This window comes from Nioella nitratireducens (assembly GCF_001879715.1).
Taxonomy (GTDB): domain Bacteria; phylum Pseudomonadota; class Alphaproteobacteria; order Rhodobacterales; family Rhodobacteraceae; genus Nioella; species Nioella nitratireducens.
On sequence record NZ_MNBW01000001.1, the window covers coordinates 170023 to 227101 of the forward strand.

Here is a 57079-nt window from a genome sequence, read left to right on the forward strand (position 1 = left end):
TCTCGGATCGCCTTGCCGAATGCGGCGGAACGGGTGATGTCGGACATCGCGGGCATGTGCCCGCCGCGCATGGTGTAGGGGCCGGCGGGGTCGAATTTCACCGCTGTCCAGCCGCGCGCGACGTAATCGGCAGCGGACTCGGCGGCCATTTCGGGGGAAATCCAGAAGGCCGACGGGTCGTGATGGGCCAGCGGGTAGAGGTAGGAATAGCTCCGCAGCCGCTCGTTCATCTTGCCGCCCAACAGCGCCCATACGGGCCGGTCGCGGGCCTTGCCGAGGATATCCCAACAGGCGATTTCCAGCCCCGCGAAGGCCCCCATGACCGTCAGGTCAGGGCGCTGCGTGAAGCCCGAGGAATAGGTGCGGCGGAACATCCGTTCGATGTTTTCCGGGTTTTCCCCTTCGAAATAGCGCTGGAACACGTCCGCGATCACGGCCTTCATGGCGTCGGGCCCGACCGAAGACGCATAGCATTCGCCATAGCCCACGATTCCGCAGGCCGTGGTCAGCTTGGGCACGATCCAATAGCGCCCCCCCATGCCGGAATTGGGCGGCGCAATCACAAAGATTTCAAGGCCTTGCAGCTTCATGACAGCACGATCACGTTGCGGCGGGCATGGCCCGTCTTGGTGTCGGCAATGGCCTCGTTGATCTGGTCCAACCGCCAGCGGTTCGAGATCAGTTCATCCAGTTTCAAGCGGCCCTGGCTGTACATGTCGACCATCCACGGGATGTCGCGCGGCAGCACCGCATCCCCCATCTTGGAGCCTTTCATCCCCTGCCCCACGGCAGCGATGATCACTGGCTCGTATTCCGCGACGGCCCCGCTATGGGGCATTCCGACCGCGTACATCATGCCACCACGGGCAAGGAACCGCAGCGCTTGGTCGTAGGCCGGGATCGCGCCGACCGTCACGAAAACCGCATCGGCCATCTTGCCGCCGGTGATGCGGTCGATCTCTTTCCACGGCTTCTCGACACTGCCCAGCACACCGTCAGTTGCGCCGAAGTCCTTGGCATCGTTCAGTTTTTCTTCCGACAGGTCCACCGCGATAACGCGGGACGCCCCGGCAATGCGCGCGCCCTGAATGGCGTTGAGGCCAACCCCGCCCGCGCCGATCACCACCACGTTCTGACCGGGGCGGACCTGCGCCGTGTTCACCACGGCCCCGACGCCGGTGATGACGCCGCAGGCCAGCAGGCTGGCCACATCCGAGGGCATGTCGTCGGGCAAGGGCGCGAGCTGGCTTTGATGGACTACGGCGGCCTCGGCGAACGCGCCGCATTCCATGGCCTTCTCGACGGGGCTGCCATCGGTCAGGCGAATGGCCGGTTCCACCGGGGCATTGCCGCTGCAATAAACCGGCGAACCGCTGGCACAAGACCCGCAGGTTCCACAAGACTTTATCAATGTTACCAGCACCTTCTGCCCGACCGTATAGGCCGTGACCCCCGGACCAACGGCCGCGATGCGGCCCGCCGCCTCGTGGCCGTAAACGGCGGGCAGGGTGCCGCCCCAGCCGCCGTCGATATAAGAAATATCCGAGTGGCAGATGGCGACGGCGTCGAGGCGCACCTCGACCTCGCCCTGACCGGGCGCGCGCAAGTCGATATCTTCGATCTTCAGGGCCTCGCCGAAGGCGTGGCAGACGGCGGCTTTTACTCTTGTCATCCGTCGAGTCCTCCCAATGTCTTTGGGCCAGACTGCGAGCGGCGCGCGGGCGACGCAAGGCCCTGAAGCGGCAAAATTTCTGTTCCGTAGCGACATTCCGCAGGGGGCATTTCAGGGGGGGTGCCGGGCGTACACCCCCCGTACACCCCCTGTACACCACCCGTGCAGACAAAATCGCGGGATCGCCGCCTGACGGCGGTGACCGGACCGGGGGCGCTGCCCACGATGTTTATGGAACAACGAAGATCGGGGCGGGGGTTGCGGGCGGCAGGAGGGTGGCGGAGAAGGGAGGGGAAGGAGAACGTCATGCCGATGATCGACACGGGAACGATTTCGCTGAACGTCGTGGAGGACGGCGACCCCGGCGGCGCGCCGGTCGTTTTCGCCGGGGCGCTTGGCACGGACCTTACGATCTGGGACGCGGTTGTCGCGGCGCTGCCGGGGCGGTTCCGGCTGATCCGCTTTGACATGCGCGGGCATGGGCAAAGCGACGTGCCGCCGGGACCATACTCCATGGGCGCGCTGGTGCGCGACGCCGAGGCGGTTCTGGATGCACTGAACGTGCAGGATGCCGTCTTTGTCGGGCTCTCGGTCGGCGGGCTGGTGGCGCAGGGGCTGGCCGTGAAGCGGATGGACCAGATCCGCGCGCTGGTGTTGTCGGGGACCGCCCCCAAGATCGGCACCAAGGCAGGCTGGCACGAGCGGATCGCCACCGTGCGCGCCAAGGGCCTGCCCGCGCTGACCGATGACCTGATGGCGCGCTGGTTTTCGCGGCGCGACCGGGCCGAGGGCGCCGACCTGCCGACGCGGCGGATGGTGGAGCGGCAAGATCCCGAGGGCTATATAGGCGTTTGCGCCGCCATTGCGGGCACCGATTTCATCACGCCCACAAGTGGGCTGCGGCTGCCCGCGCAGGTGTTGGCGGGCAGCGAAGACGGATCGACCCCGCCAGACCTTGTGCGCGAGCTGGCCGACCTGATCCCCGGATCGCGGTTCGAGTTACTGCGCGGGGCGGGGCATTTGCCGTGTGTGGACTCGGCCCCGCTTTTCACCGAAAAGCTGAGCGACTTCCTTACCGCCATCGGCCACGGAGCGACCCAATGAGCATCAGCCCCTTCGACAGCGCCCTCTATCGTGACCTGTTCACCGACCGCGACGTGGCGAGCCTGTTTTCCGACAGCGCCGACATGCGCGCGATGCTGCTGGTCGAGGGCACGCTGGCCAAGGTGCAGGGTGACCTGGGGGTGATCCCGGCGGAAAGCGCGGCGTTCATCCATCGTTCGGCGCTGGAGGTGCAGATCGACCCCGCCGCGCTGGCCGGGGCGACCGGGCAGAACGGGGTCTGCGTGCCCGCGCTGGTCGCGGCCTTTCGCAAGGAGATGGAAGCCCCGGAGCACGCGCAATACGCCCATTGGGGGGCCACATCGCAGGACATTATCGACACCGGGCTGGCGTTGCGGTTGCGGCAGGCGCTGGCACTGATCGAGGCGCGGGCCGACCGGTTGCTGCGGGCGCTGGCAGCGCTGGCAGAGGCCCATGCGGAAACGCCGATGACTGCGCGCACCTATGGGCAGACGGCGAACCCTACCAGTTTCGGTGCGGTGGTGGCAGGCTGGGGCTGGTCGGGGCTGGCGCATAAGGACCGGCTGGCGGCGCTGCGGCCCCGGTTGCTGGCGGTGACGCTGGCGGGGGCGGCGGGCACCGGCGCGGCCTTTGGCGGCAAGGCGGCGGAAACGCGGGCGGCGCTGGCCAAGGCGCTGAAGCTGGCCGATCCGGGCCGCTCGCAGCATTCGACCCGCGACCATGTGGCGGAGCTGGCCGGGTGGCTATCGCTGGTGGCGGGCGGCCTTGGCAAGATGGGCGAAGACCTGATGCTGCTGGCCCAAAGCGATACGGGAGAGGTGCGGTTCGGCGCTGCCGGGGCGTCCTCGACCATGCCGCAGAAGCAGAACCCGGTGGGGGCATCGGTGCTGATCGCGCTGGCGCGTCATGTGCTGGCGCTGAACGGCGCGATGCAGGGGGCGATGCTGCACCGGCAACAGCGGGACGGGGCGGCATGGTTCACCGAATGGCTGAGCTTGCCCGCGATGGTGATGGGCGTGGCCAAGGGGCTGGGCACCGCGGCAGAGCTGGCCGAGGGGTTGCAGCCGCAGGTCACGCGCATGGCTGACACGTTGAACGACCCGCTCGGCCTGATCCATGCGGAGGCGCTGTCTTTCGCGCTGGCAGGCCACATGCCGCGGCCCGAGGCGCAGGCGGAGGTCAAGGCGCTTTGCAAGGACGCGCAAGCGACGGGCACGCCGCTGTTGGCCTTGCTGAAGGCCGCGCATCCGGGGCTGGGGCTGGCCGAGGTGACAGAACCGCTCGCCGCCATGGGGCAGGCGCCGGAGGAGGCGCGGGCCTTTGCGGCGGCGGTGGCTGAGCGGCTCGATGGCTGACCGGCTGCCGATCCTCTTCATCCTTGTGACCGTCACGCTGGATGCGATGGGGATCGGGCTGATCATGCCGGTGATGCCGGACCTGATCCGCGAGGTGCAGCATGTGGGGCTGGCGGGGGCGGCGCAGTGGGGTGGCCTGCTGGCGGCGGCCTTCGCGGTGATGCAATTCGTTTTCAGCCCGATCCTTGGCAACCTGTCGGACCGGCTGGGGCGGCGGCCCGTGCTGTTGGTGTCGATGGCGGGGTTGGCGCTGGATTACATGATCATGGCAGTGGCCGGGTCGATCGGCTGGTTGCTGGCCGGGCGTCTCTTGGGCGGGATCACCTCGGCCACCCATTCCACCGCGGCGGCCTACATGGCCGATATTTCGCCGCCCGAGAAGCGGGCGCAGAATTTCGGACTGATCTCGGCGGCTTTCGGGATTGGGTTCGTGCTGGGGCCGATGCTGGGCGGGCTGATGGCGGGGGTGGATACGCGTGCGCCGTTCTGGATGGCGGCGGCGCTGGCGGGCGTGAACCTGACCTTTGGCCTGTTGGTGCTGCCCGAGTCGCTGGCCCCAGCCAAACGCCGAACGTTCCAGTGGCGCCGGGCCAATCCGCTTGGCGGGCTGAGGCAGATGGGGCAACTGCCGGGGTTGGGCTGGATGCTGCTGATGCTCTTCTTCTACTCGGTCGCGGGCTATGTCTATCCGGCGATCTGGGCCTTTTACACGCAGGCGGCCTTCGGCTGGAGCACCGGGCTGGTAGGGGCGTCGCTGACGCTCTACGGGATCACCATGGTTTTTGTGCAGGCGGTGCTGATCCGGCTGGTGATGCCGTGGCTGGGCGAAGTGCGCGCGGTGTTCTATTCGCTGATCCTCGACGCGGTGATGCTGTTGGCCTTTGCACTGGCCAGCCACGGCTGGATGATCTGGGTCTTCACGCCGCTGGCCGCCCTCGGTTCGATCGCGACCCCGGCCCTCTCTGGCTACATGAGCCGGCAGGCGGGCGACGACCAGCAGGGCGAGCTGCAGGGGGTGATCAGCTCGATCAACGCGCTTTGCGTGATCGTGGCGCCGGTGGCGATGACACAGGTGTTTTTCTGGTTCACCCGAGAGGGAGCGGCGGTCCATTTCCCCGGCGCGCCGTTCCTGCTGGGGCTGGTATTGATGTTGGTGGCCCTGGGGCTGTTCCGGGTCGGCTTGGGGGCGCGGGAGCGGGTGTAAGGGGATGGCGGGCAGACTGTCCGCCCCTACGGCTGAGGATGACTCACGCCCCCTCGCCGAACGCCTCCAGCATCTTCGCATAGGCACCCGCATCCACGTTGCCGCCCGAGGCCACGGCGATGACGGCCTCGCCCTGCACGGTCTCGGGGTGGAACAGCGCCGCCGCCAGGGCGATGGCGCCGCCGGGTTCCAGCACCAGTTTCAGCCGGGTGAAGGCCGCCGCCATGGCGCGCAGGCAGTCGCGGTCGGGGACGACCACGCCGGGGCCGCAGAGACGGTGCATGATCGGGAAGGTCAGCGCCCCCGGCTGCGGCGTGATGATGGCGTCGCAGACCGAGCCGGTAAGGTGGTGGTTACGCTCGATCTGGCCTGTGGCGAGCGAGCGGGCCACATCGTCGAAGCCTTCCGGCTCAACGGGGCGCGCGCGCAGGCCGGGGGCGCGGGCCTCTAACGCCAGTGCGATGCCAGAGGTCAGGCCGCCGCCGCCGCAGCAGACCAGCACGTCGGCCTTTTCAACGCCCTCCTCGGCGGCCTGTTCGGCGATCTCCAGCCCCACGGTGCCTTGGCCCGCGATCACATAGGGGTTGTCGAAAGGTTTGATCAGGGTCAGGCCGCGTTCCTCGGCGATGCTTTGGCCCAGGGCATCCCGATCCTCGGTCGCGCGGTCATAGGTAATGACCTCGGCCCCCAGGGCGCGGGTGTTGGCGATCTTGAGCGCGGGCGCATCGGCGGGCATCAGGATGACCGCAGGCACGCCGTGCAGCTTGGCAGCATAGGCCACCCCCTGCGCATGGTTGCCCGAGGAAAAGGCGAAGACACCGCGCGCGCGCGCCTCCGGGTCCAACGCCGAGACTGCGGACCAGCCACCCCGGAATTTGAAGCTGCCGGTGTGCTGCAACGCCTCAGGCTTGATGAAGACGCGGCGGCCCGCGATCTCGTCGAGGAAGGGCGAGGACAGCAGCGGCGTGCGGCGGGCATGGCCCTTGAGCCGCGCGGCGGCGGCTTCGATCATGGCGATGTCGGTCATTTCAGAAGGTCCAGAAATTGCGAAATCAGGGCCCGGCTTTCGGGCTCGTCAAGGAACGGCACGTGGCCCCGGTCGGGCACTTCGGCGAACATCATGTCGGGGCGGATGGCGCGCATCCGCGCGGCCGTATCGGGCGACAGCAGATCGGAATTCGCGCCCCGGATCAGCGCCAGCGGCAGCCCGTCGAGCCCGTGAAACAGCGGCCAGATATCGGGCAATGCCCCGTCGGCCGACTGTTCCAGCACCGCGTGGCGCAAGTTGGGGTCGTAGCGCAGGCTGAGCGCCCCATCCTCGGCGACGTGCCAGACGCGGCGGATATAGGTCTCCCACGTTTCCAGCGGGACATTGGGGAACCGAGCGCCCATCCGCTTGGGCAGGTTGACCAGCGCAGACGCCAAATCGGGGTCGGCGGGCGGCAGGCCGAGATACCCCATGATATAGGCCAGCCCCGCCGGGTCCACCACCGGGCCAATATCGTTGAAGCAGACGCCCGACAGCCGGTCATGGTGGCCATAGCCAAGGGTCAGCGCGATCAGGCCGCCGCGCGAGGTGCCGAGGATCGCGGCCTTGTCGATACCGAGGTGGTCGAGCAGGGCAATCACGTCGCGGCTTTCCTGCAGGACGTTGTAGGTGTGCCAATCGGGGTCGTGGTCCGAGGCGCCGCGCCCGCGCAGGTCCATGCGCAGGATGCGGGCACGGTCGGCGAAATGCTCCACCACCGGTTCGAAATCGGCCATGTTGCGCGTCAGGCCGGGCAGGCAGAGCAGAACCGGCCCCTGCCCCTGATTGTCATAGGCAAGGCGCAGCCCGTCGGCAGTCTGGAAGTCGGGCATCAAAGCTCCTTTGCGATGGAGGGAACGTGGGTCAGGTCCGCGGCGACCCGGTCGGGGGTGCCCGGCAGACGGTCCTGCGGCTCGCCCGCGCGGTTGACCCAAAGGACGCGAAACCCGAAGGCGCTGGCCGCCGCCGCGTCCCATCCGTTGGACGACACGAACAGCACCTCTTCGCGCGCGCAGGCGAATCGGTCGGTGACCAGTTGATAGACGCTCGCGTCGGGTTTGAAGATGCCGACGCTTTCCACGCTCAGAACATCGTCGAGCAACGCGGCAAGGTCGGCACTGTCCACCGCACCTTGCAACATGTCGGGCGAGCCGTTCGAGAGGATCGCGGTTTGCAGCCCCTCGGATTTCAGCGCCGCCAGCATGTCGGGCACTTCCGGGAAGGCCGCGAGGGTAAAATAAAGCCCCAGCAATTCCTCGCGCAATTCGGGGTCGTTCTGACCGCATTTTTCCAGCGCCCAGTCCAGCCCGTCCTGCGTTACTTGCCAGAAATCAACGTGATGACCGGTGATCGCGCGCAGCCACGTGTATTGCAACTGTTTGGCGCGCCAATGGGCCGAAACCTCTTGCCAGACAGCGGCAAACCGCTCTTGCCCCGGACGGTCGGCCACGGCGCGGGCGGCGGCATTCACGTCGAAGAGCGTTCCGTAGGCGTCAAAGACGCAAGCCTTGATGGTCATGTGTATCCTCCCTTTTCGGCAGACAGTTGCACAGCCCATCGGCGGGGGAAAGGCACCGCGACATCGCTGCCCGGATTCCCGGTTTACATCAGGACATGGGCTGATAGCCTTGGTGCGCACCTCAAGGGGCCGGGCCAGACAAGGGCGCCCGCCCCCAAATTCACCCCCCAAAAATCAGGACGACCATATGACACAGGCCACTGCAGGCAGCACCATTGCACTCCATTACACCGGCACGCTTTCCGACGGCAGCGTGTTCGACAGTTCCGAAGGGCGCGATCCGCTGAGCTTCACCATGGGCCAGGGTCAGATCATCCCCGGTCTGGAAGCCGCGGTCGAAGGCATGAGCGAGGGCGACGAAAAGACCGTCACCGTGGCAGCCGAGCAGGCCTATGGCGAACGCGACCCGAACGCGATGCAGCAGATCCCGCGCGACCAGATCCCCGAAAACATCCCGACCGATCCGGGCACCCAACTGCAAATGCAGGCCCCTAACGGGCAGGCGATCCCGGTGGTGGTGGCAGAGGTTTCGGACAGCCACGTGACGCTGGACGCCAACCACCCGCTGGCGGGCAAAGATCTGACCTTTGCGGTCAAGGTCGTCTCGGTCGGCTGAAACGGCAAGAGCGGCGCCTTTTGGCGCCGCTCATCCCCTGCGTCGCAGGCTTTTGGCAAGGAGAGGCCGCACGCGCCGCAACCAGCGGGCCGGTCAGAGGTTCTCCGGCTGCATCATCCCCAGCACATGATATCCGCCATCGACGGTGATGATTTCACCGGTCGTGCAAGACCCGTAGTCGGAGGCGAGGTAAACCGCCGTGCCGCCGATCGAGTCCAATGTCGCGTTGTCGCGCAGCGGGGCATTGTCGCGGGTGGTGTTGAAGGTCTTGCGCGCGCCGGAAATGGCCGCGCCCGCCAGCGTCTTCATCGGACCCGGCGAAATCGCGTTCACACGGATCTTGTTCGGCCCCATGTCATTGGCCAGATAGCGCACCGAGCTTTCCAGCGCCGCCTTGGCCACCCCCATGACGTTGTAGAACGGCGTCACCCGGTTCGACCCCATGTAGGTCATCGTCAGGATGGTGCCGCCATCGGTCATCAGCGGCTCGGCGCGGCGGGCCACGTCGATCAGCGAATAGCAAGAGATCGTCAGCGAGTGCCGAAAGTTGTCGCGCGAGGTGTTGATGAAGCGGCCAGCCAGTTCGTTCTTGTCGGAATAGGCGATGGCGTGGACCACGAAATCGAGCTTGCCCCACTTGGCCTCGATCTCGGCAAAACAGGCATCGAGCGACTCGTCATCCGTCACGTCCACATCGACCAGCAACTCGACGTCCAGTTGTTCGGCCAGCGGCTTGACCCGTTTGCCAAAGGCATCGCCCTGATAGGAAAAGGCCAGCTCTGCCCCTTCGGCCCGCATGGCCTTGGCAATGCCCCAGGCAATCGAGCGATCATTGGCAACGCCCATGATCAGCCCGCGCTTTCCCGTCATCAGATCAGCCATGTTTTCTTATCCATTATATCTGGAGAGCAGCATCGACCCATTGGTGCCGCCAAAGCCGAAGCTGTTGGTCATGACCGTATCGAGACCCGCGTTGTCCATGAGAGAGGTCGCAACCTCGCCGGGCTGGATGCCGTCGGCGAGCGTTTCGACATTGATCGAGGGCGCGATGAAATCGCCCTTCAGCATGAGCAGGCAGAAGATCGCCTCCAGCGCGCCGGCCGCGCCTTGCGCGTGGCCGGTCATCGACTTGGTCGAGCTGATCGGGGGCACATGGCCTTCGCCGAAGACGCGCCGCACCGACTGGACCTCGCCGACATCGCCGACGGGGGTCGAGGTGCCGTGCGCGTTGATATAGCTGACCTTGCGGCCTTCGGGCAGGGTTTGCAGCGCCAGCCGCATGGCCCGCTCGCCGCCCTCGCCCGAGGGGGCGACCATGTCGTGCCCGTCCGAGGTGGCGGCGAAGCCGGTCACTTCGGCATGGATCGTCGCACCACGCGCCAAGGCGTGCTCCAGCTCTTCCAGCACGACGATGCCGCCGCCGCCCGAGATCACGAAGCCGTCGCGGCCCTCGTCAAAGGCGCGAGAGGCTTTCTGCGGCGTATCATTATATTTCGAGGACATCGCGCCCATGGCATCGAACAGGCAGGACAGGGTCCAGTCCAGTTCCTCGCCGCCGCCCGCGAACATGATGTCCTGCTTGCCCATCATAATCTGCTCGGCGGCGTTGCCGATGCAGTGCAGGCTGGTCGAACAGGCCGAGGTAATGGAATAGTTGATTCCCTTAATCTTGAACGCGGTAGCGAGATTCGCGGAAATCGTCGAAGACATGCATTTTGGCACCGCGAAGGGCCCGATCCGCTTGGTCGCGCCGCTTTTCAGCACCGTCTGATGCGCGCTGAGCATGGCGCTGGTCGATGGCCCGCCCGACCCGGCGACAAGGCCGGTGCGGTCGTTGACGACCTCATCCTCGCCCAGCCCGGCATCGGCAATCGCCTGTTGCATGGCGATATGGGCATAGGCCGCGCCCGGCCCCATGAAGCGCAGCGCACGCTTGTCCACATGCTCTTTCGGGTCGATCTTGAGCGTGCCCGCGATCTGGCTGCGGAAGCCGTGTTCCGCCATTTCGGGGCTGGCCTCGATGCCGGATGTGCCCGCGCGCAAGCTGGCGGTGACCTCTTCGGCAGTATTCCCGATCGACGAGACGATCCCAAGGCCCGTGACAACTACTCGGCGCATGTGGCCTCCCTTGCTTTGCTCTTGTCTTAGTAGGGCATTGCCGGGGGAAGGTGCAAGGAGGCGTAGGGAGAGGAGGCGGGTCGGGCCTTCTTTACTTGATGTTCACAACCATGGTGCGTATATACCTAGTCAAAGGTTCCCCTCTGATGATAAGAACCCAAGGGGTTCTCCAGTTGGTAGTCGGAGGGGTCACATCTCTCAGTAATAGTAGCGAACACCGCTGCTGAATATGTCAAACTCACTTCGTATCTGATGCGAAATGGTTACATAAGACCTGTCATCACCGTGTTCCCATTTCCTGTAAATGGCCCAGTTGAAGTAGTCGGCGACCTGAAGTCCATAGTGCGCACGGGAAGAGTGATGCATCACTCTATATGGAGTGGTTGCAGGAAGCATGTCGGCCAATACGGTTTTCACCGCCTTTTCAATGGCTCTTCTCTTCTTTGCGACGGGCAGACTATCTGTGATGACAACGACCTCGCCAATGCCCTGCGATGCTCTGTCAACAGAGTACCGCAAAAGAAAACCTAACATCTTGGGGTAGAATTTTTCTGGCGGCTGCAAGGCTGGACCGGTTTTTCGTTTTTCAACAATTACCGAGTCGACCGAATCATGAGGAACCGAGCCCGCGAGCATCGAAAATACCCTGCCTCGAACGTGCCTATTGTCGTCCGCGCAGTGAAAATACTCCATTGAAATTCTGGGGGTTATCCGATGCTCAATCAGATTATACTTGTATGTGTCCAGTTCAGTGTGAAGCGTAAAAGGACGATACATGCTGACACACGTTAGCGTGAAATATTTTGAACCTGTTGGAGAAAAATCGAAATTCCCACCTTCGTCGAGGAAAATGTACAGGGTTGGCAGGGCGACGGCAGGAAACTCTTCGATCATGCTTCATTCAACTAAAAAATATTTTTCCACGACACGCCTAAGGAACCTATTGCAACAACGAAAGAGAAAAATGAACCTGTGAAGCAATGACTTCACAGCCAATGGTCGCCAAGGTCCAATCCATATTTCCAAAAAAAGAGGCCCGCAGGCCCCTTTCCATCTTCTCGCGAATAAGCCCCTCAACTCTCGCTGAGCGCCACTTTCATGTCCTTGACCTGGTAGATCACCTCGCCATCGGCCTCGACGATGCCGTCAGCGACGCCCATGGTCAGGCGGCGGGTCTGCACGGCCTTGGTGAAATCGACCCTGTAGGTCAGCATCTTGCGGTCGGGGCGCACCATGCCGGTCAGCTTCACCTCGCCCACGCCGAGCGCATAACCGCGCCCCAGCCAGCCGCGCCAGCCCAGGTTGAAGCCGGTCAGCTGCCACAGCCCGTCAAGGCCAAGGCAGCCGGGCATGATCGGGTTGCCGGGGAAGTGGCAGGAGAAGAACCACAGGTCGGGGTTGATGTCGAACTCGGCCACCACGTGGCCCTTGCCATGCGCGCCGCCATCGCCCGAGATATCGGTGATCCGGTCCATCATCAGCATCGGCGGTTCGGGCAGTTGCGCGTTGCCGGGGCCGAACAGCTCGCCCCGCGCGCATTTCAGTAGATCGTCCCGATCGAAGCTCGTGGGATAGTCTGCCATATGTTGTTTGCCCCTTCCCTTCGGCCCTTGGTCATGGCCCGTCAAATTCGGTCTCCCCTAGCACCTGTGCCCGCGGGGACGCAAGGTAACAGCTTGGGTGCGGCGACCTGCCTTGCAAACCGATTCCATTTGAAAAACATGGGTCCGCTCGCATATATTGCATGGACCATGGCAAGATTGGACCAGAAATGACGCCTGAAGCCCTCGAACGCGGCACCCGGTGGCTCGCCTCGGTCGGGTTGCGACCGACCCGGCAGCGCTTGTCGCTCGCCTCGCTTCTGGTGGGCGATGGTCAGCATCGCCACGTCACCGCCGAGGGGCTGCACGCGGCCACGCTGGACGCTTGCGAGAAAGTGTCGCTGGCCACGGTCTACAACACCCTGCGTGCCTTTTCGGATGCCGGGCTGATGCAGGAAGTCACGGTCGATGGCACCCGCAGCTATTTCGACACCCGCGTCGATGACCACCCGCATTTCTACTTCGAAGACGAAGGCGCGCTGACCGATGCGGCCAAGGCCGAACTCAGCATCGCCTCTCTGCCGACCCCGCCCGAGGGCTACGAAGTGGCCAAGGTCGACGTGGTGGTGCGCCTGCGCAAGAAGGGCTGATCCGCCCCGCCGAACGGCCCGCACGCGCCTGTCCCCCCTCGGTTTCGCGGGTGCGACGGCGACGGGTGCCTCCTTTTCCGCTGGTCATTGCAGCCGCATCCCTGTAACGGCCATGCCAAATCACTTCTTTTTCGAAAGGCCCATGTGATGGACCTCCGCAATATCGCGATCATCGCGCACGTTGACCATGGCAAGACCACGCTTGTGGACGAGCTGCTGAAACAATCCGGCGCGTTCCGCGAAAACCAGGCCGTGGCCGAACGGGCCATGGATTCCAACGACCTCGAGCGCGAGCGCGGGATCACCATTTTCGCCAAGCCCACCTCGCTGGAATGGAAGGGCACGCGCATCAACATCGTCGACACGCCCGGCCACGCCGATTTCGGCGGCGAGGTCGAGCGCATCCTGAGCATGGTCGACGGCGTTGTCCTGCTGGTCGATGCCGCCGAAGGGCCAATGCCGCAGACCAAGTTCGTGACCTCCAAGGCGCTCGCCCTCGGCCTGCGCCCGATCGTGGTGCTGAACAAGGTCGACAAACCCGATGCCGAACCGGACCGCGCCCTCGACGAAGTGTTCGACCTTTTCGCAACGCTCGACGCCACCGAAGACCAGCTCGATTTCCCGCACATGTATGCTTCGGGCCGCTCTGGCTGGGCCGACGCCGAGCTTGACGGACCGCGCAAGGACCTGCACGCGCTGTTCAACCTGATCGTCAACCATGTGCCGAAACCCAAGCAGATCGCCCATCAAAATGACGATTTCCGAATGCTCGCCACCACCCTCGGTGCCGACCCGTTCGTGGGCCGTCTGCTGACCGGTCGGGTGGAATCGGGCAAGCTCAAGGTCGGTGCGACCGTGCAGGCCCTCAGCCGTCTTGGCGAAAACATCGAGCGGTTCCGCGTCACCCGCATTCAGGCTTTCCGTGGCCTTGCACAGCAAGACATCGAAGAGGCCGTGGCCGGTGATATCGTTTCGCTCGCCGGCATGTCCAAGGCGACCGTGGCCGACACGATCTGCGCCCTCGCGGTGGACGAGCCACTGGAAGCGCAGCCCATCGACCCGCCCACCATCACCGTGACCTTCGGCATCAACGACAGCCCGCTCGCGGGCCGTGACGGCAAGAAGGTGCAGTCCCGTGTCATCCGTGAACGCCTGATGAAAGAGGCCGAATCGAACGTCGCCATCAAGATCACCGACACCCCCGGCGGCGAAGCCTTCGAGGTTGCGGGCCGTGGCGAATTGCAGATGGGCGTGCTGATCGAGAACATGCGCCGCGAAGGGTTCGAACTGTCGATCTCGCGCCCGCAGGTTCTGATGCGCGACGATGGCGAGCGAAAGCTGGAACCGGTCGAGGAAGTCACCATCGACGTGGATGACGAATACTCTGGCGCGGTGATCGAAAAGCTGACCGGCCCGCGCAAGGGCGAGCTGGTCGAGATGCGCCCCGGCGGTGCGGGCAAGACCCGGATCATCGCCCATGTGCCGTCTCGCGGACTGATCGGCTACCACGGCGAATTCCTGACCGACACGCGCGGCTCGGGCGTGTTGAACCGCGTGTTCCACGAATGGGCCCCCTACAAGGGGTCGATTCCGGGCCGCCGCCAAGGCGTGCTGATCTCGATGGAAAACGGCACCTCGGTCGCCTACGCGCTGTGGAACCTCGAAGAGCGCGGCAAGATGTTCATCGGCGCGCAGGAACCGGTCTATACCGGCATGATCATCGGCGAACATGCCCGCGACAACGATCTTGAAGTGAACCCCTTGAAGGGCAAGAAGCTGACCAACGTGCGCGCCAGCGGCACCGACGAAGCGGTGCGCCTGACCACGCCGGTCACCATGTCGCTGGAACAGGCCATCGCCTATATCGACGATGACGAACTGGTCGAGGTCACGCCGAACGCGATCCGCCTGCGCAAACGCTTCCTCGACCCGCATGAACGAAAGCGGCAATCCCGCTCGGCTGACTAGATGTGAGCTTTCAACAGGTTGTTCCGGTCCCCGCCCGACCCATGGGGCCCGCGCGGGGTGCATCGCGGCATATGGTGCTGGGCGGGTATCTTGCGTCGGGTGGCAAACACCACAGCGGGACCGCGTGATTGCGAATGACCGAGACACGCTTTCAGGCCGGATCACCAACATGATAACGGGCGCGCCGCGATCCACGGACGCGCCCGTTTCCGTTTCACGGCCACGGCCAGTGGCGGCTCAGTGGCTCAGCAGCGCACGCAACTCGGCCAGCGTTTCGTCCGACAGGTCGCCTGCATCGGCGAGCCGGGACAGGTCCTCCTGCGCCGTTGCCTGCGCATCCTGATAGACCGCGGCGGCCTCGTTCGAAGTGGTGGCCAACGCTACCAGATCGTTTTCGTGGTTCACCGCGGCGTCCAGTTCGGCGTTGAGCGCGGCAAGATCGTCGTCATAGGTGTCCGAGGTTTGGTCCAGCGCGTCGATATCGGCCTGAATTTCCCCTGACCCACGCCCGGAATAGCCGTTTTGCTCGGCGATATAGGCGGCATAGGCCACCTGCCAGTCGAGATAGGCATCGTCCACCGCGCCCACGGCCTCGCGATAGGGGGCAAGCTGGCCCACGGTGCTTTCGGCGGCGGCATGGGCAAAGGCCTGATCCGAGGCATGGGCCGCGTTCAACCCGCCAAGCGCGCTGGCGACCTGTCCGTGGCCATTGCCGTTGTCCCCGGCGTTTTCATGGTCGCCGGACTGGCCCCCGGCATTACCATGGCCACCCCCGTTGCCGGAATTGCCGCCGTTCCCATGCCCTTGGCCATTGCCTTGGGCATGGGCCAGGGTGGGCACGGTCAACGCGGTTGCAATCGGCCCCAAGGTGACCATCAGCGCAATCAGGGAACTGGTTACAACTGGTTTACGTCCTGTCCACGACATGGGCTTTCCTTCTTTATCTTGTGCGAAACGCAGGCCACAGCCTAGCGGGCGATCCTTGGTCAGAAGATGGCACCGCCGCCCCCGCGCAAAGATCAGCGGGGCTTTGCCGGATTGCGCTGCCGTGTCGGCGGTTGCCTGCCGGGCCACATGCCCTATCCTGTTCCACAGGCAAGCGGCGGAGGATCCCATGCGCAAACTTCAGGCCCAGGGCGTGCATCACATCACGCTGACCGGCGCGGACCGGCAAACCTCGATTGATTTCTGGGAAGGCGTGTTGGGCATGCCCTTCATCTTCGACCAGCCAAATCTGGACAACCCGAGAGAGGGGCATCTCTATTTCGATCCGGGTGACGGTCGGCTGATCACCGTTTTCACCAACGAAGATCGCAGCCCCGACCCGCGCCGCACCCCGACCGAGCCGGGCTGCGTGCATCACCTCGCCTTCAATGTCAGCAAGGCCACTTTTTCACAGGCAGTCAAACGGCTGGACGCGCGCGGGATCCCGCATTCCGGCCCCAAGGACCGGGGGTTCATGGACTCGATCTATTTCAAAGACCCCATGGGGCTGCTCATCGAACTGGCCTCCTACAGGTTCGAACCGCCGGTGGGCTGCACCCATGCCGACGTGATGATCGAGGCGCACCGCCTGCGCGTCGCGCGCGGCGACTACAACATCGCCGAAGAGCATCTGGCCGACGCGATCGAGATGCTGGTGGAGCGCCGCCAGCAAAGCCTCTCGGACGACCGCACCCCGAAACACCCCTACTGACCTTTTGCCTGGTTCAAATCCTCACGCGACCAGGCAACCGGACCCGCACGCGCGCATGGGCACCGCCTGTCGCCCGGGTCCGCCGGCAGCCGCGGCCCGGCGATGGCCCCCGCAAGGGACGTGAACGGGCCGCCCCCCGGATCGGTGCCTCAGGCGCCGACGCCGATCGGACAGGTCACGCCGGTGCCGCCAATGCCGCAATAGCCCGAGGGGTTCTTGGCCAGATACTGCTGGTGGTAATCTTCCGCGAAATAGAACGCGGGCGCGGGCAGGATCTCGGTCGTGATCGCGCCGAACCCGGCCTTTTTCAACCGCGTCTGCATCTCCGGCAGCGAGTCGAGCGCCGCCTGCCGCTGTGCGTCGGAAAAGCTGTAGATACCCGAGCGATACTGGGTGCCCGCGTCATTGCCCTGCCGCATCCCTTGCGTCGGGTCGTGGTTTTCCCAGAAAACCTTGAGCAGCGCCGCATAGGAGATGACCTTGGGGTCATGAACCACACGCACCACCTCGTTGTGGCCGGTGCGCCCGGTGCAGACCTCTTCGTAAGTCGGGTTCGGCGTGTGGCCGCCAGCATAGCCCACCATGGTCAACCAGACGCCGTCCAGGCCCCAGAACATCCGTTCCACGCCCCAGAAACAGCCCATGCCGAACATCGCGGCCTCCATGCCCTCGGGCACCTCAGCCGTCAGAGGACGACCGGTCACGAAATGGGTCTCGGCGGTCGGGATCGGCGTCTCCCGCCCGGGCAGGGCCTCGTCTTTCGACACCATCTCAGTCTTCTTGCGGGCAAAACCGAACATCGCACGTCTCCTTTTCCTGATGGCACATCATGCCTTGAGGCAGAGATGGGGCGCAAGCCACCCCCCGACCAGTGCCGTGCCTGCCCACCCGCGTTCACCTTCCCGCGAAAGAGGGCGGGGCAAGCGGGTCATCCGCGCGCCAGGATCATGCCAGCGGCGAGTGCAGCCAACAGACCCCAAATCACGATGATGGCCACTGCTCCGGCCAAGCTGGCCGGTGGCCATTTCCATTCGCAGCTGCGCTGCCGAAACTCGGCCATCAGGGCCGGCGGGATCAACCGAATGGCGACCAGGATACCGAGCGGCAAGAGCAGAAGATCATCGACATAGCCCAAAATCGGGATGAAATCGGGGATCAGGTCAATCGGGCTGAGCGCATAGGCCGCGACCGCTGTGGCAACCATCCTTGCGCTGAGCGGCGTGCGCGGATCTCGGGCCGCGATCCACAACGCCAGCAGGTCCCGTTTCAGCCTGCGCGCCCAGTGTTTCAGCCTCTTCACGAGGAAGCCTCCCGTCCGAGTCCCGCAGCGGTGCCAGACGTGACCCTGACATCCCGGCGTTCACCATCCCCGATTCCCGGCCAGTTCACAACGGGCCCGCGATCTCGCCTCTTCCCTTCCCGCCGGACGCCCCCTAACGTCGCCACCATGACGCCTCCTTCCGCCCTCGACTCGCGCGCCTCGTGGCTGCGCCTTGCCATGTCCCTCACCATCGGGCTGGTGGGCAATGTCGGCATGTGGGCGATCATCGTGATCCTGCCCGCGATCGAGGCCGAGTTTCACCTCGACCGGGCCGATGCCTCGCTGGCCTATACCATGACCATGGTGGGCTTTGCGCTTGGCAACTATTTCATTGGCCGCGCGGTGGACCGTTGGGGCATCACCGCCGCCATGGTGGGCGCAGCGCTGCTGATCGCCTCGGGCTTTACCGCCGCTGCGATGGCACCGAATTTCGTGACGCTGGCAGGGGCGCAACTGGCCATCGGCTTCGGCACGGCCACCAGCTTTGGCCCCCTCATCGCCGATGTGTCGCACTGGTTTCTCAAGCGCCGGGGTATCGCGGTCGCCGTGGTGGCCTCGTCCAATTACCTGTCCGGCGCGATCTGGCCGATGATCCTGTCGGGCATCCTCGCCGGGCAAGGCTGGCGCGCGGCCTACGCGGTCATCGCGCTGACCACGATCGTGGTGATGATCCCGCTGGCCTTCCTGCTGCGCGCCAAGGTGCCCGAGGCCGCCCGGATGGAGGCCGAGACCTCGGCTGCCCTGCGCGCCCGCACCGCCAGTTTTTCACCGCGCACGCTGACCATCCTGCTGGGACTGGCGGGCGTCGGCTGCTGCGTGGCCATGTCGATGCCGCAGGTCCATATCGTCGCCTATTGCACCGACCTTGGGTTCGGCCCTGCCATCGGCGCCGAGATGCTGTCGCTGATGCTGCTTGGCGGGGTCGCCTCGCGCCTCGTCTCGGGGGCGTTGGCCGATTGGCTGGGGGGCGTGACGACGCTGCTGATCGGCTCGTCGCTGCAATGCCTCGCGCTGTTTCTCTACTTGCCCACCTCGGGTCTGACCCCGCTTTATATCGTCAGCCTCGTGTTCGGCCTCAGCCAGGGCGGGATCGTGCCAAGCTATGCGATCATCGTCCGCGAATACCTGCCCGCGCGCGAAGCGGGCAGCCGTGTCGGCTTCGTGATGATGGCCACCATCGGCGGCATGGCCCTTGGCGGCTGGATGTCGGGCTGGATCTTCGACCTGACCGGCAGCTACCAGATGGCCTTCCTCAACGGCATCGCCTTCAACCTGCTGAACATGGCAATCATCGGCACGATCCTGTTGCGCTCACGCCCCCGGCGCGGCCCCGCGCTGGCGGTCTGACGCCGGTTTTTTCGGCAAGAGTCGACCGACGTCGCGGCAGGCGCTAAAATATTGTCACATAAAATTGAAATGGCCTTTGGATGGACACATCTCTGACCAAGCAGGGCGATCGAGCCTAGCCCCGCAGGGTCGCAAAGCGAGAGACAGAGTCGATGACAATAAGAGACGTCACCCGCGCCTATTGCCACCGCAGCGACAGGCTGGCCGCGACCAGCTATTTCGGCACCTTCGCGGTTTATTTCCTGACCCTCTACCTCGCCGTCTATTTCTATGACGCGTGGTATCTGGTTGCCCCGCTGATCGTGATCAACGCACTGGCGGGTGTCCGGCTTTACGTTCTGGAACATGATTGCGGGCACAATTCGCTGTTCACCAAGCGCTGGATGAACGATTGGGCAGGCTACGGCCTGTCCACCTTTACCCTCACGCCGTACCGGGCGATGCAGAACAACCACAACCAACACCACAAGTTCCTCGGCGACCTGGAAGAGCGGCGCTCGGGCGAGATTCACACCATGACCCTGCGCGAGTGGGAAGCCGCCGGGCCGCTGCACCGCTTCGGCTACCGGCTGTACCGCAACCCGTTCTTCCTGATCCCGGTGGGCGGTATCTTCGTCTACGCCCTGCGCTATCGCTGGCCCAAGAACACGATGAAGATCGGCCCGGCCGGGGTGCTGGCCCATAACCTGTTGCTGGCGGCGTGGATCGCGCTGCTTTACTGGCTGGGGGGCGTGCCCGCGATGGTCGTCTATGGCGCAACCGTTTTCGTGGCCGCCTGCGCGGGGGTGTTCCTTGTCTACCTGCAACACAATTTCGAAGACACCTACTGGGACCGCCGCCCCGATCTGCGCCACGACCTGGCGGCGCTTCAGGGCTCGTCGGCGCTGGACCTTGGCTGGTGGTTCGACCTGGCGACCGGCAACATCGCCTATCACGACATCCACCATTTCAACGCCAACATCCCCAGCTACCGCCTGCGAAAATGCCACCGGGCGATCCGCGACGAGTTCAACCTGCCGACGATCAACTGGCCCGAGGCGATCCGCAGTTTCACCCTGAAGCTATGGGACGAGGATCAGGAACGGCTGGTGCCCTTCCCGCGCCACCACACCCGGTTCGGGGCCGGGAAGGCCGCCGCGTGACCGTGGCGTGTCGCCGCCTGACGGCGGCGATCCGCGGGCGGCTCGGCTCACCCCCCGCCAAGGCGGGGGCATCGCCGATCCGCTTGGGGCCAGCCCCAAACCCCGGAGTATTTTTACAAAGAAGAAGGAAGAGCCGTTACCAGTGCGGCGGTTTCTGGTCGGCCAGCGGGACCGTGCCGCCAATGTCGAGTTCACGCTCCGCCTCGCGTTGCAGCAGCATTTCAACCCGGCGGGTGAGCCGGGCGATCTCGGCGTCCTGCCGGGCGATCACGTCGGACAACTCCTCGACCTGACGAGTCAGGTGGGCCAGTGTTTCCTGAATCTGGGTAACGTCGCTCATATGCCTCTCCTACAGGGTTTCCCGCCGAAAGCCACCCCGCCGCCTTGCCCCCAAGCGCCCCCTAGGCTAGACGCCACGCGGAACCCGATCGCAAGGGACGACAGCGATGGCCAAGCAAAAGAAACAGCCCCGCCCCAAGGCAGAGACGCCCAAGGGCTTTCGTGACTATTTCGGCGCGGAAGTGACCGACCGCAAGGCGATGCTCGACACCATCGCCGAGGTCTATCACCGCTATGGCTTCGATCCGCTGGAAAGCTCGGCCGTCGAAACCGTGGAGGCGCTTGGCAAGTTCCTGCCCGACGTGGACAGGCCCAATGCGGGCGTCTTCGCGTGGCAGGAAGAAGACGACGGCAAATGGCTGGCGCTGCGCTATGACATGACCGCGCCGCTGGCCCGCGTCGCCGCGCAATTTCGCAACGACCTGCCCGCGCCCTACCGCCGCTTCACCATGGGGCCGGTCTGGCGCAACGAAAAGCCGGGGCCGGGGCGGTTCCGCCAGTTCTACCAATGCGACGCGGACACCGTCGGCGCGCCCTCTGTCGCCGCCGACGCCGAGATCTGCGCGATGCTGGCCGACACGCTGGAAGCCGTGGGAATCCCGCGCGGCGATTACATCGTGCGGGTGAATAACCGCAAGGTGTTGACGGGCGTTCTGGAAACCATGGGCGTGGGGGACGATGAAGACACTCGCAACGCCGTCCTGCGCACCATCGACAAGTTCGACAAGGTCGGCGAAGCGGGCGTGCGCGAGCTGCTCGGCAAGGGACGCCTCGATGCCTCGGGGGCCTATATCGACGGCGTCGGCCTGACCGATGAGCAGGCAGAACCGGTGATCGCTTTCCTAACCTCCAAGGGCACGGATGCAGAGCACACGCTGGCCAACCTGCGCGCGGCCATCGCCACCTCCTCGACCGGCGAGCAAGGCGTCGAGGAACTCGAAACCATCGCTTCCCTTCTCGACGCGCAGGGTTACGGCCCCGACCGCATCGTCATCGACCCGTCCGTCGTGCGTGGCCTCGGCTATTACACCGGCCCGGTCTACGAGGCGGAGCTGACCTTCGAGGTGCTCGACGACAAGGGCCGCCCGCGCCAGTTCGGCAGCGTGGCGGGCGGCGGGCGGTATGACGATCTGGTCAAGCGCTTCACCGGGCAGGCCGTGCCCGCAACCGGGGTTTCCATCGGGGTGGACCGGCTGTTGGCCGCCTTGCGTGCCAAGGGGCGCATCGGCGGCGGCGCGCAAGGCCCGGTGGTGGTGACCGTGATGGACCGCGACCGCATGGTGGACTACCAGCGCATGGCGACCGAGTTGCGGCAGGCAGGCATCCGGGCCGAAGTCTATCTGGGCAACCCGAAGAATTTCGGCAACCAACTGAAATATGCGGACAAGCGCGAAAGCCCGGTGGCCGTTATCCAAGGCAGCGACGAGGCCGCGCGGGGCGTTGTGCAGATCAAGGACTTGGTTCTTGGTGCGCAGATCGCCGAAGAGGCCAGCCTTGAAGAGTGGAAATCCCAGCCCGCGCAACGCGAAGTTCCCGTCAAGGATCTTGTGAAAGAAGTGCGCGCCATTCTGGACCGGGGCAAATGACCGACAAGATCACCGTCCGGGCCGAGGCCGAGCGCCTGTTCGCCTTTTTCAAGGCCGCGGGCGCGATGCCCGTCGATGCCGACCTGTTGCAACCCGCCGATACGCTGCTGGACCTTTACGGCGAAGATATCCGCGCGCGCGCCTACGTCACCCAAGACCCTGACCGGGGCGAGATGATGTTGCGCCCCGACTTCACCGTGCCCGTTGTGCAGACCCATATGGAACATGGCGGTGAGCCTGCGCGCTACACCTATCTGGGCGAGGTCTTCCGCAAACAGCAAGCCGGGTCGCGCCGCGCCACCGAATATCTGCAAGTGGGTTACGAGGTCTTTGACCGGGCAGATCCCGAGCGCGCCGATGCCGAGGTATTCTCGCTGTTCAACGAGGCGCTATCGCCCCTTGGGCTGCGGCCCGCGACCGGCGATATCGGCATCCTCAAGGCCGCCGTCGAAACCCTTGAAACCACCGAACGGCGCAAGAACGCCCTGATGCGCCATATTTGGCGCCCGCGCCGGTTCCGCACCCTGCTCGACCGGTTCACGGGCCGGGTCGAGATGGACCCCTCGCGCAAGCTCTTGCTGGAAAAAGTGGCGAAAGAAGGGGCCGAAAAGCTGATCATGGCCGCTGGACCCGAAATCGGCCTGCGCAGCCGCGCCGACGTGCTGGCCCGGATCGAAGCGCTTCAGGCCGAAGCCGCCGTGCCGCCGATCAGCAGTAACCAGGCGCAGGTGCTCGACGAAATCCTGTCCATCCGCGAGACGCTGCCAAACGCCCACCAGCATCTGCGCGACATCACCGTGGACCTGCCGGGCCTTGGCCCCTCGGTCGAACGCATGGCGCGGCGGATGGCGGCGCTACAGGATGCCGGGGTCGAGGTCAGCGAATTGCCGTTCGAGGCCAGCTATGGCCGCACCACGATGGAATATTACGACGGCTTCGTGTTCGGCTTCCTCGCCGAGGCCAGGCCCGACCTGCCCCCCGTCGCCACCGGTGGCCGTTACGACGCGCTGACCCGCGTTCTGGGGCGCGGGCAGGAAATTCCCGCTGTGGGGGGCGTGGTGCGCCCCGAACTGGTGCAGCAATTGCGGGAGGGTCTGGCATGACGACACTCAAGCTTGGCGTGCCCTCCAAGGGCCGGCTGATGGACAAGACCTTCGACTGGTTCGCGGACAGAGGGGTCGAAATGCGCCGCAGCGGATCGGACCGGGAATATTCCGCCCATGTCGATGGCGCGGACGTGGACCTGGTGCTGCTCTCCGCCGGGGAAATCCCGCGTGAATTGCAGGCGGGCCGCATCGACCTTGGCGTCACGGGCAGCGACCTTGTCCGCGAACGCATCCCCGCGTGGCAGGACGTGGTCAAGGAACTGCACCCGATGGGCTTCGGTTTTGCAGATCTCATCATCGCCGTGCCCGCATTCTGGATCGACGTGAACAGCATCGACGATCTCGACGCCGCCGCCGCCGATTTCCGCCGCCGCCACGGCCACCGCCTGCGCATCGCCACCAAGTATCACCGGCTGGTGCGGGAATTCCTGCGTGAAGCCGGGGTGGCCGACTATCAGCTGGTCGACAGCCAGGGCGCGACCGAGGGCACCGTCAAGAACCTGACCGCCGAGGCCATCGCCGACATCACCTCGACCGGTGAAACCCTGCGCGCCAATCACCTGACGATCCTGCAAGGCGGGTTGATCCACCGCAGCCAGGCCGTGCTGTTCAAGTCGCGCATGGCCGAATGGTCGCCACAAAAACGCGCCACGCTCCAAGAACTTCTGGACAAGCTGTCCTGAGAAAGGTCGCGCAACAGCGGAAACCGGTTCTTCGCGCCCGCGATATACGACATGCGACACCATCAGGCCACATCGGGTCGCGGGATCGCGTTTGACCGGCTCGCGCTTTTGCCCGACGCGATGCGGCGATTTTTCCGACACACTTGTCGGATATCTTCCGGCCGGTCATAACACCCCAAGCTCGGCCAGCGCCGCTTGCAGATCGGCGGGCAGCGGCTCTTCGCTCGCCCGTGTGCCTGACAGGTCACGCGGCGCATCCTCGGGCTTGAGGTAGCGCCAGCCCTGAAACGGGCGTTTCGGCGTCGCCTCGACGCGCACCACCTCGGGGTTCAGCACGATCGCGCAGCGCCGCACACCGTCCTCGCCCATCACCTCGTCCAGCCGCAGCACCCGCTGCCGCGCCTGGATGAACCCCTTGATCACCCAATAGATCGACCCGCCGTCCAGTACCTCGGCCTCGCGCTTGGGCCACATCCGCGTGACATGGCGCGGCAGGCCATCGCCCCATCGCTGGCCGGACATCGCCTGCCAATCGGTAAGGTCATCGACCGACTCGGTGCCGACGCTCAGCTTGATGAGATGCGTGAATTTCGCCGTCATGATCGCCTGTTCACCCTGCCCCTATTCGCCGTAGGGCACCCAGATCGTCTTGACCTCGGTCGCCGCCCGCAGGAAGGCCCGGCCTTCGCCACCCGCGCCGGTCCAGTCCGGGTTGCGCCCGTTATTGACCCATGTGCGTTTCAGCGTTCCGGCACTGCCTGCCTCGATCGTGGCAGATAGATCGGCGGACGAGAAACTCCAGACAGCGTCCACATCCATATGCGTGGCCAGCGGTTTCGCCAGGTCGCCATGATTGCCGGTCAAGATGTTCACCACGCCCCCCGGCACGTCCGAGGTGTCGAGCACTTGGTAAAGGTCCGTCGCGCTCAGCGGCGCGCTTTCCCCGGCGATCAGGATCACCCGGTTGCCCATCGCCATCGCGGGCGCCAGCAGCGATACGGGACCAAGCAAAGGCGCCTCTTCCGGGCAGAACGCCCCGATCACGCCCACAGGCTGGTTCATGGCCAAGGCCACGCCCCGGATCGGCACCGATTTCACCGCCCCGTCGAACTTGTCCGCCCAGGCCGCGTAGGAAAAAAGCCGCGACAGCGCGACCTCGACCTCTTCCTTGGCCGAAGCCGCGGAGCGACCGGTTTGCTCGCGGATGCGGTCGGCAAATTCGCCACCCCGCGCCGACAGGTTTTCAGCAAGGAAATACAGGATTTGCGACCGCAGATGCCCGGTGGTTTTTCCCCACCCGGCCGCCTTCTGCGCCGCCTCCACTGCATTGCGAATATCCTTGCGGTTGCCGAACCCGACATGGCCAAGCCGCTTGCCACGGGCCCCGTGCACGGGCCGGGAATAGCCCCCATCGGGACGCGCCTGCTTGCCGCCGATATAGAGCTTGGCGGTGCGGTCGATGCCCTCGAAATCCGTCTCGCCCGCGTCATGGACCTTGGCGGGCTTCACCGGTTTTCCCGCGTTCGACGGCTTGAGATAGGCCAACAGCCCCTCCCACCCGCCTTCGCGTCCGAACCCGCTTTCGCGCACCCCGCCAAAACCCGCCGCCGCGTCGAACAGGTTTGTGGCGTTGACCCAGACAACCCCCGCCGCCAGCTTGGGCGCCACGTCGAGCGCAAGATTCACGTTTTCGCTCCACAGCGTCGCGGCAAGGCCGTAGCGCGTGTTGTTGGCCAGTTGCACCGCCTCGTCCGGGGTGCGGAACGTGGTGGACACCAGCACCGGGCCAAAGATTTCCTCCTGCATCAGCCGATCCGACGGGGCCAGCCCGGTGATCAGCGTCGGTGGATAGAAACAGCCCGCGTCCGGCAGGTCGATCGGCGCGCGATAGGTCTCGCCATCGGTATTGCCATCAACAAGCGCAGCGATTCGCGCGTGCTGCACCGGGTCCACGACCGCGCCGATGTCGATGCATTTATCCAACGGGTTGCCCGCGCGTAGATTGCCCATGCGCGCCTTCAGCCGCGCGTGGAAATCCTCGGCAATGCCTTCCTGCACCAAAAGGCGGCTTCCGGCGCAACAGACCTGCCCGGCATTGAACCAGATCGCATCGACCAGCCCTTCAATGGCGCTGTCGATATCGGCGTCGTCAAAGACGATGTAAGGCGATTTGCCGCCCAGCTCCAACGTCAGCGCCTTGCCGCTGCCCGCCGTAGCCGCGCGGATTTTCCGCCCCACCTCGGTCGATCCGGTAAACGCCACCTTGGCAATACCGGGATGCTCCACCAATGCCGCCCCTGTCGCGCCGTCGCCGGTGACGATGTTGACCACCCCCTTGGGCAACCCCGCCTCGCGGCAGATATCGGCGAAGAGCAGCGCGGTGAGCGAGGTGTATTCGGCAGGCTTCAGCACCACGGTGTTGCCCGCCGCCAGCGCGGGCGCGATCTTCCACGCCAGCATCAAGAGCGGGAAGTTCCACGGTACCACCTGCCCGCAGACGCCTAGCGGCACATGCCCCGGCAATTCACTGTCGCGCAGTTGCGCCAGCCCGGCGTGATAATAGAAATGCCGCTGCGCCAGCGGAATATCTATGTCGCGCGCCTCGCGGATCGGCTTGCCGTTATCCAGCGTTTCCAGCACCGCGAACAGGCGGCTGTGTTTCTGCAACAGCCGCGCCAGCGCATAGAGATGCCGGGCGCGTTGATGGCCCGACAGCTTCGACCAGCGCGGAAATGCCTTTGCGGCGGCGTCCACGGCGGCATCCACATCGGCTTGCGACCCTTGGCTGACCTGCGCCAGTTCCTCGCCCGTGGCCGGGTTTCGCGTGGCAAAGGTCTCGCCGGCATCGGCAAAGGCACCGCCTATGAACGGCCCGAACCGGGCGTCATGGCGCGCGATCCACGCCCGCGCCTCGGAGGCATCCTCCAGCGCGGGGCCATATTCCATGGTTTCGAAGATCTCGGGGATGGTCATGGTCTGCAAACTCCGTTCACGCCATCGCGTGCCGCCAACCGGCGGAATAGGCCCCGGTCACGTGGTGCTCCAACTGCCGCTCGATATCGCCAAGCAGCGACGACGCCCCGAAGCGGAACAGGTCGGGGCGCAACCACCTGTCGCCCAGTTCCTCTTTCATCAGCGACAGGTATACCAACGCGTCCTTGGCCTTGGAAATGCCGCCCGCGGGCTTGTAACCGATGCGAACGCCCGTTGCCTGATAATAGGCCCGGATCGCCCGGATCATCACCAGCGACACTGGCAGCGTGGCATTGACGCTTTCCTTGCCAGTCGAGGTTTTGATGAAATCCGCCCCCGCCATCATGCAGATCAGCGACGCCCGCGCCACGTTGCGCAGCGTCCCCAACTCGCCCGTCGCCAGGATCGCCTTCACATGCGCATCCCCGCAGGCTGCGCGAAACTCTCGCATCTCGTCATACAGCGCCTGCCAATTTCCAGTCAGCACATGGCGGCGCGAAATCACGATGTCGATCTCATCGGCGCCCGCCTTGACGCTTTCCTCGATCTCTTGCAACCGGCACGGATAAGGCGACAGCCCCGCTGGAAAGCCCGTCGACACCGCCGCCACCGGAATGCCCGACCCCGCCAGCGCCGCGACCGCCGTGGGCACCATCTCGTGATAGACACAGACCGCGCCGGTGGTCAGGTCGGGCAAGCCGATCGCCTCCAGCAGATCGGCCCGCGCCGGTTGCATCGCCTTGGCGCAAAGCCGTTTCACCCGGCCCGGCGTGTCGTCGCCCGCCAGCGTGGTCAGGTCGATGCAGGAAATCGCCCGCGCCAGCCACGCCGCCTGAAACTCTTTCTTGACGGATCTCCGCCCCGGCAGGCTCGCGGCCCGGCGTTCAATGGCCGATGTATTGGCCTGCGCCGAGGCCACCCAATCGAGGTCCAGCGCCATGCCGGGATTGCGCGGGGCGCTGACTTGCGGCAGGTGCGCGGCGGTGGCCGTGTCCGGCGCGGTCTGAACGGGAATCTTGGTCATGGTTCGGGTCTTTGGTTGCCAGAGGGGCCAGCGTGACACGGGGGGCACCCCCGCGCAAGGCACCCCGTCGCGTCAGCCCCCGCGCGGGCAGGCCGCACGTCCCTGCAACCGGGCCATGTCCGCCAGACTCAGCAGCCCCTCGCGCCCCAGAACCTGCGCCGCATGGGCCACGCTCTGTTCGCCATCCACGGCCTGTTCCGCAGGCTGCACGATGATGCCCGAGACATAGCGCGTCACCCGCGTCGGCAAATAGGCCGGCATCCGTGCTTCCAACCCCTGCGGGCCGGGGACCAGATCGAACAGCAGCAGGGCCGATGTGCGCTGCGGCAGCTCCCATTGCGAGGCGATGAAATTGCCAAGCGAATAGGCGATGAACGCGTCCCGACCATCCGCCGTGCGATAGGGCTCGATCGGTTGCAGCACATGGGGATGCGTGCCGATAACCGCCGCCGCCCCGGCCTCCAGCGCCGCCCGCGCCAGCCGCCGCTGGTTGGCGTTGGGCGTGGCCACATATTCCGTGCCCCAATGCGGCAGGAAGATCACCGCGCCAACCTGCGGATCGGCGGCCAGCGCCCGGATATCAGCCAGCACCTCGGCCTCGTCGTCATAGCATAGCAGGATCTGCCCCGCCGGGTCGGGGTGCCCGTTGGTCGAATAGGAACAGGCGAGAAAGGCAATTCGCTGCCCGCCCGCCTCAACAACCGTATGCCATGGCCCCGCCGCGCCGCGCGTCCGGCTGCCGGTATGGGCCAGCCCCGCCGCGTCGATGGCCGCCAGGGTCCGGTCCACCCCCAACGGCCCCCGGTCCATCGCGTGATTGTTCGCGGTTTGCAGCACGTCCACCCCCGCCCCCCGCAACGCCGGGATCAGCGACGGGTGATAGTTGAAGGTCGGGTAGCCGGAATAGATCTGACCGTCATAGATTACACCCGGCGCGACATCGCCCTCGCGCCCGCCGGGCAGCACGTTGCGGGCCGCAGGCCCTTCCAGATTGGCCACGGTCACATCCGCCATTTGCAGATAGGGCGCCATATGAACGACTTGCGCGGCATAGCCGCTTGGCTGCGCGGCGGCATCTTCTTGCAGAAGAATATGCATCAGCACATCGCCCACGGCGGCCACCGTCACCGCACCGGGGCGAAAGACCTCGCGGCCTGCAATGGCGGCCCCATCTGCCGAACCGCAGGAAAATTCCACCCCGCCTGCGGTCGGCACACAGCCCGACACCAGCAGGGCAATCAACAGCAACGGGCGGCGCAACATGGGCATCGACGGGCCTCTGACATGGGAACTGGCATGGGCCCTTGCAGCAAATTGGCCTTAGGCCGACAGGTCAAGCAATGTTACGCCTTTCCCCCAAGATAGGCGCGGAATGGTCATTGCATTGTCCGGTAGACCTTGCAAATCTCCGCCCGGACACAAGAAAAACGCCAACAGGGGGGCCGCATGGCCTATTCGCAACCGGCGGTCGAGCTTTCGCCGAAAGTCTCGGACGAGATTCGCAAGACCACTTGCTACATGTGCGCCTGCCGTTGCGGCATCGACGTCCATATGAAGGACGGCAAGGTTGCGTATATCGAGGGCAACCGCGACCACCCCGTGAACAAGGGCGTGCTTTGCGCCAAGGGCAGCGCGGGCATCATGCAGGTCAACGCGCCCTCGCGGCTCAAGAAACCGCTTCTCAGGACCGGCCCGCGCGGCTCGGGCGAGTTCCGCGAAATCAGCTGGGACGAGGCCTATTCCACCGCCGTCGGCTGGCTGAACGAGCTGCACGAAACCGCCCCGCACAAGCTCGCCTTCTTCACCGGCCGCGACCAGTCGCAAAGCTTCACCAGCTTCTGGGCGCAGAATTTCGGCACCCCCAACTATGCCGCGCATGGTGGCTTCTGTTCCGTCAACATGGCCGCCGCAGGCATCTACACCATGGGCGGCGCCTTCTGGGAATTTGGCCAGCCAGACTGGGATCGGTCCAAGCTGCTGATGATCTTCGGCGTGGCCGAGGATCACGACTCCAACCCCATCAAGATGGGGATCGGCAAGATGAAGGCGCGCGGTGCCAAGATCATCGGCGTCAACCCGATCCGCTCGGGCTACAACGCGGTGGCCGATGAATGGGTCGGCATCACGCCGGGCACCGACGGGCTTTTCATCCTGTCGCTGGTCCATTGCCTGCTCAAGGCGGGCAAGATCGACCTGTCCTACCTCACCCGGTTCACCAACGCGCCGGTGCTGGTGAACGGCGATCCGCATTCGCCCGAACACGGGCTGCTGCTGCGCGATGCAGACGGCAAGATGCTGGTGCTCGACCGCCGCACCGGCAAACCCGCTGCCTTCGACGCCCCCGGCGTTCAGCCCGATCTGGCCGGCACATGGCGCAAGGCGGGCATCACGCACCGCCCCTCGTTCCAACTGCTGGCCGAGCGCTACATGTCCGACGACTACGCGCCCGAAGCGGTGGCCGAGACCTGCGGCCTGACCGCCGAGCGCATCCGCCACATCGCGGCGGAACTGGCCCGCGTCGCGTTCGAGGAAGAGATCGAAATCGACCAGCCCTGGACCGATTTCCGCGGTGTAAAACACGACAAGATGATCGGCCGCCCGGTCAGCTTCCACGCCATGCGGGGCATCTCCGCCCATTCCAACGGTTTCCAGACCTGCCGCGCGCTGCATGTGCTGCAAATCCTTCTGGGCAGCGTCGAGGTGCCCGGCGGCTTCCGCTTCAAACCGCCCTACCCCAAACCGATCGAGGCGCACCCAACGCCGCACGGCCACGACCGCCCTGGTCGCCCGCTCGACGGCCCGCATCTGGGCTTTCCGCGCGGCCCCGAAGACCTGCTGATCGACGAAAACGGCATCCCCGACCGCATCGACAAGGCCTTCACATGGGAAAACCCGCTCAGCGCCCATGGCCTGATGCACATGGTGATTTCCAACGCCCACGCGGGCGACCCCTATCCGATCGACACGCTGTTCATGTACATGGCGAACATGTCGTGGAACTCGTCGATGAACACCCGCGGCGTGATCAAGATGTTGACCGACCGGCACGAGGACGGGCGCTACGTCATCCCGCGCATCATCTATTCCGACGCCTACAGCTCGGAAATGGTGGCCTATGCCGACCTGATCCTGCCCGACACCACCTATCTGGAACGCCACGATTGCATCAGCCTGCTCGATCGCCCCATCTGCGAGGCAGACGCCGCCGCCGACGCCATCCGTTGGCCGGTGGTGGAACCCGACCGCGACGTAAAGGGCTTTCAGTCGGTGCTGATCGAACTGGCCAACCGCATGTCCCTGCCCGGCTTCGTGCACGAGGACGGCACACCGAAATGGACAGACTACGCAGACTACATCACCAGCCACGAACGCCGCCCGGGCATCGGCCCGCTGATGGGCTTTCGCGGCGAGGACGGCGACCAGACCGGGCGCGGGGCACCCAACCCGGACCAACTCGACCGCTATATCGAGAACGGCGGCTTCGCGGTGGAGCATATCCCCGACGAGGCGCTCTATTACAAACCGTGGAACAGCGCCTATCAGGACTGGGCCGTATCGCTCGGCCTCTTCGACACGCCGCAGCCCTTCCTCTTCAGCCTTTACGTGGAACCGATGCGCCGCTTTCAACTGGCGGCAGAGGGCCACGGCGACCGTCAGCCGCCCGAGCATCTGCGCGAACGCATCAAGACCGTGATGGACCCGCTGCCAATCTGGTATCCCCCCTTTGAAGACGGCCATATCGACCCGGTGGAATACCCGATCCACGCGCTCACGCAACGCCCGATGGCGATGTATCACAGCTGGGGCACCCAGAATGCGTGGCTGCGGCAATTGCATGGCCACAACCCGCTCTACCTGCCCACCAGGCTCTGGCAGCAGCACGGCTTTGCCGAGGGCGATTGGGCCAGGGTCAGCTCCGCCCATGGCGCGATCACCGTGCCCGTGGCGCATATGGCCGCGCTGAACGAGAACACCGTCTGGACATGGAACGCCATCGGCAAGCGCAAGGGCGCGTGGGCGCTGTCGGACGATGCGCCCGAGGCAACCAAGGGTTTCCTGCTCAATCATCTTATACATGAACTTCTGCCACCCAAGGGCGACGGTCTGCGGTGGGCCAATTCCGACCCCATCACCGGTCAGGCCGCCTGGTTCGACCTGCGCGTGAAGATCGAGAAAGTCCCCGCCCCGGATGAGTCGCAGCCGGTCTTCCCGCCGATCAAGTCGCCGGTGGGCCGTGGCCCGAAAGACCTCGCATGGAAGGTGGGGAAATGAACGCTGTGAACATCCCAAGCACCGACGGCACCCGCATCGCCACCTACACGGCGGGCGACCCCGCCAACCCGGCCATCCTGCTGATCCACGGATGGGCGCAGCAATCGCTGTGCTGGGGGCAGGTGATGGACCGGCTCAAGGACCGGTTCCACCTCGTTGCAATGGACCTGCGCGGCCATGGTGCCTCTGACAAGCCGATGGACCCGGCCGCCTATACCGACACCGCGCTCTGGGGCGATGACGTTGCCGCCGTGATCGCTCGTCACCACCTGTCGAACGTCACCCTTGTCGGCTGGTCCTATGGCAGCCGGGTGATCGCCAGCTATCTCGCCACTCATGGCGACGCTGCCCTTGCCGGGGTCGTGCTGGCGGGCGGCATCCTCGCCCTCGGCAAGGCGCGCGACGACTGGATGATGGGCGCGTCCAGCCCCGGCCTCGACCGCGACCTCTACACCTCCGACCTCAGCCGCCTGATCCCGGCCACCGCCCGTTTCGTCGATGCCTGCACCGCGCGGCCGCTCGACCGCCAGACCTATGGCCAGTTGGTCGCCGCCAACATGCTGGCCCCGCCGCTGGTGCGCCGCGCACTCTTTGCCGCCGATTGGGACATGCGCCCGACCTACGCGGCGATGACCTGCCCCGGCCTCGTGATCCATGGCGAGGCCGACCGCGTGGTGTCCCCCGCCACTGGCGCCGCCGCCGCCAAAGCCATGCCCAAGGGACGTTTCCTGCCCTATCCGGGCATCGGCCACGCGCCGTTTCTGGAAGACCCCGATCGTTTCGCGACCGATCTGGCCGATTTCGTCACTGCCGCCGTCCATAAGGAGGAACTGACATGACGTATGTACGGGGGGTGCACAGGGGGTGTACGGGGGGTGCACGCATGACAACGGGGCAAAAATGACCGATCTTCCCGCATCCACGGACCGCAAACTCGGGCTGGTGATCGACCTCGACACCTGCGTCGGCTGCCACGCCTGCGTGATCTCGTGCAAGGGCTGGAACACCGAGAATTACGGCGCGCCGCTCTCTGACGCCGACGCCTATGGCGGCGACCCGTCGGGCACGTTCCTGAACCGGGTCCACAGCTACGAGATCACCCCCGAAGAGGGCCCCGCACAACTGGTCCATTTCCCCAAATCCTGCCTGCATTGCGAAGACGCGCCCTGCGTCACCGTCTGCCCCACCGGGGCCAGCTACAAACGCTCCGAGGACGGCATCGTTCTGGTCAACGAAGATGCCTGTATCGGCTGCGGCCTTTGCGCCTGGGCCTGCCCCTACGGGGCGCGCGAACTCGACGCGCTGGAAGGCGTGATGAAGAAATGCACCCTCTGCGTAGATCGCATATATAACAACACCTTACCCGAAATTGACCGGGTGCCCTCCTGCGTGCGGACCTGTCCCGCCGGGGCCCGTCATTTCGGCGATCTGGGCGATCCTGACAGCGACGTGTCGCAGCTTGTGGCCGCACGCGGCGGGATGGATCTGATGCCCGAACAAGGCACCAAGCCGGTCAACAAATACCTGCCCCCGCGCCCCAAGCAGGACCGTGCCGAAGACCTCGACAGTCTCGCCCCCTATCTGGCCCCGGTGGCCGAGGATCAGTCCGGCTTTCTCGGCTGGCTCGACAAGGCGCTGGACCGCCTGCCCGGTGCCCGCTCTGACGAGGAGATGTCCTGATGCATCCCGCTCCTTCCGTCATCATCTTCACCACCTTTTCCGGCCTCGGCTTCGGCCTGCTGCTGTTCCTTGGACTTGGCCTGCCGCCCGTCACCGGCTGGGTGGCGTTTTTCCTCTATGCCATCGCCTATGCCTGCGCCGTCGGCGGCCTGCTCGCCTCCACCTTCCACCTCGGTCACCCCGAGCGCGCGCTCAAGGCTTTCACCCAATGGCGCACAAGCTGGCTCAGCCGCGAGGCGTGGCTTTCGGTTGCGGCCCTGCTGGTGATGGGGATCTACGCCTTTGCCGCTGTTTTCCTCGATACGCGCCTGACCCCGGTCGGCATTCTCGGCGCGGCCCTGTCCCTCGCCACCGTGTCCAGCACCTCGATGATCTACGCCCAGCTCAAGACCGTGCCGCGCTGGCATCACTGGCTGACGCCGGCGCATATGCTTGGCCTGTCCCTCGCGGGCGGCGCGCTGCTGGCAGGTCAGATGACCGTCGCGGCTGCCCTGCTCGCCGTGGCGGCCGCCGTGCAGGTGGCCCATTGGCAGGTGGGCGACAGCGCGCTTGCCCGCTCGGGCACCAACCTTGCATCCGCCACCGGCCTCGGCGCGCCCGGCCGCGTCCGCGCGTTCGAGCCCCCCCATACCGGCACCAACTACCTGCTTCGGGAATTTGTCCATGTCGTGGGCCGCAGGCATTCCCGCAAGCTGCGCCTGATCGCGCTGACCTTCGGCTACGGCCTGCCGGTGGTCCTGCTGGTGATCCCCGCCGCGCCGCATCTCTTGGGCGCGCTCGCCATCCTCAGCCATCTGGCCGGCATTCTCGCCTCGCGCTGGCTGTTCTTCGCAGAGGCGGAACATGTGGTCGGGCTCTACTACGGCAAACGCGCCGCCTGATCCGTCTTTCTGGCCCGGACAGTTCAGGCGGGCGCGGGTGGAAGCCCCCTCAGAAAGCCTGATCCTTGACCGCCTCCATCGACACATGGGTCGAGGTATGCCCGACATGCGGAAAGGCCGAGATCACCTCGCCCAACACCCGCCGATAGTCCCGAATATCCCGCGTGCGCACCTTCAACAGGTAATCGAACGCCCCGGCGATCATGTGCGCCTGCTCGATCTCGGGCACCCCCAAGGTCGCGGCGTTGAACGCCTTGAGCGCCGCCTCGGTCGTGTCCGTCAGCCGCACCTCGACAAAGGCGACGTGGTTACGCCCCAGCTTGGCCGGGTCAACCGCGGCCCGAAAGCCGCGAATGACCCCCTCTTTGCGCAGACGATTGACCCGCATCTGGCACGGCGTCTTGGACAGCCCGATCCGCGAGGCGATCTCGGTGACCGGCATCCGCCCATCGGCGAGCAGCAAATCGACGATCTTCCTGTCAAACTGGTCCAGTTGGCTTTCCTTGCTCACAATTTCACCCATGTTACCTTTTTCACGGAAAAATTTAGGTCTGTTCGCCCGAATTCGCAATAACGAAAGGCAACCTGCCTGTTGATTGCGTGATACCTTCAGGACATCTCCTGCTTTTCGAGGTTTGACATGCCGACCCTTGCCAACCTGCGCGCCACGATCCGCGCCGATCATCTCGCCGACGAGGCCGCCCTGCTCTCTCGCCTGACCGCCGCGCTTGCCCCCGACGAGGCCGCCCGCGCCCGCATGGCCGACTCCGCCGCCGGGCTGGTCAACGCCATCCGCCATGACAGCCGCCCCGGTTTGATGGAGGTCTTCCTCGCCGAATACGGCCTCTCGACCGAAGAGGGCGTTGCCCTGATGTGTCTGGCCGAGGCCCTGTTGCGGGTGCCCGACGCCGAGACCATGGACGCGCTGATCGAAGACAAGATCGCGCCATCGGAATGGGGCAAGCATCTTGGCCACTCCACCTCGTCGCTGGTAAACGCCTCGACATGGGGCCTGATGCTGACTGGCAAGGTGCTCAAGGACAACGCCGAGCCGGGCCTGACCGCGACCCTGCGCAGCGCCGTGCGCCGCCTTGGCGAACCGGTCATTCGCCGCGCCGTGCAGCGCGCGATGAAAGAAATGGGTCAGCAATTCGTGCTCGGCGAAACCATTGCCGAGGCCGTCAAGCGCGGGCGCCCCAAGACCGCGCAGGGGTTTACCTATTCCTATGACATGCTGGGCGAGGCGGCGATGACCGCCGACGATGCCCAGGCCTTTTTCGACGCCTACAAGGATTCGATCGACAGACTTGCCGCCGAGGCCAGGTCAGACGACATCCGCAACAACCCCGGCATCTCGATAAAGCTGTCGGCGCTGCATCCGCGCTACGAGGAAACCAAGACCGCCCGCGTGATGGAAGAACTCGTCCCCCGCGTGCTGGACTTGGCCCGCGACGCCAAAGCCGCTGGCATGGGTCTCAACATCGACGCGGAAGAGGCCGACCGCCTCGACCTGTCGCTCGACATCATCGAAGCCGTTTTGCGCGACGACAGCCTTGCCGGGTGGGACGGGTTCGGCGTCGTGGTGCAGGCCTATGGCAAGCGCGCGCCCGCCGTCATCGACTGGCTCTATACGCTGGCCAGCGAGCTCGACCGCAAGCTGATGGTCCGGCTGGTGAAAGGCGCCTATTGGGACACCGAGATCAAGCGCGCACAGGTCGAGGGGCTGCCGGGCTTCCCGGTCTACACGCGCAAACCTGCGACCGACGTGGCCTATTTGTGCTGTGCCCGCAAGATGCTGCGCTATTGCGACCGCATCTATGGCCAGTTCGCCACCCACAACGCCCATTCCGCGGCGGCAATCCTTGAAATGGCCGAGGATTTCGACAGTTTCGAATTCCAGCGCCTGCATGGCATGGGCGAGGCGCTGCACGACATCCTGCACAAGCGCAACGATACCCGCTGTCGGATCTACGCCCCCGTTGGCGCCCATCGTGACTTGCTGGCCTATCTCGTGCGCCGCCTGCTGGAAAACGGCGCCAACAGCAGCTTCGTGAACCAGATCGTCGATGAAAACGTGCCCGCCACCGTGGTCGGGGCCGACCCCTTTGTGCAACTCGAAGAGGCCGCGAAACACCCCGCCCCCGGCGTCATCGACCCGCCGGACCTCTACGGCAACCGCCGCAATTCCAAGGGCTTCGACCAGCACAACCGCGACGACCTCGACGCCATCGAGGCCGCCCGCACCCCCTTTGCCACCCATGTCTGGGACGCGGCCCCCGTGTTGGCCGGCCCTGTGCAGGGCGAGACCGCCCAAGAAGTGCGCAACCCCGCCCGCCCCGACGATCTGGTCGGCCACGTCAGCGAATCGACCGAGGCCGACGTGGAAACCGCCCTCAGCTCGGCCCGCATCTGGGACGCCCCCGCCGCCGACCGGCGCGCGGCGCTGCTCAAGGCCGCTGATCTCTACGAGGACCACTTCGGCGAAATCTTCGCCGTGCTGTCGCGCGAGGCGGGCAAATCGCTGCTCGATGCCATCGCCGAACTGCGCGAAGCGGTGGATTTCCTGCGCTACTACGCCGATCAGGCGACAGATGATGCGCCGCGCGGCATCTTCACCTGCATCTCGCCGTGGAACTTTCCCCTCGCCATTTTCACTGGGCAGATTTCGGCGGCGCTGGCCGCCGGAAACGCGGTGTTGGCGAAACCGGCGGAAACCACCACGCTCATGGCCTCCATCGGGGTGCGCCTGATGCACGAGGCGGGGGTGCCCCGCCACGCGCTGCAATTGCTGCCCGGTCGCGGCAGCCGCATCGGCGGGCTCTTGACCGGCGACGCGCGGGTCGCGGGCGTGTGCTTCACCGGCTCCACCGCCACGGCACAGCGCATCAACCGCACCATGGCCGACAGCATCGCCCCGCACGCGCCACTTATCGCGGAAACCGGTGGTCTCAACGCCATGATCGTCGACTCTACCGCGCTGCCCGAACAGGCGGTGCGCGATATCGTGGCCTCAAGCTTCCAGTCGGCCGGCCAACGCTGCTCGGCCCTGCGCTGCCTCTACGTGCAAGAGGATATAGCCCCGAGCTTCCTCAAGATGCTGACCGGCGCGATGGATGAACTCAGGGTTGCCGACCCATGGGCGATCGACACCGATATCGGCCCGATCATCTCGGTCCCCGCCCGCGACGACATCGCCGCCTATGTCGAGGCCGCCCGCGCCGAAGGCCGCCTGCTGCACGAAATCACCGCCCCCGCCGATGGCGCCTTCCTCGCCCCCGTGGCGATCAAGGTGAACGGTATCGAGGATCTGGAGAAAGAGGTCTTCGGCCCGGTCCTGCATGTCGCCACCTTCAAGGCCGAGGCCATCGACAAGGTGATTGCATCGGTCAACGGCAAGGGCTTCGGCCTGACCTTCGGCCTGCACACCCGTATCGACGACCGCGTGCAGCATGTGACCGAGCGGCTCAAGGTCGGCAATATCTACGTCAACCGCAACCAGATCGGCGCCATCGTGGGCAGCCAGCCCTTCGGTGGCGAGGGGCTGTCAGGCACTGGCCCCAAGGCGGGTGGCCCGGCCTATGTGGCCCGCTTCCGGGCCCAAAGCCACGCCACCCTGCCCCTGCCTGCCGCCACCCCCGCCGATCCTGCCGAGGTGCAACATGCGCTCGACGCCGCCCCCACCGACACGCTGGTGCGACGCTCCACCACCAGCCTGCCGGGCCCCACGGGCGAGTCGAACCGCCTGTCGATCTTCCCGCGGGGCACGGTCTTGTGCCTCGGCCCCACTGCCGACGCCGCGGCCGAGCAGGTCAGGCTGGCCGAATGGGCCGGGTGTCAGGCCGTGGCCGTCGCGCCGGGGGCCGCCATCGACGGGCGGCTCTCGCCGACGGCGCTGGCCGATCTGCAGGGTCTCGCCGTGGTCGCCTTTGACGGGCCAGAGGCCGAGGCGCGCGCGATCCGTCAGACGCTGGCGGCCCGCGACGGGCGACTCATCCCGATGGCATCGCGCACCGATCTGGCCGCGCTCTGCCGGTTGGAACGCCACATCTGCATCGACACCACGGCGGCAGGTGGAAACGCCTCGCTGCTGGCGGCGGCAAGCTGACAGAGGCGGCGCCGCTTCCCCCCTCTGCCAGGCGGTCATCCCCGATGCCCTCCTGCCAGAGGCGAAGTGGCGCCCCTACCGCCGCCGCAGCGTCTTCACCGCTTCCGGAACCGCGATCAGCGGCAGCGCCAGCAGGCCGATCAACTGCCAATGGTTCCCCCCAAGCGGCACGGTGCGCAACAACACCTGCAAGGGCGGCCAATAGACCGCCGCCACCTGCGCCCCCAGCATGGCGAACAGCGCCAGCAAGAGCATCGGGTTGGACAGCAGCCCGATGCGCCAGCACGGCTTGCGGAACGACCGGAAGGCGAACACGCTCGCCTTCTCGAACACCACGATCGCCGTGAAGGCCGCTGTCCGGGCCAGCGCCTCGCCCTGCGGCAGCAACGTGTAGAACAGCCACAGCGCCGCCGCGCCGGAATAGGCCCCGAAGGCAAGGATCGTCAGGAACCCGGCCCGCCCCAGAATGCCCTGCGCCAGCGGCCTCGGCGGGCGCTCCATCTGGTCACGCGTCGCCTTTTCCAGCCCAAGAGCCACCGCCGTCACGCCATCGGTGATCAGGTTCATCCACAGGATCTGGGTCGCCAGCAGGATCAGCGGCCCCCCGATCAACAGGTTGGCCAGGATCGCCACCACCTCGCCCGCGTTCGACGACAGCAGGTAGCGCACGAACCGTTGCACGTTCTCGAACTGCCGCCGCCCTTCCTTCACCACCCGCACGATGGTGGCGAAATTGTCGTCCAGCAGCACCAGATCGGCGGCATCCTTGGCCACGTCCGTACCACGAATACCCATGGCCACGCCGATATCGGCCCGCTTCAGCGCCGGCGCGTCGTTCACCCCGTCGCCGGTCATTGCCACGATCTGCCCCTCGGCCTGCAACGCCTCGACCAGCCGCATCTTATGGGCGGGCGCGGTGCGGGCAAAGATCACGTCCTGCCGCAGCAGCGCGCGCAGGCTCGGGTCGTCGGCCCGGTCCACATCGCGCCCGGTCGCCACCGTGGCGACCGGCAGACCGATGGCCTTGGCGATAGCCTGTGCGGTCACCGGGCTGTCGCCAGTGATCAGGATCACCCGGATACCCGCCGCCCGACAGGCCGCCACCGCGCCACGCACCTCGGGCCGGGGCGGGTCGATCATGCCCACAAGCCCAAGGAAGGTCAGCTCCGCCTCGGGCGCATCGGCGGTGGCGGCGGGGCCGACGGCCAGCGCCATCACCCGCAGCCCCTCTGCCGCCATCCCGCCATAGGCCGCCTCGACCCGGTCGCGCATCGCGGCGTCCAGATCCTGCGCCCCGTCAGGCGCGGCCACGCGGTCGCAAATGTCGAGGATCGCCTCCGGGGCCCCCTTCGAGAACATGCGCATCCCGTCCTTGCCCGCAACAACGACGCTCATCCGCTTGCGCTCGCTGGTAAACGGCACCTCGTGCAGGGGCGGGGCATCCTCGGGCAGCGGCGTCCAGCCCTTGTAGGCCAGCACCATCAGCGCGCCCTCGGTGGGGTCGCCCACCATCTGCCATGCGTCCCCCTCGCGCAGCAACTCGGTATGGGTGCAGGTGATCGCGCACTCAAGCAGGTCCGACAGGGTCGGGTCATCGCCATGACGCAATGGCCCCTCTGGCCCCTCGATCCGCCCCGCCGGGTCATAGCCGGTCCCGCTGACCGTCAGCACCCGTCCATCGGCCCGCCAGATCTGCGCTGCCGTCATCTTGTTCTCGGTCAGCGTGCCGGTCTTGTCCGTGCAGATCACCGAGGCCGCGCCAAGCGTCTCCACCGCCTGCAAACGCCGCGCCAACGCGTTGTGTCGCACCATTGCCGCGGCGCCAAGCGCCAACGTGATCGTGACCACGGCGGGCAGGCCCTCGGGCACGATGGCCACCGCCAGCGACAGCCCCGTCATCACCATGTCGATCGGGTCTTGCCCCACCACCGTCCCGGCCAGCACCACCAGCGCCCCCAGCCCCAGCGAGGCAATGCCCATCTGCCGGGCCAGCCGCGCCAATTGCCGTGACAGATGCGTGGTCTTTTCACCGACCGATCCCGTCAGTTCGGCGATCTGGCCAAATTCGGTCGCGCTGCCGGTGGCCGTCACCACGCCCTCGGCGCGGCCATGCACCACCGAGGTGCCCATGAAAAGCCGCCCGTTGCCGTCCCCGTCCCCATCTTTGTCCACCGGGGCCGATTCCCCGGTCAGCACGCTTTCATCAACGCGCAGCTGCAACCCGGTCTGCACCGCGATGTCGGCGGGCACCCGGTCGCCCGCTTCCAGCACCACCAGATCGCCGGGCACGATCTGCGCCGCATCCAGCATCCTCTGGCGCCCGTCCCGCACCACCCGCGCCTTGACATCCAGCATCTTGCGCAACGCAGCAAGCGCCGTCTCGGCCCGCCATTCCTGTACGAAGCCAAGCACGCCATTGAGCAGCACAACCAGCCCGATGGCCAGCACATCGACATATTCCCCTAGAAAGGCCGCAATCGCCATCGCCGCGATCAGGACCAGCACAAGCACGCCGGTGAATTGCCGCAGCAGGATGCGCAGGGGCGAAATCGGTGTCGCTTCGATCAGGCTGTTCGGTCCGTATTTTTCCAGCCGGAGGGCCGCCTCGCGGCTGCTGAGACCTTGCGACGTCGGGATGCTCATCTGAAACGCTCCTGGGGCGGGGTGCCCGATCCTTGCCAGCAGAGCCTGCCCACCACCTTGACCGATATCAACGTGACGCGCCGTCATGGGGTTGCCCAGCGCCGCATATCCCGCGATGAAGGGAAAAAGGGGCCGGATGGGTGCCCCGCGACCGGAGGGATTGATCAATGGCAAAAGTAGCATTTCTTGGGCTTGGCGTGATGGGCTACCCGATGGCGGGGCATCTCAGGGCCGCGGGCCATGACGTGACCGTCTACAACCGCACCGCCGCAAAAGCCGACGCATGGGTCGCGCAGCACGGCGGCGCGATGGCGGCCACCCCGCGCCAGGCGGTCGCGGGCTGCGATCTCGTGATGTGTTGCGTGGGCAACGACGATGACCTGCGCTCGGTGGTGACAGGCGACGACGGGGCGCTGGCCGGGTTGGGCACGGGCGCCATCTTCGTCGATCACACCACGGTCTCGGCCATCGTGACGCGCGAGTTGGCGGCCCTTGGCGCCCAGCAGGGCGTCGCATGGGTCGATGCGCCGGTGTCGGGCGGGCAGGCCGGGGCCGAGAACGGCCAGCTTGCCATCATGTGCGGCGGCGAGCAGGCCGCCTATGACGCCGCCGTGCCGGTGATGAACGCCTATGCCAAGGCCACGGACCGCTTCGGCGACGTCGGCGCGGGCCAGTTGACCAAGATGGTCAACCAGGTCTGCATCGCCGGGCTGGTGCAGGCGGTGTCCGAAGGGCTGTTCTTTGCCATGAAGGCCGGGCTCGACGCCAAGAAGGTGGCGGGGCTGGTATCCCAGGGCGCGGGCGGCTCGTGGCAATTGGCCAACCGGGCCGACACCATGGTGGACAACCATTTCGAGCACGGCTTCGCCGTGGACTGGATGCGCAAGGACCTGGGCATCGCGCTGGAACAAGGCAAGGAGATGGGTCTGTCGCTGCCGGTGACAGCCATTGTCGACCAGTTCTATGCCGAGGTGCAGCAATTGGGCGGCGGCCGGTGGGACACGTCGAGCCTGATCCAGCGGTTCCGCAAGATGCACGGCGAAGACATCTGAGGTTTCGGGCGGCCTGACGGCCACCCGACCCGCAAAGCGCCCGGTCTCAACCCCCCAAGGGGGCCTCGCCCGGACGCTGCCTGCGGCGCGAGTATTTTTACCAAGAAGAAGGAGAACGGATTTGGCGGTGGAGCTTGGCGATCTGTGGCAGGCGGGCTGGCAGCGGTTCGATACCCTGATCGACGTGCGCGCCCCGGCGGAATTTGCCGAGGATCACGTTCCGGGGGCCGTGTCCATGCCGGTGCTGTCGGACGCGGAGCGCGCGCGCGTCGGCACGATCTACAAGCAGGACAGTCCGTTTGCCGCGCGCAAGATCGGCGCGGCGCTGGTCGCGCGCAATGCCGCCCGCCATATCGAAAAGCGCCTGATGGCCCATGATGGCGGCTGGCAGCCCTTGGTCTATTGCTGGCGCGGCGGGCAACGGTCCAATGCCTTCGCGACGATCCTCGAGCAGATTGGCTGGCGGGTGCAGGTCGTCGAGGGCGGCTATCGCAGCTACCGCCGCAAGGTGGTCGCGGCGTTGTACGAACAGGCCCTGCCCTTTCGGTTGATCCGGCTCGACGGCAATACCGGCACCGCCAAGACGGCACTGTTGCCGCTCTTGGCCAAGCGGGGGGTGCAAGTCGTCGATCTTGAGGGGCTGGCGGGCCATCGCGGCTCGATCCTCGGGGCGACGGCGGGGGGGCAGCCCGCGCAAAAGGGGTTCGAAAGCGCCCTCATCGACGCGCTGCGCCCGCTGGACCGCGACCGTCCGGTGGTGGTCGAGGCGGAATCGGCGCGCATCGGCAACCTGCGCCTGCCGCCCGCTCTGTGGAAAGCGATGATCGCCGCGCCGCGCGTGGTGGTCGAGGCCCCTTTGGCGGCCCGAGCGACCTACCTGGCCGAGGCCTATGCCGACCTGCTGGCCGAACCCGCAGAACTGATCGAGCTGTTGGCCGGGTTGCGTGCGCTGGTGGGGGCCGAACGGGTGGCCCATTGGCAAGACCTGACCCGCGCCGCCGCGTGGCGCGATCTGGCGGCGGAACTGGTCACGCATCACTACGACCCGGCCTATGCCCGGGCGCGCGCGCGCGACGATGCGCCGGTGGCCGCGACGGTGACGAGCGCAGGCTTGTCCGGGGCAGACCTGCCCGATCTCGCCGACCGCCTGAGCGACGCGCTAAACGAGGTCGATGCGGGGTGAGCCCGCGGTGATCTCTCCGATCACCACCGCCCCCGGCACCGCCGCCAAGAGCGCCGCGACCTGATCCTCCGGCACCGCCGCCAACAGACCGCCCGAAGTCTGCGGATCAAACAGGATCGGGTCGCTTGCCCCCCCCATTCGGCCCATCACCGCCGCCGCATTCGCCCCGTGAATGGTCGAGCGGAGACCCGCCGCAAGGCAGGCCCGCGCGCCGTCGATCACCGGCAGGGCAGCCGCGTGAAGACGCGCCGCCACGCCGGACGCTTCGCAGATATTCATCAGGTGCCCGGCCAGCCCGAACCCCGTGACATCCGTCATCGCCCGCGCCACCGGCCGCAGCGCCCGCGCGGCGGCGCCAGACCCGGTGGCCATCTGCGCCCATGTCCGCGCCACCACCGCCCCCGGCGCGCGCATCTGCATCTCGGCGGCCAGCACCACCCCGGTGCCGAGCGGTTTGGTCAGGATCAGCCTGTCGCCTGGCCGCGCGCCCGCCAGCGTGATCGCCTCGCCCTCCAGCAGGCCAGTCACGGTAAAACCGATGGTCAGCTCATCACCCATCGAACTGTGGCCGCCGACGATCTCGGCCCCCTCGGCGGCAAAAACGCTGCTCGCCTCGGCCATGATCTCCGTCAGCCAGCGGGTCTGCAATTCGGGCGACAGGCGTGGCAGGATCAGCGTCGCCAAGGCCGCTTGCGGCGTGGCCCCCATGGCCCAGCAATCGCCAAGCGCATGGACCGCCGCGATACGGGCCTGAAGGCCGGGATCGTTGCAAAACCCGCGCAGGTGATCGGTGGTCAGGATCTGGGTCGCGCCGCCAACCCGCAGCACCGCCGCATCGTCGCCGGGGGCCGACAGCACATCGGCGCGGTGGCCCGCCGGCAGCACCATCAGCGCCTCCGACAGGCTGCCCGGCCCCAGCTTGGCGCCACAGCCGCCACAAAGCGGCTTGCCCCCCAACACCGCATCCACCCCGGCGGCCCGCAGGCGCGGCAAGGGCGGCGCTGCCATCGGGTCGAGATCACGGAACTTGTCCATGAAGGCCTGGTCGATCCGATTCTTCCACCGCCACAACAGCGGTCCGTCCGCGACCATCCCGGCCTTTTCGGCCAGCGCCTCTTTGCCGCCAAGCGAGATCAGCTTGAGGTAATCGCGTTGCGGGCGAAACCGCTTCAGATCGCCCTCGCGCCCCTCGGCCAGCGCGCGCAGGTTGGCCAGCAGCACCGGCGCCGCCCGCACGGCGAAAACCCCCGCCTTGGGGCGCGGCGAAAAGGTCAGGGCGGCGCAATCGCCCGCCGCGAAGACCTGCGGATGCCCCGCGACGCGCAGATGCGGATCGACCGGCAGGAATCCGTCGACCAAGGGCAGCCCTGTGGTGGCGAGCCAGTCATGCGGCCGCGCCCCCGCTGCCCCAAGGCTAAAGTGGCTCTCGATCCGGTCGCCAGAGGCCAGCAGCAGGTGATCCGCCGCGATCCTGGACACCTCGGAATGCTCATACAGCACGACGCCTAACCGAGACAGCCGCGCCAGCAGCCGGGCCCGCGCCTTGGGGTGAACGGACTCCAGAACCTCGCCCCGGTCGAGCAGCGCAACCTCGGATCGGCCCGTCGCCGCCTGAAGTCGGAACGCCGCTGCCATGGCCAGTTCGACGCCCGCCACCCCACCACCGACCACCGCAACCGGGCCACCGCCCTCCGCGACGAAGCTGGCCCATCTGTCGGCGAAGACATCCAGCGGCTTGGCGGCAATGCCATGCTCGGCAAAGCCTGTGATTTCGGGCATCCGCGCATGAATGCCGATGTCGATGGACAGCAGGTCATAGCCGATCGGCGCGCGCCCCGGCACGCTGACCCGGCGCGCCAGGGGGTCGATCCCGTCCACGGCACCAATCACCACCCGCGCGCCCGCGAACCGCGCCAGATGCACGAGGTCGATATCCAATTCGTCCCGTGCGTAATGCCCCGCCACATGGCCCGGCAGCATCCCCGAATAGGGGGCGGTCGGGCCGGGGTTGATCACGGTCAGCCGCACCCCCGGCAAGGGCCGCATTGCCCACATCCTGAGCACAAGCGCATGGGTGTGGCCACCGCCCACAAGAACGATATCGCTGACGATGGGCAAGGTGGCGTGCATGGTCATTCCTCGGCAGTGCTGCGACCAGCCTTACCCGCCCGCGCCGCGCGCGGCGAGTCCCTACGCCGCCGCATCGTTTGTAAAGATTTTCCGACAGACCTGTCAGGAATTTCCGACGCGGCCGTCGGAAATCCGGGGCCTCACCCGTCGCCGAACGGCGGCTCGCGATAGCGCACATGGCTGAGATAGAGCCCATCGGCCGGGCAGACCGGCCCGCAGGCGGCGCGGTCTCGGGCCTCCAGCGCGGTTTTCACATCCTCGGGCGCCCACGCCCCTGCGCCGACCCGTTCCAGCGTACCGACGATCGAGCGCACCTGATTGTGCAGGAACGACCGCGCCCGCAGGAAAAAGCGGAATTCTCGGCCATGGCGGCACGCCACCTCGGTGATCGAGATCTCGTCCAGCGTCTTCACCGGGCTGGCCGCCTGACAGATCGTGGCGCGGAAAGTGGTGAAATCATGGTGTCCGATCAGATACCTGGCCCCTTCCCGCATCGCGTCAGGATCAAGTCGGTTCTTGACCTGCCACGCGAACCCCGCGTCGTGGGTCAGCGGCGCGCGGCGCGAAATCAGGCGAAAGACATATTGCCGTTCGAGGGCCGAAAACCGCGCGTGCCAGTCGTCCGCGACGCGCTTGGCCGCGAGGATTGCAACCGGCTGCGGCTTGAGATGGTAGTTCAGCGCCTCGGACAAGCGGAACGGGTTCCAGTCCCGCGCCATGTCACAATGGGCCACCTGACCGGTGGCGTGCACCCCCGCATCGGTCCGCCCCGCCGCCGCAATCGTCGGCACATCAGCTTCCAACCGCGCCAACGCGGCCTCGATCGCGCCCTGAACCGAGAGCTGATCGACCTGACGCTGCCAGCCGACAAAGGGGCGGCCATCATATTCCACAAGAAGCGCATAACGGGGCATGGTTTTCCGCTACCGCAAAGCGCGGCGAAGGGCAATCAGCCCTGTAAACCGCGTGGGCGAATGCCTATTCTCAAGGCTATCGGAATTGGAAAGGTGGTTTCACTTGGTCATCGGTGCCCTCTCGGACACGCTCGGGCGTGGGGTGGAAAGCATGGGCTCGGCCCTGTCAGAGACCTTTTTCGAACCGGTCATCCGCCTCGGCGTGACCGGCCTGTCGCGGGCTGGCAAGACGGTTTTCATCACCTCGCTGGTGGCCAACCTGCTGGACCGGGGCCGGATGCCGGGGCTGCAAGCCGCCAGTTCCGGGCGCATTCAGGCCGCGTTCCTGCAACCGCAGCCCGACGATACCGTGCCGCGTTTCGATTTTGAGACCCATCTTGCCGCGCTGACCGGAACGGCGCCGCATTGGCCCGACTCCACTCGCGCCGTGTCCGAACTGCGCCTGTCGCTGCGGGTCCAGCCGAAGGGGCTGTTGTCCGGCCTGTCGGGGCCCCGCACCGTGCATCTGGATATCGTGGATTATCCGGGCGAATGGCTGCTCGACCTCGCGTTGTTGGACCAAACCTATGATGAATGGAGCGCCGACACGCTGGCCCGTGCCGAGGCGCGCGCGCAGGCCAAGGCGTTCCTCGCGGACCTCGCCGCGACCAACGGCAACGAAAAGCTGGCAGAGTCCACCGCGCAGCGGCTGGCCCACAGCTTCACAACCTATCTCAATACCGCCCGCGAAGATGGTTTTTCCGATTGCACGCCGGGACGTTTCCTGTTGCCGGGCGAACTGGAAGGCAGCCCCGTGCTGACCTTCGCGCCCCTGCCCATGGGCGACGCCCCGCGCGGCAGCCTGCGCCGGGAAATGGCCCGCCGATACGAGGCCTACAAGGCACAGGTCGTCAAACCCTTCTTCCGCAATCATTTTGCCCGGATCGACCGGCAGGTGGTGCTGGTCGATGCGCTCGGGGCGATCCATTCCGGGCCGCAAGCCGTCGAAGATCTTCGCCGCGCCATGGCCGGTATTCTGGGGGCGTTCCGGCCGGGGCGAAATTCATTCCTGTCGGCGATCATGGGCAGGCGGGTCGAGAAGATCCTCTTTGCCGCGACCAAGGCCGATCACCTGCACCACACACAACACCCGCGCCTGACCGCGATCATGGAGGCGCTGCTGCGCGACGCCCGCGACCGGGCCGATTTCGCCGGGGCCACGACTCAGGCCATGGCAATCGCGGCCCTGCGCGCCACGGTCGAAGAGACCCGGCCGCATGACGGCAAGGATCTGGATCTCGTGCGTGGCACGCTGCTGGCGACCGGCAAGCAGGCCGCCTTCCACCCCGGTGAACTGCCCGAAGACCCCGGCCACCTGCTCGCCCCTGCGCGCAAGGGGGCCGAGGCGTGGCTGGACGCGGATTACGAGGTGATGCGCTTCGCCCCGGCCCAATTGATCCTGAAACCCGGTGAAGGGCCGCCGCATATCCGGCTGGACCGCGCCGCCGAATTCCTGTTGGGGGACAAGCTGGCATGAGCGAGCGCAAAGGCCCGATCCTGATCGAACTGGACGACACGCCCGTCGAAGGCCCTGCCGCCGCACCGCCGGTGCCCGACCTCGACATGCCTGCCCCCACGGGCCGTGCAATGCAGACCGTGGCGACGCTGGCCGCGCGCAAACCCTCGCGGCTGGCGCAATTCTTCTGGGCGTCGGTGACGGGGTTGATCGGCTTCACGGTGTCGCTCGCGGCGTGGAACTATGTCACCGGGCTGCTGGCCTCACATCCCGTTCTGGGATGGATCGCGACAGGTCTGATCGGGCTGGTGCTGCTGGCACTGACCCTGATCGCCCTGCGCGAAGCGGCATCCTTTTTCAGCCTCGGCAAGCTGGACCACCTGCGCCGCAAGGCCGAGGCGGCCCTTGCCACCGGCGACATGTCGGCAGCGTCGGGCGTGGTGGACGACCTGCAAACGCTCTACCGGCACCGGGCCGAGTTGCGGCTTGGGCGCGAGGAACTGGCCGCGCGGAGGGGCGACGTGTTCGACGCCGACGCCCTGCTGCATCTGGCCGAACGCACCCTGCTGACGCCGCTGGACGCCGCCGCCAAGGCCGAGGTCGAAGCCGCCGCCAGACAAGTTGCCACGGTCACCGCGCTGGTGCCGCTGGCGCTGGCCGATGTCTTCACCGCGCTGACCGCCAACCTGCGCATGATCCGCCGCATCGCGGAAATCTACGGTGGCCGCGCCGGCACCCTTGGCGCATGGCGGTTGACGCGCGCGGTCATCACCCATCTGGTCGCCACCGGCATGGTCGCTGTGGGCGATGACATGCTTGAGCCTTTCATCGGCGGCGGGCTGCTTGGCAAGCTGTCGCGGCGCTTTGGCGAGGGGCTGGTCAATGGCGCGCTCACCGCCCGCGTGGGCGTGGCCGCGATGGATGTGTGCCGTCCCATGCCGTTCCGCGAAGGCACCCGGCCTTCGGCCTCCAGCCTCGTGCGCCGGGCGCTGTCGGGTCTCTTCGACAGGAAGACCGAGGCATGACCGTCGACCGCCCCGTTCTGGGGATCTTGCTGATGCTGGGGTTCTGCTGCCTTGCGCCACTTGGAGATTCCATCGCCAAGCTGCTTGGCGGCACCATACCGTTGATCCAGCTCTTGCTGGTCCGCTTCGGGATGCAGGCGGCGCTGATCCCCTATGCCATGGCGACGGGCGTGCCGCTGCGGATGACGCCCCGCATTCTGCGCCTGACGATGATCCGAACGGTGCTGCATGTCATCGGCATCGGGTCGATGTTCACTGCCCTCAGGTTCCTGCCGTTGGCCGATGCCATCGCCATTGCCTTCGTTATGCCCTTCATCATGCTGATCCTCGGGCGTTTCGTGCTTGACGAAGAGGTGGGGCCACGGCGTCTGGCCGCTTGCGGTGTGGGCTTCATGGGCGTGCTGATGGTGGTGCAGCCAAGCTTTGCCGAGGTCGGCTGGCCCGCCCTGTTGCCGCTGTCGGTGGCCGTGTCCTTTGCCTTTTTCATGCTGGTCACGCGGCAAGTGGCGAAAGAGACGGACCCCATCGCCCTGCAAGGGATCAGCGGCGTGCTGGCGGTGCCGATCCTTGGCCTTGCGCTGCTGGTGCCGTCGGACCTGCCCGATCTGGGACTAGTCTGGCCGCAAGTGTCCGAGGCGCTGCTGCTGCTTGCCATCGGGGTGATCGGGACCACGGCACATCTGTTGATGACGTGGTCCTTGCGCTTTGCGCCCTCGGCCACGCTGGCGCCGATGCAGTATCTGGAAATTCCGATTGCAACCCTGATCGGCTGGCTGATCTTCGGTGACCTGCCGGACGGGCTGGCCGCCATCGGCATCACGATCACAATCCTGTCCGGGCTCTATGTCATCTGGCGCGAGCAGATGACAAGCCGGACAGCCAGACAGGCTGGCTGACGACACCGGCCCGCGCCTTTTGGCCCAAGAAACGAAAAGGCGCGCCCCGGTCAGGGACGCGCCGATGTTGTCAGGCTTGGGTCAGGTCATGCCAGATCGAAGCGATCCGCGTTCATGACCTTGGTCCATGCGGCCACGAAATCCTGCACGAACTTGGCTTGGCTATCGTCCTGGGCATAGACCTCGGCATAGGCGCGCAGGATCGAGTTCGACCCGAACACGAGGTCCACGCGGGTTGCCGTCCACTTGGTCTCGCCAGAGGCGCGATCGACGATGTCATAGAGGTTCTCGCCGGTCGGCTTCCATGTGTAGGCCATGTCGGTGAGGTTGACGAAGAAGTCGGTCGTCAGCGCCCCTTCCCGGTCGGTAAAGACACCGTGCCCGGTGCCACCATGGTTGGTGCCCATGACCCGCATACCGCCCGTCAGCGCCACCATTTCCGGTGCTGTCAGGCCCATCAACTGGGTCCGGTCGAGCATCATCTCTTCGGGCGTAACCACATAGTCGGTCTTCAGCCAGTTTCGGAACCCGTCGGCCAGCGGCTCCAGCACGCTGAAGCTGTCGGCGTCGGTCTGGTCCTCGGTGGCATCGCCACGGCCCTTGGTGAACGGCACCTCGACCTCGAAGCCCACAGCCTTGGCGGCCTGCTCGACCCCGACATTGCCGGCCAGAACGATCACATCCGCAACCGACGCGCCATGCTGGGCGGCAATCGGTTCCAGCACCGACAGAACATTTGCCAGGCGCTCCGGCTCGTTCCCCGCCCAATCCTTCTGGGGGGCAAGCCGGATGCGGGCACCGTTGGCCCCGCCACGCATGTCCGACTGGCGGAAAGTGCGGGCGCTGTCCCACGCGGTCGCCACCATGTCGGCCACGGACAGGCCCGACGCCGCGATATCGGCCTTGACCGCCGCCACGTCGTAATCGCTGTTGCTCGCAGGGATCGGGTCTTGCCAGATCAGGTCTTCCTGCGGCGCGTCCGGGCCGATGTAGCGGCTGCGCGGTCCGAGGTCGCGGTGGGTCAGCTTGAACCATGCACGGGCGAAGCAATCGTCGAAATAGGCCTGATCTGCCATGAACTTCTGGCAGATGGCGTTGTAGGCCGGGTCCACCTTCATCGCCATGTCGGCATCGGTCATCATCGGCATGACACGCTTGGAAGAGTCGGTCGGATCGACCGGCATGTCCTCTTCCTTGATGTCGACGGGACGCCACTGGTTGGCCCCGGCGGGCGACTTGGTCAGTTCCCATTCATAGCCGAACAGCAGCTTGAAATAGCCCATGTCCCACTGCGTCGGGTTGGTGGTCCACGCGCCCTCGATCCCCGAGGTCACGGCATTGGCCGCCTTGCCGCCCATGTTGGGGTTGAGCCAACCAAGGCCCTGCGTCTCAAGCTCTGCCGCTTCCGGCTCGGCCCCGAGTGCATCGGCGTCGCCATTGCCATGCGCCTTGCCGACGGTGTGGCCGCCGCAGGTCAGCGCCGCGGTTTCCTCGTCGTCCATGGCCATGCGGGCAAAGGTCTCCCGCACCTGACCGGCGGTCTTGGCCGGGTCGGGCTGACCATTCACGCCCTCGGGGTTCACGTAGATCAGGCCCATCTGCACGGCAGCGAGCGGGTTTTCCATCGTGTCGGGCTTGCCCACGTCGGCATAGCGGGTGTCGGACGGCGCCAGCCATTCGCGTTCGGCGCCCCAATAGGTGTCCTTCTCGGGGTGCCAGATATCCTCGCGCCCGAAAGAGAAGCCGAAGGTTTTCAGCCCCATGGACTCATAGGCCATCGTGCCAGCCAGCAGGATCAGGTCGGCCCATGAAATCTTGTTGCCGTATTTCTTCTTGATCGGCCACAACAGGCGGCGCGCCTTGTCGAGGTTGCCATTGTCGGGCCAGCTATTGAGGGGGGCAAAGCGGATATTGCCCGCACCGCCACCACCGCGCCCATCCGCAAGCCGATAGGACCCGGCCGAGTGCCATGCGAGACGGATCATAAGCCCGCCGTAATGGCCATAATCCGCAGGCCACCAATCCTGGCTGTCGGTCATCAGCGCCTTGACGTCGGCCTTGAGCGCCTCGACATCCAGATCCTTGAGCGCGTCACGGTAGCTGAAATCCGCGCCCAAAGGGTTTGTCTTGGTGTCATGCTGGTGCAGAATGTCCAGATTCAGCGACTTGGGCCACCAGTCCATGACCGTCGTCCCGGTCTCGGTCATCCCGCCATGCATCACCGGGCATTTGCCGGTGCTCGTCACGTCATTTCCGTCCATTTCCGTCTCCAATCCTTGCAGTGGTCGCGTTGGCGAAACGGGGAAACAGCGCGGGCAAGGGACCGGTGTGCCTCGGTGCACGCGGTCCCGCGACGGCTCTCCCCCCATCAATACTGGAATCGTTCTAACATAGCATGTGTATTGGACAAAGTTGCATTTACTGATTGGACTGATAACTTGAAGTTATGAGAGACATCACCCTTCGCCAGCTTCGCTATTTCGACGCCCTGTCACGCCACGGGCATTTCGGCCGCGCGGCAGAGGCCTGCGCGATCTCTCAACCGGCGCTGTCCGTGCAGATCAAGGAACTGGAGGAATCCCTCGGCACCCCCCTGTTCGAACGCAGCGCCCGGCAGGTGCGGCTGACCGGCTTCGGCGAGGAAGTCTCGGGGCGGGTGCGGGCCATCCTTCGCTCGGTCGACGAACTGGGGGACATGGCCCGCGCGTCACAGGATCGGCTGGCAGGTCGGCTGCGCATCGGCGTGATCCCCACCATCGCCCCCTATCTGCTGCCTGCGATCATCGGGCGGCTGACCCGTGACCACGCGGGCCTCGACATCCGCGTGCGCGAGACGGTGACGCCGAAACTGATCCACGAGTTGGAGGAGGGTCGGCTGGACACCGCCATCGTGGCGCTGCCGATCTCGGAGCCAGCTTTTACCGAGGTGGCGTTGTTTTCCGAAGAGTTCGTGCTGGTGCGCCCCAAGACGGACGAGGGCAAACCGGTGCCCAACCGCGAGGCGCTGCGGGAAATGCGACTGCTTCTGCTGGAAGAAGGCCACTGTTTCCGCGATCAGGCACTGTCTTTTTGCGCCATCAATTCGACCCTGCCGCGCGAGCTGCTGGACGGCAGTTCGCTGACAACGCTGGTGCAAATGGTCAGCGCCGGGATTGGCGTGACCCTGATCCCCGAGATGGCGGTCCCGGTCGAGACCCGCTCGGCCTCGGTCGCGCTCGCCCGCTTCGACGCCCCCCGCCCCAAACGCACCATCGGCATGATCTGGCGCAAGACGACGCCGCTGGCGGGCCAGTTGGCGCATGTGGCGGACGCGGTGAAAGCAGCGGCGGGGGTTGGTGTGGGTGAACGGCGCCCCGGCGCGGAACAAGGGCGCCCGTAGGGTGGGCAGTTTGCCCACCTCTGAGGCAATGGGCTGGGCAGCGTGGTGGGCAAAACTGCCCACCCTACGGCTTGCTTCACTATTTGAAGAAACATCACCCCCTCCGCCTCTTGCCACCTCTCTGCCCCGGCCGGCCCGCCGTTGACCGCCCGCTTGCCTTCGCGGCCCCCTCGACGGCTGCGTCCACCGCCGATTGACGCGCCAATGGGTCGTCGGACACCACAAGATCCACCGTTTCCAGCCGTTTGACCTCGTCCCGCAAGCGCGCGGCTTCCTCGAATTCGAGGTTTTCCGCCGCCTTCCGCATCTGCTCGCGCAGTCCGTCCAGATGCGCTTCCAGATTCGCACCGTGCATGGGCTTGTCGATCTGGGCGGTGACACGGGCCATATCGACATCGCCTTGGTAAAGACCCGCCAGAATGTCGTCGACATTGCGCTTGACCGTGGCCGGGGTGATCCCGTGTTCCTCGTTATAGGCGATCTGTTTTTCGCGGCGGCGGTTGGTTTCGCCGATGGCGCGATCCATGCTGCCCGTGATGCGGTCGGCATACATGATGACGCGGCCTTCCACGTTCCGCGCCGCCCGCCCGATGGTCTGGACCAGCGAGGTCTCGGACCGCAAAAAGCCCTCCTTGTCCGCATCCAGAATGGCCACCAGCCCGCATTCGGGAATATCCAGCCCCTCGCGCAGCAGGTTGATCCCCACCAGCACGTCAAACGCCCCCAAACGCAGGTCGCGCAGGATCTCGATCCGCTCGATCGTGTCGATATCGGAATGCATGTAGCGGACTTTTATGCCCTGCTCGTGCAGGTATTCGGTCAGATCCTCGGCCATGCGTTTGGTCAGCGTGGTGACGAGCGTGCGGAAGCCTGCAGCGGTAACCTTGCGGATTTCGTCCATAACGTCATCGACCTGCGTCGTGACGGGGCGAATTTCGACCTCGGGGTCCAGCAGCCCCGTGGGTCGGATCACCTGTTCGGTGAAGACGCCGCCGGTCTGCTCCAGCTCCCACGCGGCCGGGGTTGCGGACACGAAGACGGATTGCGGGCGCATCGCGTCCCATTCCTCGAACTTGAGGGGGCGGTTGTCCATGCAGGACGGCAGGCGAAACCCGTGTTCGGCCAGCGTGAACTTGCGCCGGTAGTCGCCGCGATACATGCCGCCGATCTGTGGCACGGACACGTGGGATTCATCGGCAAAGACAATGGCGTTGTCGGGGATGTATTCGAACAGCGTCGGCGGCGGCTCGCCCGGCGCGCGCCCCGTCAGGTAGCGCGAATAATTTTCGATCCCGTTGCAGACGCCCGTGGCCTCCAGCATTTCCAGATCGAACCGCGTGCGCTGTTCCAGCCGCTGCGCTTCCAGCAGTTTGCCCTCGTCCTCCATCTGTTTCAGCCGCAGGGTCAGCTCTGCCTTAATGCCCTTGATCGCCTGTTTCATCGTCGGCGTGGGCGTCACGTAGTGGCTGTTGGCATAGACCCGCACCTTTTCCAGCGTGTCGGTCTTGGCGCCTGTCAGCGTGTCGAACTCGGTGACCGCCTCCAGCTCCTCACCGAAAAAGGACAGCCGCCAGCCGCGATCCTCCAGATGCGAGGGCCAGATTTCAAGGCTGTCGCCGCGCACACGAAAGGTGCCCCGCTGGAACGCCTGATCGTTCCGTTTGTATTGCTGCGCGATGAGATCTGCCATGACGGCGCGCTGATCATACTCTTTCCCGACCTCGATATCCTGCGTCATCGCGGTGTAGGTTTCCGGGCTGCCGATACCATAGATGCAGGACACGGACGCCACGATGATCACGTCATCGCGTTCCAGCAGCGCGCGGGTGGCCGAGTGGCGCATCCGGTCGATCTGTTCGTTGATCTGGCTTTCTTTTTCTATGTAGGTGTCCGAGCGCGGCACATAGGCCTCGGGCTGGTAGTAATCGTAGTAGCTGACGAAATATTCCACGGCGTTGTCGGGAAAGAAGCCCTTGAACTCTCCATAAAGCTGCGCGGCCAGCGTTTTGTTGGGGGCAAGAATGATGGCCGGGCGCTGTGTTTCCTCGATGATCTTGGCCATGGTAAAGGTCTTGCCGCTGCCCGTCACGCCAAGCAGCACCTGATTGCGCTCGCCCTCGGTGATCCCGCCGGCCAGTTCCGCGATCGCCGTAGGCTGGTCGCCAGCGGGCTGAAAGGTGGTGTGCATCTCGAAGCGCTTGCCGCCTTCCAGCTTGTCGCGCGTCTCGATGGTGTCGGCAATCTCGCGCCGGTCCGTGGAAGAATAGGGCATGTCTTGGTCCTTCGGTTGCCCCTAAGAATGATCGCATTTTGTTCCGCTGCAAGGGGGCCGCGGAAAAAACACGCCGCGCGGGCCAACGCGCGGCGCCGGTCTAGCACATCCCTGCTGACAGGGTTTTGTCAGTAGCCTGTCAGCCATCGGCCCCGGACCCGCACCCGACCGCTCAATCTTTAAACGAATTTGCAAGAATTCTGCGGGAGTATTCCCTTGCTGGGTCGGGCCACCTGCCCCTAGGGTGCCCAGGCAAGCAGCAAAACGGTTGTCGGCTGGCCCCGCACCACCCACCCCACCCTCGCTCCACGGGGTCGGTCGGCAACCTGCTTTACCCGGTCTCGCGCGGATGGTGCCCAAGCGCGACCAGAATGACCGTTGCATCCCGCCCCCGCTTTCACGATAAGACACACGTAACCCCGAAGGAGTTGCCCTGATGCGCGCACGAATCTATCAGCCCTCTCGCAACGCCATGCAGTCCGGCATGGGTAAGACCAAGACCTGGATTCTGGAATTTGCCCCGACCGAACGACGCGAAGTCGATCCGTTGATGGGCTGGACCGGATCGGGCGACATGTCGAGCCAGGTCAGGCTGCGGTTCGAAAGCTGCGAGGCCGCGCAGGACTACGCCCGGGAACATGGTATCGACGCGGTCGTGCTGCGCACCCACAAGCGCAAGGCCAACGTCCGCGCGCGCGGCTATGGCGAGAACTTCGCCACCGACCGCCGACAGGTCTGGACCCACTGAAACCCGGTGCCGGGCTGGCGCGTCGCGCTGGACGATGCCCGCGCCCGCGGCCTCAGTCTTGAAACCGGGCCGGTCGCCGACCGCGCTGCTTCCCGCGCTCCATGCCCTTCCGGATTCACGAAAACCGGCCCCTGTGGCGCCTTTGCCAACGGCCCGCACTCCACCCTCACGACCCACCCGATCTCGGCCCCGGATCACTCTTGCCTTCGGCCCGAAGCTCGCGCATCTAGGGGGCAGCGGTCCCGTAGCTCAACTGGATAGAGCAGCTGACTTCTAATCAGCAGGTTCGGGGTTCGAGTCCTCGCGGGATCGCCAAAACCATCATTTAGCGGCATTGTTGCATCGCCAAACCACTTGATCTTGCGACAAAACCGGACAAAGCTCGCTCACTATTACAGTCGAACGGCAGGCCATTTGGGGCGTGTCGGCATTTT

Annotated in this window: 47 protein-coding genes and 1 tRNA gene (1 of these 48 cut by a window edge); 25 read left to right on the forward strand and 23 right to left on the reverse strand. The window is 65.7% G+C overall.

The window, feature by feature from the left end:
* Both BKY27_RS00815 and BKY27_RS00820 read right to left on the reverse strand, forming a co-directional pair.
* Positions 1-590 carry the 5' portion of a mandelate racemase/muconate lactonizing enzyme family protein gene (locus tag BKY27_RS00815; RefSeq protein WP_071672516.1) on the reverse strand. Its footprint begins 634 nt before the window's first position, so the window shows 590 of its 1224 coding nt (coding positions 1-590); its start codon is at positions 588-590; its stop codon lies beyond the left edge, outside the window.
* Complete coding sequence (locus BKY27_RS00820; protein ID WP_071672517.1) at positions 587-1672, reverse strand: Zn-dependent alcohol dehydrogenase; 1086 nt, start codon at positions 1670-1672, stop codon at positions 587-589. Before BKY27_RS00820 ends, BKY27_RS00815 begins: the two co-directional genes overlap by 4 nt.
* Positions 1673-1978: 306 nt before the next feature.
* Here BKY27_RS00820 and pcaD point away from each other — a divergent pair, with 306 nt between their 5' ends.
* The 3 genes from pcaD to BKY27_RS00835 are packed head-to-tail and all read left to right on the forward strand — an operon-like array spanning position 1979 to position 5314.
* The gene (gene pcaD / locus BKY27_RS00825) at positions 1979-2776 is read left to right on the forward strand and encodes a 3-oxoadipate enol-lactonase (protein WP_071672518.1); all 798 of its coding nucleotides are present in this window, start codon (positions 1979-1981) and stop codon (positions 2774-2776) included.
* Complete coding sequence (locus BKY27_RS00830; protein WP_071672519.1) at positions 2773-4110, forward strand: lyase family protein; 1338 nt, start codon at positions 2773-2775, stop codon at positions 4108-4110. Before pcaD ends, BKY27_RS00830 begins: the two co-directional genes overlap by 4 nt.
* Positions 4103-5314 carry a TCR/Tet family MFS transporter gene (locus BKY27_RS00835; protein WP_071672520.1) on the forward strand — a complete coding sequence of 404 codons (1212 nt, stop codon included), beginning with the start codon at positions 4103-4105 and terminating at the stop codon, positions 5312-5314. The genes BKY27_RS00830 and BKY27_RS00835 overlap by 8 nt, the downstream gene beginning before the upstream one ends.
* Positions 5315-5357: 43 nt before the next feature.
* Here BKY27_RS00835 and BKY27_RS00840 read toward each other — a convergent pair whose 3' ends face one another.
* Genes BKY27_RS00840 through BKY27_RS00850 form a run of 3 tightly spaced genes read right to left on the reverse strand, consistent with a single transcriptional unit; the run spans position 5358 to position 7860 of the window.
* Positions 5358-6341, reverse strand: a complete 984-nt coding sequence (locus tag BKY27_RS00840; protein ID WP_071672521.1) for a threonine ammonia-lyase — start codon at positions 6339-6341, stop codon at positions 5358-5360.
* Positions 6338-7174: an alpha/beta fold hydrolase gene (locus BKY27_RS00845; protein WP_071672522.1), complete on the reverse strand. Its 837-nt coding sequence runs from the start codon at positions 7172-7174 to the stop codon at positions 6338-6340. Before BKY27_RS00845 ends, BKY27_RS00840 begins: the two co-directional genes overlap by 4 nt.
* Positions 7174-7860 (reverse strand): haloacid dehalogenase type II, encoded by a 687-nt coding sequence (locus tag BKY27_RS00850; RefSeq protein ID WP_071672523.1) that lies wholly within the window; start codon positions 7858-7860, stop codon positions 7174-7176. Before BKY27_RS00850 ends, BKY27_RS00845 begins: the two co-directional genes overlap by 1 nt.
* A 187-nt stretch (positions 7861-8047) precedes the next feature.
* Between BKY27_RS00850 and BKY27_RS00855 the strand changes: the two genes are divergently transcribed.
* The gene (locus BKY27_RS00855) at positions 8048-8476 is read left to right on the forward strand and encodes an FKBP-type peptidyl-prolyl cis-trans isomerase (protein WP_071672524.1); all 429 of its coding nucleotides are present in this window, start codon (positions 8048-8050) and stop codon (positions 8474-8476) included.
* 93 nt (positions 8477-8569) lie between these two features.
* Here the strand turns inward: BKY27_RS00855 and BKY27_RS00860 are convergent, their stop codons facing one another.
* The 4 genes from BKY27_RS00860 to fabA form a co-directional block, all read right to left on the reverse strand.
* Entirely contained in the window at positions 8570-9358 is a 789-nt protein-coding gene (locus BKY27_RS00860; RefSeq protein WP_071672525.1) for an enoyl-ACP reductase FabI, read from the reverse strand.
* A 6-nt stretch (positions 9359-9364) separates the two neighbouring features.
* Positions 9365-10594 carry a beta-ketoacyl synthase N-terminal-like domain-containing protein gene (locus BKY27_RS00865; protein ID WP_071672526.1) on the reverse strand — a complete coding sequence of 410 codons (1230 nt, stop codon included), beginning with the start codon at positions 10592-10594 and terminating at the stop codon, positions 9365-9367.
* A gap of 198 nt (positions 10595-10792) precedes the next feature.
* Positions 10793-11488, reverse strand: a complete 696-nt coding sequence (locus BKY27_RS00870; RefSeq protein ID WP_071672527.1) for a DUF3800 domain-containing protein — start codon at positions 11486-11488, stop codon at positions 10793-10795.
* 179 nt (positions 11489-11667) lie between these two features.
* On the reverse strand, positions 11668-12177 hold the full coding sequence (gene fabA, locus BKY27_RS00875; protein ID WP_071672528.1) for a bifunctional 3-hydroxydecanoyl-ACP dehydratase/trans-2-decenoyl-ACP isomerase: 510 nt from the start codon (positions 12175-12177) through the stop codon (positions 11668-11670).
* A gap of 188 nt (positions 12178-12365) precedes the next feature.
* Between fabA and irrA the strand changes: the two genes are divergently transcribed.
* Entirely contained in the window at positions 12366-12785 is a 420-nt protein-coding gene (gene irrA / locus BKY27_RS00880; protein WP_071672529.1) for an iron response transcriptional regulator IrrA, read from the forward strand.
* A gap of 147 nt (positions 12786-12932) precedes the next feature.
* The gene (gene typA / locus BKY27_RS00885) at positions 12933-14753 is read left to right on the forward strand and encodes a translational GTPase TypA (RefSeq protein ID WP_071672530.1); all 1821 of its coding nucleotides are present in this window, start codon (positions 12933-12935) and stop codon (positions 14751-14753) included.
* Positions 14754-14990: 237 nt separating this feature from the next.
* Here typA and BKY27_RS00890 read toward each other — a convergent pair whose 3' ends face one another.
* A complete protein-coding gene (locus tag BKY27_RS00890; protein ID WP_146636136.1) occupies positions 14991-15680 on the reverse strand; it encodes a hypothetical protein in 690 nt (229 codons plus the stop codon).
* Between the two features lie 187 nt (positions 15681-15867).
* Between BKY27_RS00890 and BKY27_RS00895 the strand changes: the two genes are divergently transcribed.
* Entirely contained in the window at positions 15868-16449 is a 582-nt protein-coding gene (locus tag BKY27_RS00895) for a VOC family protein (protein WP_071672532.1), read from the forward strand.
* A 149-nt stretch (positions 16450-16598) separates the two neighbouring features.
* On the opposite strand, the gene msrA is transcribed toward BKY27_RS00895, so the two are convergent.
* Positions 16599-17249, reverse strand: a complete 651-nt coding sequence (gene msrA / locus BKY27_RS00900) for a peptide-methionine (S)-S-oxide reductase MsrA (RefSeq protein ID WP_071672533.1) — start codon at positions 17247-17249, stop codon at positions 16599-16601.
* Between the two features lie 128 nt (positions 17250-17377).
* On the reverse strand, positions 17378-17749 hold the full coding sequence (locus BKY27_RS00905; RefSeq protein ID WP_071672534.1) for a YkvA family protein: 372 nt from the start codon (positions 17747-17749) through the stop codon (positions 17378-17380).
* A gap of 147 nt (positions 17750-17896) precedes the next feature.
* On the opposite strand from BKY27_RS00905, the gene BKY27_RS00910 reads away from it, so the two are divergent.
* Positions 17897-19117, forward strand: a complete 1221-nt coding sequence (locus tag BKY27_RS00910) for an MFS transporter (protein ID WP_071672535.1) — start codon at positions 17897-17899, stop codon at positions 19115-19117.
* Positions 19118-19269: 152 nt separating this feature from the next.
* Positions 19270-20259, forward strand: a complete 990-nt coding sequence (locus BKY27_RS00915; RefSeq protein WP_071672536.1) for a fatty acid desaturase — start codon at positions 19270-19272, stop codon at positions 20257-20259.
* 136 nt (positions 20260-20395) lie between these two features.
* Here BKY27_RS00915 and BKY27_RS00920 read toward each other — a convergent pair whose 3' ends face one another.
* Complete coding sequence (locus BKY27_RS00920; RefSeq protein ID WP_071672537.1) at positions 20396-20599, reverse strand: SlyX family protein; 204 nt, start codon at positions 20597-20599, stop codon at positions 20396-20398.
* Positions 20600-20705: 106 nt separating this feature from the next.
* Between BKY27_RS00920 and hisS the strand changes: the two genes are divergently transcribed.
* The 3 genes from hisS to hisG are packed head-to-tail and all read left to right on the forward strand — an operon-like array spanning position 20706 to position 23973.
* The gene (gene hisS, locus BKY27_RS00925) at positions 20706-22184 is read left to right on the forward strand and encodes a histidine--tRNA ligase (protein ID WP_071672538.1); all 1479 of its coding nucleotides are present in this window, start codon (positions 20706-20708) and stop codon (positions 22182-22184) included.
* Positions 22181-23287, forward strand: coding sequence for an ATP phosphoribosyltransferase regulatory subunit (locus BKY27_RS00930; RefSeq protein ID WP_071672539.1), 1107 nt, complete (start codon positions 22181-22183; stop codon positions 23285-23287). The genes hisS and BKY27_RS00930 overlap by 4 nt, the downstream gene beginning before the upstream one ends.
* Positions 23284-23973 (forward strand): ATP phosphoribosyltransferase, encoded by a 690-nt coding sequence (gene hisG / locus BKY27_RS00935; RefSeq protein WP_071672540.1) that lies wholly within the window; start codon positions 23284-23286, stop codon positions 23971-23973. The genes BKY27_RS00930 and hisG overlap by 4 nt, the downstream gene beginning before the upstream one ends.
* A gap of 165 nt (positions 23974-24138) precedes the next feature.
* On the opposite strand, the gene BKY27_RS00940 is transcribed toward hisG, so the two are convergent.
* From BKY27_RS00940 to BKY27_RS00955, 4 genes are all read right to left on the reverse strand, one after another.
* On the reverse strand, positions 24139-24573 hold the full coding sequence (locus tag BKY27_RS00940) for a DUF1489 family protein (RefSeq protein WP_071672541.1): 435 nt from the start codon (positions 24571-24573) through the stop codon (positions 24139-24141).
* Positions 24574-24594: 21 nt separating this feature from the next.
* Positions 24595-26946 carry an aldehyde dehydrogenase family protein gene (locus BKY27_RS00945; RefSeq protein WP_071672542.1) on the reverse strand — a complete coding sequence of 784 codons (2352 nt, stop codon included), beginning with the start codon at positions 26944-26946 and terminating at the stop codon, positions 24595-24597.
* Between the two features lie 16 nt (positions 26947-26962).
* Positions 26963-27970, reverse strand: coding sequence for a deoxyribose-phosphate aldolase (deoC, locus tag BKY27_RS00950; RefSeq protein ID WP_071672543.1), 1008 nt, complete (start codon positions 27968-27970; stop codon positions 26963-26965).
* 72 nt (positions 27971-28042) lie between these two features.
* Positions 28043-29239 carry a CapA family protein gene (locus tag BKY27_RS00955; RefSeq protein ID WP_071672544.1) on the reverse strand — a complete coding sequence of 399 codons (1197 nt, stop codon included), beginning with the start codon at positions 29237-29239 and terminating at the stop codon, positions 28043-28045.
* A gap of 177 nt (positions 29240-29416) precedes the next feature.
* On the opposite strand from BKY27_RS00955, the gene BKY27_RS00960 reads away from it, so the two are divergent.
* From BKY27_RS00960 to BKY27_RS00975, 4 genes are all read left to right on the forward strand, one after another.
* Positions 29417-32242, forward strand: coding sequence for a molybdopterin oxidoreductase family protein (locus BKY27_RS00960; protein WP_071672545.1), 2826 nt, complete (start codon positions 29417-29419; stop codon positions 32240-32242).
* Complete coding sequence (locus BKY27_RS00965; protein WP_158514948.1) at positions 32239-33081, forward strand: alpha/beta fold hydrolase; 843 nt, start codon at positions 32239-32241, stop codon at positions 33079-33081. Before BKY27_RS00960 ends, BKY27_RS00965 begins: the two co-directional genes overlap by 4 nt.
* 61 nt (positions 33082-33142) lie before the next feature.
* The gene (locus tag BKY27_RS00970) at positions 33143-33922 is read left to right on the forward strand and encodes a 4Fe-4S dicluster domain-containing protein (protein WP_071672547.1); all 780 of its coding nucleotides are present in this window, start codon (positions 33143-33145) and stop codon (positions 33920-33922) included.
* Entirely contained in the window at positions 33922-34803 is an 882-nt protein-coding gene (locus BKY27_RS00975) for a dimethyl sulfoxide reductase anchor subunit family protein (RefSeq protein WP_071672548.1), read from the forward strand. Before BKY27_RS00970 ends, BKY27_RS00975 begins: the two co-directional genes overlap by 1 nt.
* Positions 34804-34852: 49 nt before the next feature.
* Here the strand turns inward: BKY27_RS00975 and BKY27_RS00980 are convergent, their stop codons facing one another.
* Positions 34853-35326, reverse strand: a complete 474-nt coding sequence (locus BKY27_RS00980) for an Lrp/AsnC family transcriptional regulator (protein ID WP_071672549.1) — start codon at positions 35324-35326, stop codon at positions 34853-34855.
* A 117-nt stretch (positions 35327-35443) separates the two neighbouring features.
* Between BKY27_RS00980 and putA the strand changes: the two genes are divergently transcribed.
* Positions 35444-38908, forward strand: a complete 3465-nt coding sequence (gene putA / locus BKY27_RS00985; protein ID WP_071672550.1) for a bifunctional proline dehydrogenase/L-glutamate gamma-semialdehyde dehydrogenase PutA — start codon at positions 35444-35446, stop codon at positions 38906-38908.
* A 75-nt stretch (positions 38909-38983) separates the two neighbouring features.
* Here putA and BKY27_RS00990 read toward each other — a convergent pair whose 3' ends face one another.
* Positions 38984-41551 (reverse strand): cation-translocating P-type ATPase, encoded by a 2568-nt coding sequence (locus BKY27_RS00990; protein ID WP_071672660.1) that lies wholly within the window; start codon positions 41549-41551, stop codon positions 38984-38986.
* Positions 41552-41718: 167 nt separating this feature from the next.
* Here BKY27_RS00990 and BKY27_RS00995 point away from each other — a divergent pair, with 167 nt between their 5' ends.
* Both BKY27_RS00995 and mnmH read left to right on the forward strand, forming a co-directional pair.
* Positions 41719-42603, forward strand: a complete 885-nt coding sequence (locus BKY27_RS00995) for an NAD(P)-dependent oxidoreductase (protein ID WP_071672551.1) — start codon at positions 41719-41721, stop codon at positions 42601-42603.
* 121 nt (positions 42604-42724) lie between these two features.
* Entirely contained in the window at positions 42725-43786 is a 1062-nt protein-coding gene (gene mnmH / locus BKY27_RS01000) for a tRNA 2-selenouridine(34) synthase MnmH (RefSeq protein WP_071672552.1), read from the forward strand.
* Here mnmH and selD read toward each other — a convergent pair.
* Positions 43763-45922 (reverse strand): selenide, water dikinase SelD, encoded by a 2160-nt coding sequence (gene selD / locus BKY27_RS01005; protein ID WP_324609969.1) that lies wholly within the window; start codon positions 45920-45922, stop codon positions 43763-43765. The two genes, mnmH and selD, sit on opposite strands and share 24 nt — an antisense overlap.
* Before the next feature lie 134 nt (positions 45923-46056).
* Positions 46057-46830 (reverse strand): tRNA pseudouridine(38-40) synthase TruA, encoded by a 774-nt coding sequence (truA, locus tag BKY27_RS01010; RefSeq protein ID WP_071672554.1) that lies wholly within the window; start codon positions 46828-46830, stop codon positions 46057-46059.
* Positions 46831-46981: 151 nt separating this feature from the next.
* Here truA and BKY27_RS01015 point away from each other — a divergent pair, with 151 nt between their 5' ends.
* The 3 genes from BKY27_RS01015 to BKY27_RS01025 are packed head-to-tail and all read left to right on the forward strand — an operon-like array spanning position 46982 to position 50246.
* Positions 46982-48346 carry a YcjX family GTP-binding protein gene (locus BKY27_RS01015; protein WP_407668404.1) on the forward strand — a complete coding sequence of 455 codons (1365 nt, stop codon included), beginning with the start codon at positions 46982-46984 and terminating at the stop codon, positions 48344-48346.
* Positions 48343-49350, forward strand: coding sequence for a YcjF family protein (locus BKY27_RS01020; protein WP_071672556.1), 1008 nt, complete (start codon positions 48343-48345; stop codon positions 49348-49350). The genes BKY27_RS01015 and BKY27_RS01020 overlap by 4 nt, the downstream gene beginning before the upstream one ends.
* Positions 49347-50246 carry a DMT family transporter gene (locus BKY27_RS01025; RefSeq protein ID WP_071672557.1) on the forward strand — a complete coding sequence of 300 codons (900 nt, stop codon included), beginning with the start codon at positions 49347-49349 and terminating at the stop codon, positions 50244-50246. The genes BKY27_RS01020 and BKY27_RS01025 overlap by 4 nt, the downstream gene beginning before the upstream one ends.
* 86 nt (positions 50247-50332) lie before the next feature.
* Here BKY27_RS01025 and katG read toward each other — a convergent pair whose 3' ends face one another.
* Positions 50333-52507, reverse strand: coding sequence for a catalase/peroxidase HPI (gene katG / locus BKY27_RS01030; RefSeq protein ID WP_071672558.1), 2175 nt, complete (start codon positions 52505-52507; stop codon positions 50333-50335).
* Between the two features lie 185 nt (positions 52508-52692).
* Between katG and BKY27_RS01035 the strand changes: the two genes are divergently transcribed.
* On the forward strand, positions 52693-53625 hold the full coding sequence (locus BKY27_RS01035) for a LysR substrate-binding domain-containing protein (protein WP_071672559.1): 933 nt from the start codon (positions 52693-52695) through the stop codon (positions 53623-53625).
* A gap of 94 nt (positions 53626-53719) precedes the next feature.
* On the opposite strand, the gene uvrB is transcribed toward BKY27_RS01035, so the two are convergent.
* Positions 53720-55897 (reverse strand): excinuclease ABC subunit UvrB, encoded by a 2178-nt coding sequence (gene uvrB / locus BKY27_RS01040; protein ID WP_071672560.1) that lies wholly within the window; start codon positions 55895-55897, stop codon positions 53720-53722.
* Between the two features lie 436 nt (positions 55898-56333).
* Here uvrB and BKY27_RS01045 point away from each other — a divergent pair, with 436 nt between their 5' ends.
* Both BKY27_RS01045 and BKY27_RS01050 read left to right on the forward strand, forming a co-directional pair.
* Complete coding sequence (locus BKY27_RS01045; RefSeq protein ID WP_071672561.1) at positions 56334-56645, forward strand: ETC complex I subunit; 312 nt, start codon at positions 56334-56336, stop codon at positions 56643-56645.
* 238 nt (positions 56646-56883) lie between these two features.
* Positions 56884-56960 (forward strand) — tRNA-Arg (locus tag BKY27_RS01050).
* Positions 56961-57079 lie beyond the last annotated feature (119 nt).

Bases quoted from the DNA above. Each gene is read 5' to 3' on its own strand.
- BKY27_RS00890 (WP_146636136.1), bottom strand. From the start codon at position 15,680: ATGTCGTGGACAGGACGTAAACCAGTTGTAACCAGTTCCCTGATTGCG.
- BKY27_RS00945 (WP_071672542.1), bottom strand. From the start codon at position 26,946: ATGACCATCCCCGAGATCTTCGAAACCATGGAATATGGCCCCGCGCTG.
- pcaD (WP_071672518.1), top strand. From the start codon at position 1,979: ATGCCGATGATCGACACGGGAACGATTTCGCTGAACGTCGTGGAGGAC.
- katG (WP_071672558.1), bottom strand. From the start codon at position 52,507: ATGGACGGAAATGACGTGACGAGCACCGGCAAATGCCCGGTGATGCAT.
- BKY27_RS00835 (WP_071672520.1), top strand. From the start codon at position 4,103: ATGGCTGACCGGCTGCCGATCCTCTTCATCCTTGTGACCGTCACGCTG.
- truA (WP_071672554.1), bottom strand. From the start codon at position 46,830: ATGCCCCGTTATGCGCTTCTTGTGGAATATGATGGCCGCCCCTTTGTC.
- BKY27_RS01035 (WP_071672559.1), top strand. From the start codon at position 52,693: ATGAGAGACATCACCCTTCGCCAGCTTCGCTATTTCGACGCCCTGTCA.
- BKY27_RS00980 (WP_071672549.1), bottom strand. From the start codon at position 35,326: ATGGGTGAAATTGTGAGCAAGGAAAGCCAACTGGACCAGTTTGACAGG.
- fabA (WP_071672528.1), bottom strand. From the start codon at position 12,177: ATGGCAGACTATCCCACGAGCTTCGATCGGGACGATCTACTGAAATGC.
- BKY27_RS00845 (WP_071672522.1), bottom strand. From the start codon at position 7,174: ATGCCCGACTTCCAGACTGCCGACGGGCTGCGCCTTGCCTATGACAAT.
- hisS (WP_071672538.1), top strand. From the start codon at position 20,706: ATGGCCAAGCAAAAGAAACAGCCCCGCCCCAAGGCAGAGACGCCCAAG.
- BKY27_RS01015 (WP_407668404.1), top strand. From the start codon at position 46,982: ATGGGCTCGGCCCTGTCAGAGACCTTTTTCGAACCGGTCATCCGCCTC.
- BKY27_RS00855 (WP_071672524.1), top strand. From the start codon at position 8,048: ATGACACAGGCCACTGCAGGCAGCACCATTGCACTCCATTACACCGGC.
- BKY27_RS00895 (WP_071672532.1), top strand. From the start codon at position 15,868: ATGCGCAAACTTCAGGCCCAGGGCGTGCATCACATCACGCTGACCGGC.
- BKY27_RS01020 (WP_071672556.1), top strand. From the start codon at position 48,343: ATGAGCGAGCGCAAAGGCCCGATCCTGATCGAACTGGACGACACGCCC.
- BKY27_RS00960 (WP_071672545.1), top strand. From the start codon at position 29,417: ATGGCCTATTCGCAACCGGCGGTCGAGCTTTCGCCGAAAGTCTCGGAC.
- BKY27_RS00965 (WP_158514948.1), top strand. From the start codon at position 32,239: ATGAACGCTGTGAACATCCCAAGCACCGACGGCACCCGCATCGCCACC.
- BKY27_RS00930 (WP_071672539.1), top strand. From the start codon at position 22,181: ATGACCGACAAGATCACCGTCCGGGCCGAGGCCGAGCGCCTGTTCGCC.
- typA (WP_071672530.1), top strand. From the start codon at position 12,933: ATGGACCTCCGCAATATCGCGATCATCGCGCACGTTGACCATGGCAAG.
- BKY27_RS00870 (WP_071672527.1), bottom strand. From the start codon at position 11,488: ATGATCGAAGAGTTTCCTGCCGTCGCCCTGCCAACCCTGTACATTTTC.
- BKY27_RS00995 (WP_071672551.1), top strand. From the start codon at position 41,719: ATGGCAAAAGTAGCATTTCTTGGGCTTGGCGTGATGGGCTACCCGATG.
- BKY27_RS00865 (WP_071672526.1), bottom strand. From the start codon at position 10,594: ATGCGCCGAGTAGTTGTCACGGGCCTTGGGATCGTCTCGTCGATCGGG.
- selD (WP_324609969.1), bottom strand. From the start codon at position 45,922: ATGACCATGCACGCCACCTTGCCCATCGTCAGCGATATCGTTCTTGTG.
- uvrB (WP_071672560.1), bottom strand. From the start codon at position 55,897: ATGCCCTATTCTTCCACGGACCGGCGCGAGATTGCCGACACCATCGAG.
- BKY27_RS00860 (WP_071672525.1), bottom strand. From the start codon at position 9,358: ATGGCTGATCTGATGACGGGAAAGCGCGGGCTGATCATGGGCGTTGCC.
- hisG (WP_071672540.1), top strand. From the start codon at position 23,284: ATGACGACACTCAAGCTTGGCGTGCCCTCCAAGGGCCGGCTGATGGAC.
- BKY27_RS00955 (WP_071672544.1), bottom strand. From the start codon at position 29,239: ATGCCCATGTTGCGCCGCCCGTTGCTGTTGATTGCCCTGCTGGTGTCG.
- BKY27_RS00940 (WP_071672541.1), bottom strand. From the start codon at position 24,573: ATGACGGCGAAATTCACGCATCTCATCAAGCTGAGCGTCGGCACCGAG.
- BKY27_RS00830 (WP_071672519.1), top strand. From the start codon at position 2,773: ATGAGCATCAGCCCCTTCGACAGCGCCCTCTATCGTGACCTGTTCACC.
- BKY27_RS00840 (WP_071672521.1), bottom strand. From the start codon at position 6,341: ATGACCGACATCGCCATGATCGAAGCCGCCGCCGCGCGGCTCAAGGGC.
- BKY27_RS01025 (WP_071672557.1), top strand. From the start codon at position 49,347: ATGACCGTCGACCGCCCCGTTCTGGGGATCTTGCTGATGCTGGGGTTC.
- BKY27_RS00850 (WP_071672523.1), bottom strand. From the start codon at position 7,860: ATGACCATCAAGGCTTGCGTCTTTGACGCCTACGGAACGCTCTTCGAC.
- BKY27_RS00910 (WP_071672535.1), top strand. From the start codon at position 17,897: ATGACGCCTCCTTCCGCCCTCGACTCGCGCGCCTCGTGGCTGCGCCTT.
- deoC (WP_071672543.1), bottom strand. From the start codon at position 27,970: ATGACCAAGATTCCCGTTCAGACCGCGCCGGACACGGCCACCGCCGCG.
- BKY27_RS00915 (WP_071672536.1), top strand. From the start codon at position 19,270: ATGACAATAAGAGACGTCACCCGCGCCTATTGCCACCGCAGCGACAGG.
- irrA (WP_071672529.1), top strand. From the start codon at position 12,366: ATGACGCCTGAAGCCCTCGAACGCGGCACCCGGTGGCTCGCCTCGGTC.
- BKY27_RS00970 (WP_071672547.1), top strand. From the start codon at position 33,143: ATGACCGATCTTCCCGCATCCACGGACCGCAAACTCGGGCTGGTGATC.
- BKY27_RS00975 (WP_071672548.1), top strand. From the start codon at position 33,922: ATGCATCCCGCTCCTTCCGTCATCATCTTCACCACCTTTTCCGGCCTC.
- putA (WP_071672550.1), top strand. From the start codon at position 35,444: ATGCCGACCCTTGCCAACCTGCGCGCCACGATCCGCGCCGATCATCTC.
- msrA (WP_071672533.1), bottom strand. From the start codon at position 17,249: ATGTTCGGTTTTGCCCGCAAGAAGACTGAGATGGTGTCGAAAGACGAG.
- BKY27_RS01045 (WP_071672561.1), top strand. From the start codon at position 56,334: ATGCGCGCACGAATCTATCAGCCCTCTCGCAACGCCATGCAGTCCGGC.
- BKY27_RS00820 (WP_071672517.1), bottom strand. From the start codon at position 1,672: ATGACAAGAGTAAAAGCCGCCGTCTGCCACGCCTTCGGCGAGGCCCTG.
- BKY27_RS00920 (WP_071672537.1), bottom strand. From the start codon at position 20,599: ATGAGCGACGTTACCCAGATTCAGGAAACACTGGCCCACCTGACTCGT.
- BKY27_RS00990 (WP_071672660.1), bottom strand. From the start codon at position 41,551: ATGAGCATCCCGACGTCGCAAGGTCTCAGCAGCCGCGAGGCGGCCCTC.